The organism is Sphaerospermopsis sp. LEGE 08334 (genome assembly GCF_015207205.1).
Classification (GTDB): Bacteria; Cyanobacteriota; Cyanobacteriia; order Cyanobacteriales; family Nostocaceae; genus Sphaerospermopsis.
This window is the reverse complement of the sequence record NZ_JADEXH010000006.1, coordinates 1-57671: the sequence shown is the minus strand read 5'-3', so window position 1 is coordinate 57671 and position 57671 is coordinate 1. Positions and strand designations below refer to the sequence as shown.

At 35.9% G+C, this 57671-nt stretch carries 59 protein-coding genes and 1 pseudogene (1 of these 60 running past the window's edge); 39 read left to right on the top strand and 21 right to left on the bottom strand.

Annotated features, from left to right (window positions below; all coding sequences use genetic code 11):
* On the bottom strand, positions 1–259 hold the start of the coding sequence (locus IQ237_RS04920; protein WP_194052936.1) for a Uma2 family endonuclease. Its footprint begins 302 nt before the window's first position; the window shows 259 of its 561 coding nt (coding positions 1–259); it begins with the start codon at positions 257–259; its stop codon lies beyond the left edge, outside the window.
* A gap of 155 nt (positions 260–414) precedes the next feature.
* On the opposite strand from IQ237_RS04920, the gene IQ237_RS04915 reads away from it, so the two are divergent.
* The 6 genes from IQ237_RS04915 to IQ237_RS04890 all read left to right on the top strand — a co-directional run bounded on the left by IQ237_RS04915 (position 415) and on the right by IQ237_RS04890 (position 3857).
* Entirely contained in the window at positions 415–1050 is a 636-nt protein-coding gene (locus tag IQ237_RS04915; RefSeq protein ID WP_194052934.1) for a hypothetical protein, read from the top strand.
* Positions 1028–1438, top strand: coding sequence for a type II toxin-antitoxin system death-on-curing family toxin (locus tag IQ237_RS04910; protein ID WP_194052932.1), 411 nt, complete (start codon positions 1028–1030; stop codon positions 1436–1438). Before IQ237_RS04915 ends, IQ237_RS04910 begins: the two co-directional genes overlap by 23 nt.
* A gap of 117 nt (positions 1439–1555) precedes the next feature.
* Positions 1556–2119, top strand: coding sequence for a Uma2 family endonuclease (locus tag IQ237_RS04905; RefSeq protein WP_194052929.1), 564 nt, complete (start codon positions 1556–1558; stop codon positions 2117–2119).
* Between the two features lie 39 nt (positions 2120–2158).
* Positions 2159–2788, top strand: coding sequence for a hypothetical protein (locus IQ237_RS04900; protein WP_194052931.1), 630 nt, complete (start codon positions 2159–2161; stop codon positions 2786–2788).
* Positions 2766–3176: a type II toxin-antitoxin system death-on-curing family toxin gene (locus IQ237_RS04895; protein WP_194052930.1), complete on the top strand. Its 411-nt coding sequence runs from the start codon at positions 2766–2768 to the stop codon at positions 3174–3176. Before IQ237_RS04900 ends, IQ237_RS04895 begins: the two co-directional genes overlap by 23 nt.
* 117 nt (positions 3177–3293) lie before the next feature.
* Positions 3294–3857, top strand: coding sequence for a Uma2 family endonuclease (locus tag IQ237_RS04890; RefSeq protein WP_194052929.1), 564 nt, complete (start codon positions 3294–3296; stop codon positions 3855–3857).
* An 82-nt stretch (positions 3858–3939) separates the two neighbouring features.
* Here the strand turns inward: IQ237_RS04890 and IQ237_RS04885 are convergent, their stop codons facing one another.
* From IQ237_RS04885 to bchH, 3 genes are all read right to left on the bottom strand, one after another.
* Positions 3940–4167 carry a type II toxin-antitoxin system HicA family toxin gene (locus IQ237_RS04885; RefSeq protein WP_194052928.1) on the bottom strand — a complete coding sequence of 76 codons (228 nt, stop codon included), beginning with the start codon at positions 4165–4167 and terminating at the stop codon, positions 3940–3942.
* Positions 4167–4373, bottom strand: a complete 207-nt coding sequence (locus IQ237_RS04880; protein WP_194052927.1) for a type II toxin-antitoxin system HicB family antitoxin — start codon at positions 4371–4373, stop codon at positions 4167–4169. The genes IQ237_RS04885 and IQ237_RS04880 overlap by 1 nt, the downstream gene beginning before the upstream one ends.
* Before the next feature lie 86 nt (positions 4374–4459).
* On the bottom strand, positions 4460–8191 hold the full coding sequence (bchH, locus tag IQ237_RS04875; protein ID WP_194052926.1) for a magnesium chelatase subunit H: 3732 nt from the start codon (positions 8189–8191) through the stop codon (positions 4460–4462).
* 309 nt (positions 8192–8500) lie between these two features.
* Here bchH and IQ237_RS04870 point away from each other — a divergent pair, with 309 nt between their 5' ends.
* Complete coding sequence (locus tag IQ237_RS04870) at positions 8501–9442, top strand: N-acetylmuramoyl-L-alanine amidase (RefSeq protein WP_194052924.1); 942 nt, start codon at positions 8501–8503, stop codon at positions 9440–9442.
* Positions 9443–9515: 73 nt separating this feature from the next.
* Here IQ237_RS04870 and IQ237_RS04865 read toward each other — a convergent pair whose 3' ends face one another.
* Together IQ237_RS04865 and IQ237_RS04860 are read right to left on the bottom strand one after the other, a co-directional pair.
* The gene (locus IQ237_RS04865; RefSeq protein ID WP_194052922.1) at positions 9516–10496 is read right to left on the bottom strand and encodes a CHAD domain-containing protein; all 981 of its coding nucleotides are present in this window, start codon (positions 10494–10496) and stop codon (positions 9516–9518) included.
* Between the two features lie 734 nt (positions 10497–11230).
* Positions 11231–11635, bottom strand: coding sequence for an NIL domain-containing protein (locus IQ237_RS04860; protein WP_194052920.1), 405 nt, complete (start codon positions 11633–11635; stop codon positions 11231–11233).
* A gap of 66 nt (positions 11636–11701) precedes the next feature.
* On the opposite strand from IQ237_RS04860, the gene IQ237_RS04855 reads away from it, so the two are divergent.
* Positions 11702–12301 (top strand): thioredoxin family protein, encoded by a 600-nt coding sequence (locus IQ237_RS04855; RefSeq protein ID WP_194052918.1) that lies wholly within the window; start codon positions 11702–11704, stop codon positions 12299–12301.
* A gap of 53 nt (positions 12302–12354) precedes the next feature.
* Here the strand turns inward: IQ237_RS04855 and IQ237_RS04850 are convergent, their stop codons facing one another.
* Positions 12355–12597 carry a DUF6737 family protein gene (locus IQ237_RS04850; protein WP_194052916.1) on the bottom strand — a complete coding sequence of 81 codons (243 nt, stop codon included), beginning with the start codon at positions 12595–12597 and terminating at the stop codon, positions 12355–12357.
* A 159-nt stretch (positions 12598–12756) separates the two neighbouring features.
* On the opposite strand from IQ237_RS04850, the gene IQ237_RS04845 reads away from it, so the two are divergent.
* Together IQ237_RS04845 and IQ237_RS04840 are read left to right on the top strand one after the other, a co-directional pair.
* The gene (locus IQ237_RS04845; RefSeq protein ID WP_194052914.1) at positions 12757–13854 is read left to right on the top strand and encodes a Gfo/Idh/MocA family protein; all 1098 of its coding nucleotides are present in this window, start codon (positions 12757–12759) and stop codon (positions 13852–13854) included.
* 222 nt (positions 13855–14076) lie between these two features.
* Positions 14077–14835: a Uma2 family endonuclease gene (locus IQ237_RS04840; RefSeq protein WP_194052912.1), complete on the top strand. Its 759-nt coding sequence runs from the start codon at positions 14077–14079 to the stop codon at positions 14833–14835.
* Positions 14836–15038: 203 nt separating this feature from the next.
* On the opposite strand, the gene IQ237_RS04835 is transcribed toward IQ237_RS04840, so the two are convergent.
* From IQ237_RS04835 to IQ237_RS26110, 4 genes are all read right to left on the bottom strand, one after another.
* On the bottom strand, positions 15039–16205 hold the full coding sequence (locus tag IQ237_RS04835) for an LptF/LptG family permease (RefSeq protein ID WP_194052910.1): 1167 nt from the start codon (positions 16203–16205) through the stop codon (positions 15039–15041).
* A 591-nt stretch (positions 16206–16796) separates the two neighbouring features.
* Positions 16797–17234, bottom strand: a complete 438-nt coding sequence (locus IQ237_RS04830; RefSeq protein ID WP_228019688.1) for a helix-turn-helix domain-containing protein — start codon at positions 17232–17234, stop codon at positions 16797–16799.
* A 95-nt stretch (positions 17235–17329) separates the two neighbouring features.
* Positions 17330–17467 (bottom strand): hypothetical protein, encoded by a 138-nt coding sequence (locus IQ237_RS04825; RefSeq protein WP_194052908.1) that lies wholly within the window; start codon positions 17465–17467, stop codon positions 17330–17332.
* A gap of 179 nt (positions 17468–17646) precedes the next feature.
* Positions 17647–20925, bottom strand: a complete 3279-nt coding sequence (locus IQ237_RS26110; protein ID WP_228019685.1) for a bluetail domain-containing putative surface protein — start codon at positions 20923–20925, stop codon at positions 17647–17649.
* A 773-nt stretch (positions 20926–21698) separates the two neighbouring features.
* Between IQ237_RS26110 and hisA the strand changes: the two genes are divergently transcribed.
* The 6 genes from hisA (at position 21699) to IQ237_RS04785 (ending at position 28932) form a co-directional block, all read left to right on the top strand.
* Positions 21699–22472: a 1-(5-phosphoribosyl)-5-[(5-phosphoribosylamino)methylideneamino]imidazole-4-carboxamide isomerase gene (hisA, locus tag IQ237_RS04810; RefSeq protein WP_187040865.1), complete on the top strand. Its 774-nt coding sequence runs from the start codon at positions 21699–21701 to the stop codon at positions 22470–22472.
* A gap of 660 nt (positions 22473–23132) precedes the next feature.
* Complete coding sequence (locus IQ237_RS04805; RefSeq protein ID WP_194052906.1) at positions 23133–23885, top strand: winged helix-turn-helix domain-containing protein; 753 nt, start codon at positions 23133–23135, stop codon at positions 23883–23885.
* A 53-nt stretch (positions 23886–23938) separates the two neighbouring features.
* Entirely contained in the window at positions 23939–25261 is a 1323-nt protein-coding gene (locus IQ237_RS04800) for a PAS domain-containing sensor histidine kinase (RefSeq protein WP_194052904.1), read from the top strand.
* Positions 25262–25289: 28 nt separating this feature from the next.
* Positions 25290–25955, top strand: coding sequence for a phosphate signaling complex protein PhoU (gene phoU, locus IQ237_RS04795; protein ID WP_194052902.1), 666 nt, complete (start codon positions 25290–25292; stop codon positions 25953–25955).
* 598 nt (positions 25956–26553) lie between these two features.
* Positions 26554–27156, top strand: coding sequence for a Crp/Fnr family transcriptional regulator (locus IQ237_RS04790; protein ID WP_194052900.1), 603 nt, complete (start codon positions 26554–26556; stop codon positions 27154–27156).
* 144 nt (positions 27157–27300) lie between these two features.
* Positions 27301–28932, top strand: coding sequence for an iron uptake porin (locus tag IQ237_RS04785; RefSeq protein ID WP_194052898.1), 1632 nt, complete (start codon positions 27301–27303; stop codon positions 28930–28932).
* A 100-nt stretch (positions 28933–29032) separates the two neighbouring features.
* On the opposite strand, the gene IQ237_RS04780 is transcribed toward IQ237_RS04785, so the two are convergent.
* The gene (locus tag IQ237_RS04780; protein ID WP_194052896.1) at positions 29033–29410 is read right to left on the bottom strand and encodes a hypothetical protein; all 378 of its coding nucleotides are present in this window, start codon (positions 29408–29410) and stop codon (positions 29033–29035) included.
* A gap of 229 nt (positions 29411–29639) precedes the next feature.
* Between IQ237_RS04780 and IQ237_RS04775 the strand changes: the two are divergent.
* Positions 29640–30098, top strand: a pseudogene (locus IQ237_RS04775) (RNA-guided endonuclease InsQ/TnpB family protein); the annotation flags it as partial.
* Positions 30099–30333: 235 nt separating this feature from the next.
* The gene (locus IQ237_RS04770; protein ID WP_194052894.1) at positions 30334–31005 is read left to right on the top strand and encodes a conjugal transfer protein TrbI; all 672 of its coding nucleotides are present in this window, start codon (positions 30334–30336) and stop codon (positions 31003–31005) included.
* Here IQ237_RS04770 and IQ237_RS04765 read toward each other — a convergent pair.
* Positions 30968–31138, bottom strand: coding sequence for a hypothetical protein (locus tag IQ237_RS04765; protein WP_194052892.1), 171 nt, complete (start codon positions 31136–31138; stop codon positions 30968–30970). The two genes, IQ237_RS04770 and IQ237_RS04765, sit on opposite strands and share 38 nt — an antisense overlap.
* Positions 31139–31423: 285 nt before the next feature.
* Here IQ237_RS04765 and IQ237_RS04760 point away from each other — a divergent pair, with 285 nt between their 5' ends.
* Positions 31424–32665 (top strand): S-layer homology domain-containing protein, encoded by a 1242-nt coding sequence (locus IQ237_RS04760; protein WP_194052890.1) that lies wholly within the window; start codon positions 31424–31426, stop codon positions 32663–32665.
* Positions 32666–32804: 139 nt separating this feature from the next.
* On the opposite strand, the gene IQ237_RS04755 is transcribed toward IQ237_RS04760, so the two are convergent.
* The gene (locus IQ237_RS04755) at positions 32805–34163 is read right to left on the bottom strand and encodes an ATP-binding protein (protein ID WP_194052888.1); all 1359 of its coding nucleotides are present in this window, start codon (positions 34161–34163) and stop codon (positions 32805–32807) included.
* 407 nt (positions 34164–34570) lie between these two features.
* Between IQ237_RS04755 and IQ237_RS04750 the strand changes: the two genes are divergently transcribed.
* Entirely contained in the window at positions 34571–34891 is a 321-nt protein-coding gene (locus tag IQ237_RS04750; RefSeq protein WP_096572014.1) for a DUF3155 domain-containing protein, read from the top strand.
* Positions 34892–35302: 411 nt separating this feature from the next.
* On the opposite strand, the gene IQ237_RS04745 is transcribed toward IQ237_RS04750, so the two are convergent.
* Positions 35303–35833: a cofactor assembly of complex C subunit B gene (locus tag IQ237_RS04745; RefSeq protein WP_194052887.1), complete on the bottom strand. Its 531-nt coding sequence runs from the start codon at positions 35831–35833 to the stop codon at positions 35303–35305.
* A gap of 144 nt (positions 35834–35977) precedes the next feature.
* On the opposite strand from IQ237_RS04745, the gene IQ237_RS04740 reads away from it, so the two are divergent.
* A complete protein-coding gene (locus IQ237_RS04740; RefSeq protein WP_194052886.1) occupies positions 35978–36547 on the top strand; it encodes a DUF3611 family protein in 570 nt (189 codons plus the stop codon).
* Positions 36548–36599: 52 nt separating this feature from the next.
* On the opposite strand, the gene IQ237_RS04735 is transcribed toward IQ237_RS04740, so the two are convergent.
* A complete protein-coding gene (locus IQ237_RS04735) occupies positions 36600–37181 on the bottom strand; it encodes a Uma2 family endonuclease (RefSeq protein WP_375539896.1) in 582 nt (193 codons plus the stop codon).
* 604 nt (positions 37182–37785) lie between these two features.
* On the opposite strand from IQ237_RS04735, the gene serS reads away from it, so the two are divergent.
* The 17 genes from serS to nth all read left to right on the top strand — a co-directional run bounded on the left by serS (position 37786) and on the right by nth (position 48305).
* Positions 37786–39066, top strand: coding sequence for a serine--tRNA ligase (gene serS / locus IQ237_RS04730; RefSeq protein WP_194052884.1), 1281 nt, complete (start codon positions 37786–37788; stop codon positions 39064–39066).
* A gap of 171 nt (positions 39067–39237) precedes the next feature.
* Positions 39238–40557: an NYN domain-containing protein gene (locus IQ237_RS04725; RefSeq protein ID WP_194052883.1), complete on the top strand. Its 1320-nt coding sequence runs from the start codon at positions 39238–39240 to the stop codon at positions 40555–40557.
* A gap of 475 nt (positions 40558–41032) precedes the next feature.
* Positions 41033–41260, top strand: coding sequence for an antitoxin (locus IQ237_RS04720; RefSeq protein WP_194052882.1), 228 nt, complete (start codon positions 41033–41035; stop codon positions 41258–41260).
* Entirely contained in the window at positions 41261–41662 is a 402-nt protein-coding gene (locus tag IQ237_RS04715; RefSeq protein ID WP_194052881.1) for a type II toxin-antitoxin system VapC family toxin, read from the top strand.
* Between the two features lie 306 nt (positions 41663–41968).
* On the top strand, positions 41969–42196 hold the full coding sequence (locus tag IQ237_RS04710; RefSeq protein WP_194052880.1) for a type II toxin-antitoxin system HicA family toxin: 228 nt from the start codon (positions 41969–41971) through the stop codon (positions 42194–42196).
* A gap of 2 nt (positions 42197–42198) precedes the next feature.
* Positions 42199–42420, top strand: a complete 222-nt coding sequence (locus tag IQ237_RS04705) for a type II toxin-antitoxin system HicB family antitoxin (RefSeq protein WP_194052879.1) — start codon at positions 42199–42201, stop codon at positions 42418–42420.
* A gap of 223 nt (positions 42421–42643) precedes the next feature.
* A complete protein-coding gene (locus IQ237_RS04700) occupies positions 42644–42850 on the top strand; it encodes a hypothetical protein (RefSeq protein WP_194052877.1) in 207 nt (68 codons plus the stop codon).
* Positions 42843–43259 carry an aspartyl protease family protein gene (locus IQ237_RS04695; RefSeq protein ID WP_194052875.1) on the top strand — a complete coding sequence of 139 codons (417 nt, stop codon included), beginning with the start codon at positions 42843–42845 and terminating at the stop codon, positions 43257–43259. The genes IQ237_RS04700 and IQ237_RS04695 overlap by 8 nt, the downstream gene beginning before the upstream one ends.
* 6 nt (positions 43260–43265) lie before the next feature.
* Positions 43266–43430: a hypothetical protein gene (locus IQ237_RS04690; RefSeq protein ID WP_194052873.1), complete on the top strand. Its 165-nt coding sequence runs from the start codon at positions 43266–43268 to the stop codon at positions 43428–43430.
* A 297-nt stretch (positions 43431–43727) separates the two neighbouring features.
* Positions 43728–44033 (top strand): DUF2281 domain-containing protein, encoded by a 306-nt coding sequence (locus IQ237_RS04685; protein ID WP_194052871.1) that lies wholly within the window; start codon positions 43728–43730, stop codon positions 44031–44033.
* Complete coding sequence (locus tag IQ237_RS04680) at positions 44026–44409, top strand: PIN domain-containing protein (protein WP_194052869.1); 384 nt, start codon at positions 44026–44028, stop codon at positions 44407–44409. Before IQ237_RS04685 ends, IQ237_RS04680 begins: the two co-directional genes overlap by 8 nt.
* Before the next feature lie 288 nt (positions 44410–44697).
* On the top strand, positions 44698–45009 hold the full coding sequence (locus tag IQ237_RS04675) for a DUF433 domain-containing protein (RefSeq protein ID WP_194052867.1): 312 nt from the start codon (positions 44698–44700) through the stop codon (positions 45007–45009).
* A gap of 146 nt (positions 45010–45155) precedes the next feature.
* Positions 45156–45392: a type II toxin-antitoxin system Phd/YefM family antitoxin gene (locus IQ237_RS04670; protein ID WP_194052865.1), complete on the top strand. Its 237-nt coding sequence runs from the start codon at positions 45156–45158 to the stop codon at positions 45390–45392.
* Positions 45386–45652: a Txe/YoeB family addiction module toxin gene (locus IQ237_RS04665; protein WP_194052863.1), complete on the top strand. Its 267-nt coding sequence runs from the start codon at positions 45386–45388 to the stop codon at positions 45650–45652. Before IQ237_RS04670 ends, IQ237_RS04665 begins: the two co-directional genes overlap by 7 nt.
* Positions 45653–45740: 88 nt before the next feature.
* The gene (locus tag IQ237_RS04660) at positions 45741–46184 is read left to right on the top strand and encodes a DUF29 domain-containing protein (RefSeq protein WP_194052861.1); all 444 of its coding nucleotides are present in this window, start codon (positions 45741–45743) and stop codon (positions 46182–46184) included.
* A gap of 198 nt (positions 46185–46382) precedes the next feature.
* Positions 46383–47477, top strand: coding sequence for an RIP metalloprotease RseP (gene rseP, locus IQ237_RS04655; protein ID WP_194052859.1), 1095 nt, complete (start codon positions 46383–46385; stop codon positions 47475–47477).
* 168 nt (positions 47478–47645) lie between these two features.
* Positions 47646–48305 carry an endonuclease III gene (gene nth / locus IQ237_RS04650; protein WP_194052858.1) on the top strand — a complete coding sequence of 220 codons (660 nt, stop codon included), beginning with the start codon at positions 47646–47648 and terminating at the stop codon, positions 48303–48305.
* 140 nt (positions 48306–48445) lie between these two features.
* On the opposite strand, the gene IQ237_RS04645 is transcribed toward nth, so the two are convergent.
* The 5 genes from IQ237_RS04645 to purS form a co-directional block, all read right to left on the bottom strand.
* Entirely contained in the window at positions 48446–52069 is a 3624-nt protein-coding gene (locus tag IQ237_RS04645) for a helicase (RefSeq protein ID WP_194052857.1), read from the bottom strand.
* 183 nt (positions 52070–52252) lie between these two features.
* Positions 52253–55309, bottom strand: a complete 3057-nt coding sequence (locus IQ237_RS04640) for a hypothetical protein (RefSeq protein WP_194052856.1) — start codon at positions 55307–55309, stop codon at positions 52253–52255.
* Between the two features lie 126 nt (positions 55310–55435).
* The gene (locus IQ237_RS04635; RefSeq protein ID WP_194052855.1) at positions 55436–55726 is read right to left on the bottom strand and encodes a hypothetical protein; all 291 of its coding nucleotides are present in this window, start codon (positions 55724–55726) and stop codon (positions 55436–55438) included.
* Positions 55727–55891: 165 nt separating this feature from the next.
* Entirely contained in the window at positions 55892–56566 is a 675-nt protein-coding gene (gene purQ, locus IQ237_RS04630; protein ID WP_194052854.1) for a phosphoribosylformylglycinamidine synthase subunit PurQ, read from the bottom strand.
* 92 nt (positions 56567–56658) lie between these two features.
* The gene (gene purS / locus IQ237_RS04625) at positions 56659–56937 is read right to left on the bottom strand and encodes a phosphoribosylformylglycinamidine synthase subunit PurS (RefSeq protein ID WP_194052853.1); all 279 of its coding nucleotides are present in this window, start codon (positions 56935–56937) and stop codon (positions 56659–56661) included.
* Between the two features lie 312 nt (positions 56938–57249).
* Here purS and IQ237_RS04620 point away from each other — a divergent pair, with 312 nt between their 5' ends.
* The gene (locus IQ237_RS04620; protein WP_194052852.1) at positions 57250–57636 is read left to right on the top strand and encodes a Fur family transcriptional regulator; all 387 of its coding nucleotides are present in this window, start codon (positions 57250–57252) and stop codon (positions 57634–57636) included.
* Positions 57637–57671 lie beyond the last annotated feature (35 nt).

The following is a 57671-nucleotide window of genomic DNA, read 5'->3' as shown; positions in this document are numbered from 1 at the left end:
TAACCATCACATCAGGATAGTAAAAACGATTTATGGTTTCTATTCTAGCTTTCATGTCAGTTGCAAAAACTCGACATCCACTACCACGAATATGATTCCGAATGAGAAAAGCACTATTTAATGTTACAGTAACATGAGGATCGGAAGCGCCAGCCATTGCATAGATGTAACCGTTGATGTATTCATGTTTGACTGGGCTTTTTTCTTCCAGTGCTAAATATTGTTCAGGAGTGATGTAAACATCGTGATTTGCGATCATATATTTAATGTGTTTATTACATAATTTTATCTTTTATTATAGTCGGTTTATTGCCAATTTTGTAAAAATACTGATTTTAGGACTCAAGATTATGTGTTTTTCAGTTAAAATAGTTTTAGGAAAGCGCATAATGTCACCAGATAGGTACATAAAGTATGGTATACAGCTTTACATTTCCCCAAGAGATTATTGATAGCATCCAGGAAAGGATAGAAATTCTGGAAAGATGCTTAAATGATCCTAACCCGCAAGATGAAAAAATGGCAGAAATACTTGAGTTGGTTAATATTCAGGAAATAGCTGTTATTCAACTACAGGAGGAATTGTTAAAATTAATTGAAAAATTCATTAGAGTAAGAAAACTATCTCAGGTAATTCTTGAAAAATCAAGCAATGGTGAACACTTTTTTAATTACTTACTATTATATGTAAGACAGGATTTTATGTACAAAGAAATTATAGATTCTGATTCATCCCTAATCATAAATGGGGAAATTTTAAAAAAAATGACTATAGGTTTTGTAGAAATTTATAATCAATATAAATGTCAAAAAGAAACTCTAGATAAGGTTTTTTTAAAACTGTATGAATCTGAAATATACATTTGGATTGAATCTTTAAAGCACTTATTACAATCACTTATCAAGGCTTGTTTAAGGACAAATGTATTCACGGAACAAGAAATTAATGCTTTTAACTTAGGAGATATCACACCCCAAGAATCAGAAGCTATGTTAATTTCTTTAGCATCTACTAAAAAATGGGATTATGTGTATAGAAAACTGGCATAATCCTAAATTCATTAATAAAGAAGATGTATTAAGTATACATAAAAAGCAGATTAACCTATATGGTGGATCAGAAGGTATCCGCGATGAAGGTTTATTAGATTCTGCGATTTACCAACCTCAAGCAAGTTTTGGAGGTGAATTTTTACATCAGACAATTTATGAACAAGCAGCAGCTTATTTATTTTACATTTGTAAAAATCATGCTTTTATAGATGGTAATAAACGTACTGCTTTTGATGTGATGGTGACGTTTTTGAATTTGAATGATTATGAATTGAATCTAATACCAGAGGAAGCATATCAATTAACAATGCAGGTTGCTGATAATAAAGTGAGTAAGGAAGATTTGATAGAAATATTGAGAGATTGTATTATAGAATTATTTTAAAAGATGATTCTTGATAAGATTGTAATACCCATAACCTTTGAAAATTAGAACGGAAAAAATCTACTTGAGGTTTTTACATCAAAAAAAACATATTACTTAAAGGCTAAGAGTAGTTAAATGAACACAGTTACCTTAAACCTAGATCCAATTATTCGCCTTACAGATGAACAATTTTACCAACTCTGTATGGCCAATAAAGATGTAAGCTTAGAACTAAATGCAGAGGGAGAGTTAATTATTGTGCCACCAGTAGGAGGAGAAAGCGGCCGTAGTGAAGCTGACTTAATTATTAAAGTAGGTAATTGGAATTACCAAACAAAACTAGGAATTGTATTTAGTTCCTCAACAATATTCCGACTTCCAAATGGTGCAAAACGTTCACCTGATGTTGCTTGGATAAAATTAGAACGCTGGGAAGCATTAACAGAAGAAGAACGAAAGAAATTTCCCCCACTTACACCAGACTTTATCATTGAACTGAGATCAGAAACCGATAGACTTAAAACCCTGCAAGAAAAGATGCAGGAATATATCGCCAATGGTTTGCGTTTGGGTTGGTTAATTAACCCCCAAGATAAAGAAGTAGAAATTTATAGAATTGGAAAACCTGTAGAAATTGTCCAACTTCCTGCTGTAATTTCTGGGGAAGATGTTTTACCAGGATTTGAATTAGAAATTTGAACCTCACGTTAAAGTCACCTGATTATTAGATAAATAAATATGATAAACACCTTGACATTCCCCCAAGAAATAATTGATAGCATCCAGGAAAGAATAGAAGTTCTGGAAAGATGCTTAAATAATGCTAACCCGCAAGATGAAGCAGTGGCGGATATGATTGAGTTATCTAATAGCAGACAAGTATCTCTGAGTCAGCTTACGGAAGAGTTGAAACAATTCCGTGAAAAATTTCTTAGGAGTATGAAGTTGTGTGAAATTTTTATAGAAAAAGGAACACAGGGTCAAGTAGTACCTCTAGCATTCGTTAGGTACAATTTCTTACAAAAAGAAATTGTTGAGGAATATTGGGATTTTTTCATCCGAGTATTCAATATAGAAAGTATAAAAAAACAGACTATAGAACGAATTGATCTATATCAATTAACCAAAAATGAGCATGAATTTGGAAACGATAAAAACGTTGAAAAATACGTTTTATACATTTTATTAGAAACTCAAAAACACTTATTGCAAACCTTAATCAAAGCAAGCTTACGAGTTAACGCATTAACGCAAGAAGAAATTAATGCTTTTAACTTAGGAGATATCACACCCCAAGAATCAGAAGCTATGCTGATTTCTTTAGCATCTACCAAAAAATGGGATTATGTGTATAGAAAACTGGCATAATCCTAAATTCGTTAATAAAGAAGATGTATTAAGTATACATAAAAAGCAGATTAACCTTTATGGTGGTTTATTTGGTATCCGCGATGAAGGTTTATTAGATTCTGCGATTTACCAACCTCAAGCAAGTTTTGGAGGTGAATTTTTACATCAGACAATTTATGAACAAGCAGCAGCTTATTTATTTCACATTTGTAAAAATCATGCTTTTATAGATGGTAATAAACGTACTGCTTTTGATGTGATGGTGACGTTTTTGAATTTGAATGATTATGAATTGAATCTAATACCAGAGGAAGCATATCAATTAACAATGCAGGTTGCTGATAATAAAGTGAGTAAGGAAGATTTGATAGAAATATTGAGAGATTGTATTATAGAATTATTTTAAAAGATGATTCTTGATAAGATTGTAATACCCATAACCTTTGAAAATTAGAACGGAAAAAATCTACTTGAGGTTTTTACATCAAAAAAAACATATTACTTAAAGGCTAAGAGTAGTTAAATGAACACAGTTACCTTAAACCTAGATCCAATTATTCGCCTTACAGATGAACAATTTTACCAACTCTGTATGGCCAATAAAGATGTAAGCTTAGAACTAAATGCAGAGGGAGAGTTAATTATTGTGCCACCAGTAGGAGGAGAAAGCGGCCGTAGTGAAGCTGACTTAATTATTAAAGTAGGTAATTGGAATTACCAAACAAAACTAGGAATTGTATTTAGTTCCTCAACAATATTCCGACTTCCAAATGGTGCAAAACGTTCACCTGATGTTGCTTGGATAAAATTAGAACGCTGGGAAGCATTAACAGAAGAAGAACGAAAGAAATTTCCCCCACTTACACCAGACTTTATCATTGAACTGAGATCAGAAACCGATAGACTTAAAACCCTGCAAGAAAAGATGCAGGAATATATCGCCAATGGTTTGCGTTTGGGTTGGTTAATTAACCCCCAAGATAAAGAAGTAGAAATTTATAGAATTGGAAAACCTGTAGAAATTGTCCAACTTCCTGCTGTAATTTCTGGGGAAGATGTTTTACCAGGGTTTGAATTAGAAATTTGAAATCCACATTAAAGCAACCTGATTATTAGATAAAACATTTGGTTGGGTTGCGCGTTGCTTAACCCAACCTACAATTCTAATTTTAATTTTCTAAAACTTCCATAAATTCTTCTACTGTTATTCCTGCTTTAGAAATAAGACTGCGTAAAGTACCCCGTGCTACTTGATTATGATTAGGTATAGAAAGAGTAGCTGGATGTCCTTCTTTGGTCATAATAATATGACTTCCGCGTTGACGAGAAACTTCCCAGCCAAGTTTTGTAAAAGTTTTAATAACCTCCGCAGGTTTTAATATTGGTACAGATGGCATTATATATACACTTCCACTTCACGAGTTATTACTGTTAAAGGTATCCCTTTTTCTAACCTAACTTCTAAACATTCCCTAATAGCTTCTTGAATATTTTCCTGTGCTTCTGTTTCAGTTATTCCTTGACTGACACAACCAGGAATAGAGGGACATTCAGCAATAAACATCCCATCTTCATCTTGAAATATCGTAATGATAAATTTCATAATGTTTTTATTTTATTTATCAATTTAATTGTACTGTAAATGTGTTGGGTTGCGCGTTGCTTAACCCAACCTACATCTGTAAATTTCTAAACTGTCACACCTTCCAATTGTTCATCACTCAATTCATACAACTGACGCAATTTTTCCAACCTATTACCATCAGCATTCCACAAACCGCGCCCGTGTGCTTCCAACATTCTACTAACAATATTTCTAAAAGCTTCCGGGTTTGCTTTGCGTAATTTTTCCGCCATTTCTGCATCTAAAGCATAGGTATCCGCAGCTTGTTCATAAACCCAATGATCACGAAAATCAGCAGTTCCACCCCATCCTATTAAAGCTGTCATGCGTTGGGAAATTTCAAAAGCACCACCAGAACCTTGGTTAGCCATTGCTTCCGCCCATTTAGGATTTAATAATTTAGTTCTGTACTCCATTCTTAATAAATCGTCTAAATTTCTAGGAGTGGTATCTTTAGAAAAACTTTCCACAAAACTAGCTGTTACTTTCTTACCGCTTTGCTGTTCAGCCGCTTTTTTCAAACCTCCAGTATTGGCGTAATATTCTTGAATATCAGTTAAACCATATTCAACAGAATCTATTTCTTGAACAATGCGATCGCTCGTTTTTAATAAAGTTTGCAAAACCTCCGGTCTAGCTTGTCCTTTATCCTTTCTTCCATAACTAAAAACATTGCGACTTTCCCAAGTTTTACCCAACTCATCACCACTATCCCAGTTACCATCTACAACTCTATCATTAACCAAAGAACCAAAATCACCAGAGGGGTTAGAAAACAACCTTGCAGACGCATTTTCCACACCTTGGGCTTTTAATTCCAAAGCGTGTTTTCTAATAAAATTCTGTTCCTCTGGTTCATCAACTTCCACAGCACGAAGAAACAAATCATCCAATAATTCAATAATATTCACAAAACTATCACGGAAAATACCAGATAGATTTCCTAACACATCAATGCGCGGATGTTCCACCTCAGCAAGAGGTTTTAAATCATATCTAACAATTCTTCCCGTACCCTCCTTAACAGGTTCAGCACCCACCAATTCTAACAGAATACCCAGAGATTCCCCCTTAGTTTTAATAGCATCCAAACCCCACAATAAAACCGCCACAGTTTCAGGATATTTCTGATGTTCTGCCAAATGCTGATCAATAATTTTTTTTGCTATTTCCCTACCTCTTTCATAAGCAGCAGGAGAAGGCATTCTATAGGGATCTAAAGCGTGAATATTTCTTCCAGTAGGTAACACACCCGCACCATCACGCAACAAATCTCCCCCAGGTGCAGGAGGAATAAACTCACCATTTAAACCCCGCAAAAGATTCGTTAACTCATCAGTAGATTGATTCAACAAACCAATAATTACTCTTTCTTCCTTCCTTCTTTCTTCCTCTCTTCTCTCTTCTTCCTCTCTTCCTTCGTGTTCTTCGTGTCTTCGTGGTTCGTTTCCAAAAAAAGCATCCAAATAACCCTTTAACTCCTCCTCATTTGGTGCTTCACCTAAAGTATGTAAACCAGAAGAAAACAACCGACTTTCCAACACCTGCAAATACTCATACAACTTAATTAAATAATCATCAAAAGCGTGACCACTAAACAACCTGACATTTTCAGGACTAAAAGAAATACCCAATTTTTTCGCATCATCAAAAGGACAATCAACATCCAAACCAGTATCAACAATCTTCTTACAAATCCCCTCTTTTAACACATAATTTTTCTTTGGATCTTCCCGATATTCTGCGATTAAATCCCGTAAACTTACCAACTCCTTATATAAACCAGCCCGACCATAAGGCGGCACATTATGAGAAATTAAAACCCCATAACCGCGACGTTTCGCCAAAATAGATTCCGAAGGATTATTAGCAGCATAGATATATAAATTAGGCAGATTTCCTAATAATATATCCGACCAAGAATAACCAGTATTTCCTAAAGGAGAACCTGGCAACCATTCCACAGTACCGTGCATTCCAAAATGAACAACTGCATCAGCTTGAAATTCATTTTGTAACCATTTATAATAAGCTGCATATTGGGGATGGGGAGTTAAATCTCGCTCAAACATTAACCGCATCGGATCACCTTGAATACCCAAAGGTGGCTGAACTCCGATCCAAACATTTCCTAACTGCACACCACCAATATGTAATTCATCACCATAGGTTTTAATTCCTGCACCTGTTAAAGATTTCCATTGTTTTTCAATGCGATATGTGCGGAGATATCCTAACCATTTTTCTAATTTTCTAGCATTAACAGTATTAGCATCTGTGGGGAAGGGTTTATCTTTTTCCCAGGTTTCCATTTCTTCATCTTTTGCTTTTACTTGTTTAATTAATTCCTCTCCATCTTCAGGAATGTCACCAACATTATAACCTTGTTCTTTAAGTGCCTGAAGTAATTTAATTAAACTGCGAGGAACATTTAATAATGCCGCAGTTCCTACAGCACCATAACCAGGAGGAAAACCATATAAAATAATGGCAATTTTTCGTTCTGATGCTAATTTTTGACGTAAGGAAACCCAATTTTTAACTCTATCAATTAACCTTTGTACTCTTTCTGGAACTAAATAAATATCTTCACCAACTAAACCACCTAAAGGAATTGTATCAATTGCCCCATCTAATTCAGGAAGTGCATATAAAACCACACTTTGTAAACCGCCAATTCCTTGACGAGTCCATGAATGGATATCTTGAATTAATAAAGGTGCAGCGACAATATAGGGAATATTTTTAGCATTTAAAATGCGTTTTGCGACTTCTATTTGTCTTCCAGCTTCCATTGAACCCGCAGGTCCACCAACGAGAGGAAAACCAATTGTAGAAATGATCGCATCAACTTTAACTGCTTCGGAAGAAAGGGAAGGAGTTTCAATATTTCCTTGTTGTCTTTTTTGGGTTTCATAGTCGGTTGTCATCCAGTCACGCACAGCAACATGACCTTCAACTCCGTTAATAAAAATTGGTAAAGGTATTAAACCCGAATCTTCAAATTTTTTGATTAATTGGGGGATATAATTCTGTTTTGTAATAACGTGCTTTCTATAAAGAAGAATGCCAATGACTGGTAAATTCTTTCTTCTCTGTTCCCTGTTCCCTGTTCCCTGTTCCCTTCTTTCATACCACTCCAAATATGCTTTTGGTGATGTAAAATACCCTGGATAGTCGGGATGTAATAAACCCATGTTGGGGGTTTCGATGGGTGCAGGAATGTCACCGACTCTTAAATCTAAGTATTTTTCCGCAAGTGTCCAAAATAAAGATGCTACATTTTCTGTTCCTCCTGCGTTCCAGTAACCGTAGATAATGAGCCAGTTTCGTAAGTCTTGGACTTTTTGTACTGGTACGAATTTTAATAGTTTTGGTCCAATTTTTAAGAAACTTATATAACCTGCGAGTTTGTCTTCTTCTTTACCATTACTGAATTTATCGAGTATGAATTTAACAGGTTTAGGCATTCCTTTAGGTTTATCACCAATAGAAAATGCGCCTATTTTCGTTAAACTCATTAACTCCAGTGCTGATTCAAAAATAAGCCGGATGGGAATATTAGCAATATGTTCTCGCAGCCATAAAACTTGGTCATAGTCAAATATTAAACTACTGAAAAATACATCAGCACTTTGAAGTGCGACTTGTACCTCATCTGGGTTGGTGGTAATATTGCGATCGCTAAAAACGCGAATATCTAACTCAGGACAGCGAGAAACAGCCAAAGCGGCAGCTTGGCGATACAAATCAGCGTTGAAGGATTCAAAACCAGCTATTAAGACGATACGTTTCATGTCAACTCAGTTGCGAAATCTTTCTTTACTTTGATCTTAAACATTGTTGAGGATTCATGGGGGAATATCTACCTAAAGAGTACAATATCTCATTTGCCCATTGAGGCTGAAGGTAAGATATATTTACTTTTTTCACTGTATTGGGAAATTTACCAGTTACATTGTGATTACATAAATATCTAGTTACTGCCAATTTTGAGCAATTATGATATGTGATATCATGATTATGGTTTTTGACTAGAAAAAATCCCAAACAAGCCCATTTTCTTAATTAAATCTTTTCTGTTGAAAGTACGTTGAGGATACACCATGAAATTTGGAATTGATATGGGACATAATTGTCCTCCAGATACGGGAGCAAGAGGTATTAAATTTGAAGATAACTTAACTATGGAGGTGGGAAATAAAGTTATAGCTAAGTTAAAAAGCTTAGGACATGAAGCAATATCTTGTACACCAAATAGTGCTAGATCAGTCAGTCAATCTCTGGGTAGACGTTGTGATATAGCTAATAGAAACAGAGTTGATGTTTTTGTTTCTATTCATTTTAATGCCTTTAATGGGCGAGCTAATGGAACAGAAGTATTTGCTATGAGTGATGCTGGGAGAAAAATCGCCCAACCAGTATTAGATGAAATTATCAAGTTAGGATTTTTTAATCGCGGTGTCAAGAATGGTTCTCACCTGTACGTGATTAGAAATACAAATATGCCAGGTATTCTCATAGAATGTTGCTTTATTGATTCCGCGAAAGATATGCAACTCTATGATGGGGAAGCAATGGCCAATGCTATTGTTACAGGGTTAACTGGTAAAGTAGTATCTTCTCCTGTAAACATAGTGCGAGATGAGGAACAAAATACAGATACTTCTGTTCTCAGATTGCAACAAGCTTTAAATCGACTACAAATAACTGATAGAAATAATAGGCGTTTAGTCGAGGATAATATCATCGGACCATCCACAACTTCTGCTGTAGAGAAGTTTCAAAGAATTGTGGGAATTATTCCCAGTGGAATGGCAACTAGCACTACATGGAATGCCATTAATCAGATATTATCAAAACGATTAGTGCAAGGAAATCAAACCACAGGAGCAGTAATGAGATATATACAACATCGTGTAGGTACTGTTGCAGATGGTATTTATGGTCGCAATACAGAAGCGGCAATTAAGAGATTTCAACAGCAAAATGGTTTAACTGCTGATGGTATTATTGGTCCAATGACTTGGCAGAAATTAATAGGTTAATGAACAATTGAGAATTGATAGTTGATAGTTGATAATTAATAATTAATAATTAATAATTGTCAATTATCAATTGTCAATTATCAATTGATAAAGATGGCAATATTGTTAAATATAAATTCTGTCTCGTTTCTGGTTTTAAATATTGCTGTTGTAGTGGTTGCCACTGCTGCCATAATTGGTAACGATTGACAGCTAATAAAGTTATTAGACCACTTATTTGCTCGTTAATTTCTGACTTAAAGATATTTTCCAGCCACTCATTTAAAACCATGCTATCTTGCAGCATTCCCAAAATTTCTTGAATACTTTTTACCTGTGAAATATGTGTGGAAAAAGCTTCACCGTATAAATCAGTAAATAATTCCATTTGATAGCGAACTCTTTTAGCTTGTTTTCGCAAATCATGAAGAATTTTCCCTTGATTTTTCAGATTTTTTTCTAACTCTTCCGGTGTCCAGTTGCTTTGTACAACTACTTCTGAGTTTACAACTTGAGTACCAATCATCCATCCTGGATGCAATAATAATTTACTGACTTCGGGTAACAGTAAATCTGGTAGCACTTGCTGAATTGGCAAATGTGCTAATGGTTGATAACTAGGCTTTTCTAACCATTGTTGAAAATGATTTTTAAAAGATTTATAAGTTTCATCTTTCAATATTTTTTGCACCTGGGAAAAAGCAACTTCCCGTTGTTTGGCTAAAGTAGAAAAAGCTATCTCTAAAGATGCTTGTTCCTTGGGAAGTAAATGTGGTTTATAATTATTTTCCAGTATCTCTTTTAAGACATCCAAATCTCGGAGATTTCCTAGTATCCTGGCAATTTTACCAATATTTTTATCGCTGGCTGATTTGGGTAAATTTAAACATAGCTCAAAACGACTAACTGCTGTACGTAAACGACGCATTCCCACACGCATTTGGTGTAGTGCTTCTGGATCTTCGTCTTTTTTAACTGATTTTTCCCATTTTATGGTTTTGTGAAAGTGTTTTTCGATTGCTTGATATGCACAATCTCCTAGACTTTTGACTGTGGGTGTTGTGGCTAAGTTCATAGGTTATATCAATTCACTATCTCATCATATTTTTGCATCATAACATCACTGAAAAATTTACATCTATAATTTTGTACACTTTTTTAACAACATTTACTACTTGCTACTATTAGATTTATATCTAAGAGGATGTTTGAAAAGTTTGAAAAGTCTAACTTGGGCGATTAGAAATCACATCTACACAGACAAAACCTGCCTACGCAGGTTTCAAATCCTTAATTTTTCGTTAGTCCACTAGTGGACTTTGCTTGTGTAGTAGCGTTCGCCGTCAGGCGTGCCGGAGGCTCTATTATATTCGCCGAAAACTTTTAAGACAACCTCTAAAGATACTGGATATTTTTTTTCACTATGCTGATTTTATACGAATAGAAAAATAAAAAATGATATAATGATGCTGGTGCTAAAATTGAAATATGTAAGATTTTCTGGAAAATTTTGGTAACTAGGTAAAACTAATGAAATATAAGTTTTCCTAGATTAAAATTGCATAATTATGGCGGGCAAGATGCCCACACTACAAGATTTTGATCAAAACTTTTTTAAGTATAATCTCTTTATTAATACCAGGACTTACGCAAAAAGGAACGAAAGTAGGGGTAATTCATGAATTACCCCTACGCAAGAATAAGGTTTTCAGTCACATCTTGCGTAAGTCCTAAATACATTTAAATTATAGCCGTGTATAGGTTGGTTAAGAGATTAATTAAAATCAGCAAAATGAGCATTTTAGGATTTTAAAGATTGGTAGAAATAGCCTGTACCGGACAAGTAGGAATACATTGTTCACAGACAATACAACGCGATCGCGTAAATGTCAGTTGATATGTATCTGGGTTGAGAGAAAGAGCTTCCGTTGGACAAACTCCAGTACACAAACCACAGTCAACGCATAGATCATCATCAATGGCAATTTCACCTAAATTATGGGAAACACTGATGTGTTGCGATCGCATCCATTCAATAGCTGCATCTACTTGATCAATATCCCCCAATAATTCCACTACCAGTTTACCAATTTGATTCGGGGCTACCTGAGCGCGGATAATATTAGCAGCAACGTTAAAATCTTTTGCCAGTCGGTAAGTTACAGGCATTTGAATAGCACGTTTAGGAAAAGTCAAGGTGACTCGTTTTTTCATGGGTAAAAAACTGGGTTTTGCTAAACTAGATGATGAAACTGCTTAATAAGTCTTAATAAATAAATTATGAGTACAGATGCACCCATCAAGACTGGCGTTAATACTTCCACCACCCCTGGATCTACCTTTGGGAAACGTGTGAGAAACTTCCTCATTGTTATTGTAGCGATCGCCCTGAGTGCTGCGCTATTTTTAGGACTGCGAACCCAGACAACCTCAGTTTCCCTCACCGAACTAGATGCAGCATCCACACCCTTAGAAGTGGCAGTTAGCAATAATAAACCCAGTTTAGTAGAATTTTATGCTGATTGGTGTACAGTCTGTCAAAAAATGGCACCCGATATAGCCGAACTCAAACAACAATATGCTGACAAATTAAACTTTGTCATGCTGAATGTAGATAATAACAAATGGTTGCCAGAAATGCTCAAATATCGAGTTGATGGCATTCCTCACTTTGTATTTTTGGGTAAACAAGGAGAAAGTATAGCCGAAGCTATTGGTGACATCCCCCGTTCCATCATGTCTAGCAACTTAGAAGCTTTGGTGGCAGGTTCTCCTCTTCCCTACGCGCAAATGAGTGGTAAAACTTCCAAATTTTCCGCCCCAGTATCAACAAATAGTCAAGATGATCCCCGCAGTCATGGTAGCCAAGTGGTAAATTAATAGGTGACAGGTGACAGGTGACAGGTGACAGTCACAGAAGAAGTAATGGGTAATTACTCATTACTTTTTTGCTCTAAAATACCACTTTTAATCATCAATTTTGGCCAGATTAATAAAAAGAAACCCATCCAAATTAATACAGGGATAGCAACGATAATTGTCAACCAGGTAATTTTTAAAAGTTTAAATATAAACCAGCTACCGCTAATCAATGTTATACCTGTGAGGATAATTGACCAAGGTTGACACCACCAAGGTTTATAATTCCAAGGATTTATAAGCTGTTTTTCCGACATAGTTTTGCTATATTTTATGTTAAATTGTTTCCCATTGAGCTATTTATCCGTTTATTACCATAAGGGCTAAAGCCCAAACTAGGAACTTTTATTTTATTATAAATTTTCAAATTTTAGTACAATATTATAGGTAAATTTAGCAAAAATTCAAACATCAATATGATTGGGGTTGCAATTGTAGGTACTGGTTTTGGTCAAAAAGTTCATATTCCCGCATTTCAAGCACATCACAAAACCCAAATAACTGCGGTTTATCATCGAGATATCAACAAAGCAAAAACCATTGCAGAAAATAATAATATTCCTCATTTTAGTGATAACTTCACTGAAATTATCAATTTACCAGAAGTAGACGCTGTGAGTATTTCCACACCGCCATTTTTACATTATCAAATGGGGAAACAGGTATTAGAAGCTGGTAAACATCTGTTATTAGAAAAACCTGTAACTTTAAATGCAAACGAATCTAAAGAATTATATCAATTAGCAAAAGCTAAAAATGTAATTGCAACTGTAGATTTTGAATTTCGCTTTGTTCCTGCATGGCAATATTTTCATCAGTTGTTAAATACAAATTATGTGGGGAATATTCGGTTAATAAAAATTGACTGGTTAGGTTCTTCTCGCGCTGATACATCCCGCCCTTATAATTGGTATTCTCGTCAAGATCAAGGTGGTGGTGTATTAGGTTCTTTAGGTTCTCATGCTTTTGATTATATTAACTGGTTATTTGGACCAGTTAGTAAATTAAATGCTTATTTAAATACAGCCATTACCCAAAGAATTGATCCTGCCACTGGGGAATTAAAAGCAGTCAATACAGATGATAATTGTTTAATATCTTTGGAATTAGCAAATGGTACACCTTGCCAAGTTTCTATTAGTGCAGTAGTTCATGCACCTAGACCTCATTGGATAGAAGTTTATGGAGATAAAGGAACATTGGTTTTAGGAAGTGAAGAACAAAAAGATTATATTCACGGGTTTAAAGTTTGGGTTTCTCAAGTTGGGGGAAGTTTAACAGAAATGGAAATTCCTAAACAATTATTATTTCCTCAACATTATGCTGATGGTCGAATTTGTGCATTTTTAAGAGTTGTAGATCAATGGGTGACAGGAATTGAAACTCAAAAGGAGATTATACCATCTTTAAAAGAAGGGGTTTATTCTCAATTATTGATGGATTTATCTCATCAATCACATGATTCTAGAATGTGGGTAGATGTGCCAAGTTTAGGAGAGTTTTTAGCTGAATAACTGACTGTAGTGAGGAATTTATTCCTCATTGAATAACTGAAGTCCTTACTACTGATTGTAGTGATGAATTTATTCCTCATTTAAGAACTGAAGTCTTCACTACTGATTGTAGTGTAGTGAGGAATTTATTCCTCCTTGGAGGACTGAAGTCCTCACTACGAAAATAATAATAGATGAAATTCAGATGATAGAATAAAAATAAATCAAGTAAAGGTAACTTTTATGGCAACCCTACTCAGTGAAAGTAAATCACAGACGGGACTGGTTATCTCATGGGAAGCGTTACCCGATAATTTTCAACTAGAGGATGAACCAGTGGACAATACAGGACAACCACTTTTAGCAGGTGCTTTGTGTGAAAGTTTAGAAATCAGTGGATTTATTCAACCACAGATGTTAATTGCTGTCAATTTTGCTTTATGTGCCACATTAAATGAGCAATTTATCGCCAAAGCACCAGATTGGCTATATATACCTTCGGTTAAAGAAATATTACCAGGACGGAAAAGCTATACACCCCATTTAGAAGGGGATGTACCGGCTGTAGTTATGGAATTTTTGTCAGATAAAGACGGCGGAGAATATTCATTTAAACGTACCTATCCGCCGGGAAAATGGTTTTTTTATGAACAGATTTTGCAAGTTCCTATTTATATTATTTTTGATCCAGATGGAGGATTATTAGAATATTATCAACTGGAAAATGGACGTTATGAATTAAAGCAACCAGACGAAAATGGTCGTCATTGGATTGAGTCAATGGGACTATTTTTAGGAACTTGGCAAGGTACAAAAGAAGGTCGTACTGGCTATTGGTTGCGATGGTGGGATGAAACAGGTAATTTGTTACCTTGGGCTTTAGAACTGATTGAACAAGAACGTCAACGAACAGAACAGGAACGTCAGGAGAAAGAAAGGTTAATAGCTTATTTGCGATCGCAAGGAGTTGATCCTAATAATTTACCTACTGATTCTGAGTAAATTGGGTATGTAGATGTAGGTTGGGTTGACTTTAGGAAACCCAACATTGATCAGCTTTCATTGTTGAAAAAAATCAAATTAACCAGATAAATTCTATCAGTGCATGAAAAATTTTTCAATTTTATCCACAGATATGCTATAAACGCATTGAATTTCAACGTTTGCTAAACTAACGAGCAGTACGTTGAGTTTTATTATTGAAATCAACCTAGCAACTTAACAATTTTTTTTTGTAATAGATAAAAGCTGACACCAGTAGCAAATATATTTGGTAGCCAAATAGCAAAAATTGAGATATTTTCTGATAGTATTAAAGCATTTATCATAGCCTCAAATATTTTCATTAAGCCAATGATTACTAAAGTCAGGCTAAAACTATTATATTTAATTCTTGGTTGTAAATTAATTCCGATAGCCGAACCTAATAAACTAAAGACAATGCAAGAAATAGGTAAATTAAATCGTTTAAATAGATTAAGTTTTAACTTAATTATTTTAGTTGTATACCCTAATTTTTCGGCAACTAATAATCGTTGGTATATCTGAAATATATTCATTTCTCTATCATCTAACTTTTCTCTATCTAGTTGAAATTGCCGAGATATATTAGGTAAATCAATCATCAATTTTTCAAATTTAATTGCTTCACCATAAGAACCATCTGGATTAATTATACTTTTTACACCATCATAAAAATAAAAACATTTTTTGTAGTCATACAATGCAGCAAATTTAGAGTTTATAATTACTTTTAATCCCTGGGTGTCTCTAATTAATAAAGTAACATTGCTCATTTTGCCATTGCTGAATTTTTCTGCATAAAATAAGTATTTAAGATACTTATTTTTATTTGATATTTTCTGCTCATTTATTTTTGCTAATTCCTGATAAACAACATCATCATTTTTCAGACTTTCTCGGTTGATATTCATCAATGATTCCAGGGTAATAGCAGCTTTATAGTTAGTAGCAGGAACGATAAAATCATTGCCTATAAATAATATTAATCCAATAATAATACTAAGGTTAATAACTGGAGATAGCAATTTATATAAACTCACTCCACAGCTTTGTAAAGCAATAATTTCACTGGTGTTTGATAATTTATTGTAAACTAATATTGTGGTCATTAAAATAGAAATTGGTGCAGAAATAACAATAAACTCAGGTAGTTTAAGAATATGCAAATATATTAAGTCATTAAAAGATATTTGTTGATTAAAGAGGAAGTTAAATTGCTCAAATGATATACCAATTGATTCTGTTACTACGGTAACAATAATAATATTAAATAATAAAATGGGAATAATTTCAGAAATTAAATATCGTTCTAGTAATGATAATTGAGTAACAATATTTATTTTTTTCATTTATTATTTTGCCGGTTATGTAGTTACAGCGATTGAGGAAATTTTGATATACATATATTAATGATAAAAATTTTGCGGTGCGCGTATTCATCTTATTTTTGGAAATGTTGGGTTTCGCTATCGCTCTACCCAACCTACGACTTGATAAAATCGGTCTGTTATTTACAGCAGATTCCTTTGTTATGAGGTACAGTCTAATCTTCTTGTTTCTTGAATTTTACCTTGTGTCTTAAAATCAAGTGTGCCTCATTACACCGGGAAATGCTGTATAACCCACATTCCGCACCCCCCAGTGTCACAAGCGGTAATTTCGGATTTTTGAATACCTTTGATGATAATTTTGATACAAAATGTTCTAAATCTTAGGTGGCGATAGCGAAGCGCTGCTGCAAGCAGTTCGCTAATCTCAAATCCTCAAACGACCATTTTTCGTTGTGTGACAGTTTAGGGTGCGGAAGGTGGGTTATAAATTTGGATGTTTTGTATCAACTACCGATAAAATTAAGTGCCTGTCGAGCAGCTGACATGACCTCAGATGTACAATTAGCATAAGAACGTGAACCTATGGCAAATAAACCTCTACAATTATTTCTATCTAAGGAGAATTTCATAAGTTTTCAGCCAACCAATTACGGGTACTTTTACCTTTCTGTAGTCAATTTTTATTGACCCATCTAAGGTAAAAGAATCATGTCTCCCTTTTTTCTTAAACTTAGGAAATCCTTTACTTTTTTTAAAGAAGGCTTTCAAGGCATCTGAGAGATATCTTAATGCGTATTGAGGGGCGCATTTGGATACTTCATAATACCAAGGATGGGTAGATTTAATGGCTGCTACTAACCATTTATGTAAATCTATGGCTGTGGGAAATTTAATCTTTTCTTGAGGATTAAGTTTGTTATGTAATAATACCTGCTGACAAAGTGCTAATCCTTGATTCCAAGCGTGACTAGCTACTCCTGCGTGTTGTGCCAGTAGTAGTAGTTGTTGCTTGTTAACCTTGAGTTGGGTCTTGAATCCTAGTAACATACAAGTATTTTACTGTAATTCTGTCATCAAGAGCAGATGAGTGTAAATTTTGAGCAAATGTTAGTATTTGTTAGTATTAGTTAAGAAAACAGTAACTAGCTACTAACCCTTAGCGCCCAGGCAACTAAATACTCATCTAAGGGTTGATTGCCTTTATTTGTGACAACTTTACTCAAGACATCTCGCAGAGATTCAAAGGTAGCAGCCGCCAGTGAGAAATATAGCCAAGTCATGGAGTTTAAGAGATTAGTAAATATTAGATGGTGCGGAATGTGGGTAATAAGTGGTGTTAGGTTTCCTTTTGTCAACCCAACCTAAAAGTTTTTAAACCACTTCTTAGGTTGGGATCAAGAAATTTTAGGGTGATTTGGGTTAAACTGACTACCAAATCACAGAAGGATAGCTTAGGCGCTTAGATAAAGAAGCTACTAACAGCAATAGTACCCAAAGCTGGTAATGTACCAGTGTATCCTGTGATATTTACCAATAGGTCATTACTAGATTGGAAACCAGCCACACCATCATTAATGACTAAATAAGTCCCGGCAATACCGGAAGTTGTGGCACTGACTAAAGCTGCACTATTTACCCCTAAAGCCTGATTACCAGTTAATGCTCCATTAGCATCAATAAATACACTATTGACCATATTTGCTAAGGTAGTGGCTGTACTATTAGCCGCACGAGTGAAGGCAGTAGGAGCATTCATAGCTCCACCGGAGGAGGTCAACAGGTCAATTTTATCACTGCCGATGGCAAAGTCGGTAATCCGGTCTGCTCCTGATAGTAGGGATTGTCCAAATTGGAAAACGAAGATATCACTTCCTACTCCTCCTGTGAGAGTATCATTACCTAAACCACCATTGAGGGTGTTATTGCCACTATTACCAGTGAGGGTGTTATTCAAATTATTACCCGTACCATTAATATTGCTGCTTCCTGTCAAGGTCAGGTTTTCCACATTATTAGGTAAGGTATAGGAAATAGATGCGTTGACTAAATCAGTTCCTGCGTTGAGAGCTTCGGTAACAATGTCACCTACATGATTAACGGTATAAGTATCGTTGCCGGCAAGTCCGATCAAGGTATCTGCACCAGTTGTACCGATTAAGGTGTCAGCGTTAGTAGTACCAGTAAAGGGATCATCATTGGTAATTGTCCCTGTGACTGCATTTGTTGTAGCAATGGTGTAACCATTTCCGGATGCTAAAGTCAGGGCAACGGTTTCATCACTTTCTACCGTAGTATCAGCAGTGGGGTCAACTGTAACTGTAGCAGTGGATGAACCAGCAGCGAAGGTGACGGTTTTGGTGGTGCCTGCGGTGGCAATTCCTGTATAATCAGTTCCTAGTGTGGCAGTTCCGCCGACTGTATAGTTGACGGTCAGGGCATTACTAGTAACTCCCGTGCGGGTGAAGGTGTAAATTAGGTTGGACGTTCCATCTTCGGTGACGGTGGCAGGAGCCACTGCCAGGGTGATGGTGGGTGTTGGTGATAAAGGAACCAGGCGATCGTCATTAAACGGGTCTGCGAAGGCGACCACCCCACTACTCAGTTTATTGGACACCCAACTGCTGTCCCCTCCATAGGTAGAGTACCCCCAGGTAACAACGGAACCATCGCCCTTCAGCGCAGCAAATGCCGCGTCAGTGGAGAAAATCTGGGTGACACCTGATGCCAACTGACTGCTCACACTACTGCTGCTCCCTCCATTAGTGGAGTCCCCCCAGGTAACAACAGACCCATTGCTCTTTAACGCCGCAAATGCCGCGTCAGTGGAGAAAATCTGGGTGACACCTGATGCCAACTGACTGCTCACACTACTGCTGCTCCCTCCATTAGTGGAGTTCCCCCAGGTAACAACAGACCCATCGCTCTTTAACGCTGCAAATGCCGCGTCAGTGGAGAAAATCTGGGTGACACCTGATGCCAGCTGACTGCTCACACTACTGCTGTCCCCTCCATAGCTGGAGTGCCCCCAGGTAACAACAGAACCATCGCTCTTTAACGCCGCAAATGCCGCGTCAGTGGAGAAAATCTGGGTGACACCTGATGCCAGCTGACTGCTTACACTACTGCTCCTACCCCCATAAAGCGAATGTCCCCAGGTAACGACAGAACCATTGCTCTTTAGCGCTGCAAAGGCAGTACCAGTGGAGAAAATATGGGTGACTCCAGAAGTCAATTGGTTGGCTACCCTGCTGCTGTTCCCTCCTGTCAGGTAACCACCCCAGGTAACAACGGAACCATTGCTTTTTAATGCTGCAAAGGCATTACCAGTGGAGAAAATATGGGTGACACCCATCTGACTGCCCACATCACTGCTATTCCCCCAGTATCCCCAGGTAACAACAGAACCATCGCTCCTGAGGGCTGCAAAGGCTTTTCCATTGGAAAAGATTTGGGTGACTCCAGAAGTCAATTGGTTGGCTACCCTGCTGCTGTCCCCTCCATAAGCTGAACTTCCCCAGGTAACAACAGAACCATCGCTCTTTAACGCCGCAAAGGCACGCTCAGCGCAGAAAATATGGGTGACTCCAGAAGTCAGTCGGCTGGCTACAGTGCTACTGTTTCCGCCATAGGTGGAGTCCCCCCAGGTAACAACAGACCCATTGCTCTTTAACGCTGCAAAGGCACGCTCAGTGGAGAAAATCTGAGTCACTCCACCACTGAGGCGACTGGCCACCCCACTGCTATCGCCACCCCAGGAAGAAACTCCCCAAGTGACGACGGAGCCGTCGCTCTTCAACGCTGCAAAGGCACCATTATTACGATACTCATGCCGAGTTCTGCCCGGAGAGGCGGGAGCAATGGGGGTGCGGGTGACTGTTCCGGGGGACACGTCGTTGTCCAAAATCGTTCCAGTTACTGCACTGGTAGTACCCACTGAGTATCCTGTCCCTGCTGCTAAGGTCAGTGCTACCGTTTCATTACCATCACTAACCACATCCGAATTGGGATCTAGCGTGAGAATGGCTACACTAGACCCTGCTGCAAAGGTAACGCTACCCGTAGAACTGCCAAAGCTGGTGGCACCGCGTTGCACATAGTCGCTGTTGAAGGTGGCAGTTCCACTTACGTTGAAGTTAACAGTTAGGGAATTGGTAGTATCCCCGGTGCGGGTGAAAGTATAGAATAGGTTTTGTGATCCATCTTCCGTAACTGTGTTGGGTGAGGTGAGGGATAGACTCACGGTGGGGTTGTTATACTCTACTTCTAGTTTTTGACCATTTACTTCTAGCCAACCTCTATCATCTTCAGTCTTTAATTGTGCTAATACACCGGGAGATAATACCTCACCCTGTACTAGTGCCGCAAAAATCGCCCCCTCATCTCCCACGCTATCCACCTGATTGATTTGAGCATCCACATAATGCCCAATTTCTTCTAAAATCACATTAACTATCGCGGATGAGGAAGCTGTATTTAAAAAGGAATCTGATAAATAAATCTTATTCTTGCTGCTGGCATAAGCACCATTCGCTGTCCCCAAAACTTCACCACTCACTACCTCAATTGAGGGAAGTTGACTGAAATCTCGACTTTGCCACTGCTGTAGTAATTCTGTAGCCTTGATAACATCATAACTTGTGCCAAAAGCCGTTTGCCAGTTCCCCCAAAACCCATCAGATTGAGCAAAATTGAACAAAATATCGTAAACAGCAGAAGGAATGAGCAACAAATTTTTCATAGTAATCTCCTTAATTACTGAGATGTTACACACCTAAATCCAATAATCCTGATGTTGTTTTTGTGATGCGGGCATTTTGCCCGCAAAAGCTATACAAACTAAATGCACACTAAATGCACAAAATCTTAAAACCTAAAATAAAAACTTATAGACATTAGGTTGGAGTGAAGAAAAACCCAATATCACCCAACCTACAGGCGATCGCTATTAAATGAGAATTAGCTGAATCATTTCTTTCTTATCCTTCATAAAAGGTATTTACTGAAGCAGTAATACCCAAATAATACTCTACATTATAATTCTTGTGCAACTTTTAGCAAAGCAACTGTTAAAAACGGATTTGCTATTGCTGGATATTCCACTGGTGCAATATCATTTACTGCACCTTGACGACACAAAGCACCACTATACTATACTACCAACGGGTATATGAGGGTGAATTGAACTGCAAGTACCTGTACGAATTATTTTTTCAATTCCTACTTGCACCAGTTCATTAACTACAATAGACCTCTCCAAAATAGAATGTATTAATTTGTCATAAGTTGTAGGGGCGAAGCTTATGGGCGATAATTTAACGGAAAAATCAGACATCTAGATATCCCGCTTCGACCCGCCCCCATAAATAGGTTCCATAATTTCTTTTCTGGAGATGTCTAATAGACTTTTCCAACAACCTCTTAGGGTTTGCTGAGAAAGTCTTTTTGTGGGAATGGGGAATAGGTAATAATGGGGAAACATAAAATTAATGACCCAATCACCAATCATCAATTATGCAAGTAATACCAGCAATTGATTTATTAGAAGGTCGTTGTGTACGACTATATAAAGGCGACTATGCACAATCGCAAGTATACAGCGAAAACCCCGCCGAAACTGCGAAAATGTGGGTAGACCAAGGTGCAACAAGATTACACTTAGTTGACTTAGATGGGGCAAAAGCTGGTAAAATCGTTAACCTAGCAGCCATTGAAGCCATCTGTAATGTAGTCTCAGTACCCATTGAAGTTGGTGGAGGTTTACGCGATCGCTCTAGTGTTGTACAATTATTTAATCTCGGTGTGCAATGGGGTATCCTGGGAACTGTGGCAGTCGAACAACCCCAGCTAGTCCAAGAACTTTGTCAAGAATTTCCCCAACAGATTATAGTTGGTATAGATGCCCGTAATGGTTTAGTTGCTACACGCGGTTGGTTAGAAACCTCGGAAGTTTTAGCTACCCAACTCGCTACCCAAATGCAAGAATTAGGTGCAGCAGCTATCATCTACACCGACATCAACCGTGATGGTACATTACAAGGACCGAATTTAGACGCATTACGAGAACTCGCAGCAGCAATTTCTATACCCGTCATCGCTTCTGGTGGTGTTAGTTCTGTTACCGATTTGTTAAGTTTATTATCTTTAGAACCCCAAGGAGTCACAGGTGTAATTGTGGGTAAAGCTTTGTATACTGGGGATATCTTGTTAAATGAAGCTTTAAAAGCCATTGGTCCTGGACGTATTCAAGATATTCCACCCAATTTGGATTTTTCTAGCTTTGCTTAAATAGGTGACATCAGTAATATTTCTGATAGATTTCGGGAATAATAGATATTGCTGATGTAGATAAAATCGGCACTAAATATTACAGATAAATCTCATGTCTAACCAAAACAGTAATTCCAAACAAAATAACCCAAAAGGGCAACCAAATAATACCCCCAAAAGCAAAAGACCACAACCACCAAAAGGAATAGGAAAACCAAAAACAGAATAGATTAATTGATAATTGATAATTGACAATTGACAATTGATAATTATCAATTATTTATTATTTATGGTCACAATTTGAGCTTTTGCTTAAAGGGAATATATGGATATGAAAACGCAAGTTATGACCTTCTCAAGTATATTAATTTTTTAGGTGTTTTTCATGGGATCTAGCTTTGTACCTTTATTTTTAAACGATAATTTAACGGAAAAATCAGACATCTAGATATCCCATAAGCTTCCACCAGCCACCATAAATAGGTTCCATAATTTTTTTCTGGAGATGTCTAAAGTCGTCGAAAATACTTGTTCATTGCTAGGAAATGTGATTTATGATATATTTGAGTTGTGATATTCAATACAATCAGCCCCAAATAGCTACTCTGCAATCAATGTAGATGATGAGTAGTTAAGCAATTATCAAGACGAGTACAGTCTCAAAACCTTGTGCTATCAATGTATACCACTGAATTAACTAAATATTCTGCTAAAGCGGAACTTGGACAAACTAGCCGCATTCTAGTAGTAGAAGATGAAGAACTCATCCGAGAAATGCTAGTTATGGCTTTGGAAGAAGAAGGTTATGAAGTCATCACTGCTAATGATGGCCGATCTGCTGTAGAGTATCTCAGAAATTGCGGATCCAATTCAGAGGAATCTGCTTTTGATTTGGTAATTTTAGACTTGATGCTACCGCAAATTAATGGATTAGATATTTGCAGGTTACTGCGTCATCAAGGTAACTCAGTACCTATTTTTATTCTCAGTGCTAAGGGTAGTGAAACTGACCGAGTTCTGGGTTTAGAAGTAGGAGCAGATGACTATTTAACCAAGCCATTTAGTATGCGGGAACTGGTGGCTAGATGTCGCGCCCTACTCCGTCGGCAACGTTTAAGTAATTTACCATCAATACCCGTACTCAAGTATAAAGATATTAGTTTAAATCCTCAAGAATGCCGGGTGTTGGTGCGGGGAAAAGAGGTAAATTTATCACCAAAAGAATTTCGCTTGCTGGAACTATTTATGAGTTATGCTCGTCGAGTATGGTCACGGGAGCAATTGTTAGATCAGGTGTGGGGACCTGATTTTCTAGGTGATAGCAAAACAGTAGATGTTCATATCCGCTGGTTACGGGAAAAATTAGAGCAAGATCCCAGTCATCCAGAGTATATTGTGACTGTGAGAGGTTTTGGCTATCGTTTTGGCTAACTGGTGCATATAGTTGTTAGTTTTGAGTAATTACATAGCAACTAACGACTCAAATGTTCTTATTGGGATTTCTTCTGGGTTTGGCAGTCGGCCTTGGTTTTTGGCTTTGGCAACAGGTTCAACTCAATAGTTATTTGGAGCGAGTGATCCAGCCTTTAAACTCCCATTCTTATAAAATAGTATTGCCTCTGCTGCCCCGCTTGCGGCAGGAAATGTCAATGGTGAAGCAACAGCAACAAGATTTGCAGTTGTCATTGCAAACCTACAAAGAACTGCTTGATTCTGCACCTTTAGGATATTTGCAAGTAGATGAGGAAAATCAACTATTATGGTGTAATCAGCAAGCACGGGAAATATTGCATCTGCAAAGGTGGCAACCTGGACAGGTGCGCTTATTGTTAGAGTTGGTAAGGTCTTATGAACTTGATCAATTAATTGAGCAAACCCGTGATTGGCAAAAACCGCAGGTGCGAGAATGGATTTTTCACCCTTCCCGTGATCATGCTAAAGCTATGTTAGAGTTAAAGCCTTTGGCTTTGGAGGCTACCAGTTTACCTTTACCAGCAGGACAGGTGGGTGTATTCTTGGAAAATCGCCAACCACTGCTAGATATGAATCAGCAGCGCGATCGCTCTTTTTCTGATCTCGCTCATGAACTGAGAACACCCCTCACTTCTATTCGTCTGGTAGCAGAAACCCTGCAAAGCCGTTTAGATCCCCCCTTGGATCGTTGGGTTAGGCGTTTGATGCAGGAAGTTGACAGGCTGATTAATTTGGTGCAAAGTTGGTTAGAATTGACGCAAATGGAAACTAACTCCACCATGTTGTTACATCTGGAAACGGTGGAAGTGCGATCGCTGATTTTCTCAGTGTGGGAAAATTTAGAGCCATTAGCGCAATATCACAATCTTAATCTTTGTTATTCCGGTTTAGAAAGCATCAGCATCCACGCTGATAAATCCCGCATCCACCAAGTATTTGTCAATTTATTAGATAACTGTATTAAATACACCCTCCCTCACACTAATATTCACATTGAAGTTAACGTGATTTCTGTGAGTGAATTTATAATCAACGATCATCAATCTCAACTATTGGAAATTAATATCATTGATTCTGGTCTTGGTTTTGCGCCTATAGATTTACCCCACGTCTTTGATCGATTTTACCGAGGAGACAAAGCCAGACACCATGAGCCTGAAAGTAGTGAAACCGCAATTACTGGTAGTGGTTTAGGTTTGTCCATCGTCCGCCAGATAATTATAGCCCACGGTGGCGCAATCAAGGCCATGAACCATCCCGAAACAGGTGGTGCTTGGATACAAATTCACCTGCCTCAAGTCATGGCAAACCCACTAAGTGAAGACTATAGTTAAGAATATATAAAATTTTGAGATTAAAGATGTGAAAGCTGTTTTTTATAATCCCAACTTTGAACGACCTGAACCTGAACGCAGCATTAGGCGTTTAGAGCGCGATATATTGCGTATGGGAGCTTTGGTAGAACAATCATTTCGCCTGAGCCATCAAGCTTTATTTAATCGCGATTTAACCGCAGCAGAGGAACTTCCCCGATTAGATAAAAAAATTGACCACTTTTATAGACAAATAGAATCAGATTGTACATCCATGATGACACTGCAAGCACCTACATCTCAAGAGTTACGTTGTTTTAGTGCCTTTATGCAATTAGTACGAGACTTAGAACGTATTGGAGATTATGCCAAGGATTTAGCGGAAATAGCCATTAAAATATTTCCTTATCCACCTCATCCTTATTTAACAGAGATTGCGCTGATGTCTGACCACGCTCAAGCAATGTTAGCAACTAGTTTAGTAGCTTTAGCAGATTTAGATGAAGTCAGTGGTCGGCGTATCAAATTTTTGGATGATGCTGTAGATAGTGCTTATGAAAATTTATATCGGATGTTAGCATCCCAGCGAGATGTTCCAGGGATTATTGAGCCAATTCTACTATTAACACTAGCAATTCGCTGTTTAGAGCGAATGGCAGATCACGCTACTAATATTGGACAACGAGTTGCATATATTGTCACAGGACAACGGTAGGCAGGAGGCAGGAGGCAGGAGACAGGGGAGATGGGGAAGAAAATTTTAGATTTTAGAAATGCACAGTTTTTCCAATCTATTCTTCAAAACCCTTGCACTAATTTCTTTCTTTATTAGCCTGTAGCCCTTGATATATCTTGCTTTTGTCCTTATTCATCAAACCCTAAATAACATACATTTCACTAAAAGCTTACCTATTCTTAAACTTTGAATATTACAGTCAATGCAAGATAGCGTAAAAATATCTTCCATCTAAAATCTATTAGGATTACTATTTGATTTCTGATTGATTTCTGATAGCTTGCGTGGCGTAAGCCATACAGAACTACGTACACCAAATCCTCTAAAACCCTATTCCCTATTCCCTAACTCCACGAAAAGACTTTTTCAGCAAAACCGAATTATCAAAATACTGTATTTCATGTATTTAACCCAAGTTGCTAGTTAGGAATAGGAGTCAGGAGTCAGGAGAAAGAATGAATTATAATGGTGTTCCCTGCTTTTTTGCTGTCTACTTATCCTTCTTACTTCGATTTGAGAGCCTTTCTTGCAGAACTAGCAACTTACGTTATTTAAATTTATACCCATCTAACTAAAAATGATGTTTTCCACAACTGAAACCCTCATCTACCCTAAAAACAAATATTTAAACCAACAAATATTTACTCGTCGGTCAATAATTCCAGTCAGCAATGATGTATTGTGGCGTATTGATCGAGGGATAGTTCGTACCTTGACTTGGAATGAAGATGGAACATATATCACCTTGGGTTATTGGAGTTTAGGAGATATAGTTGGCTATCCATTGTCAAAAGTCAACCCCTATCAAATTGAGTGTTTGACAAGTGTAGAAGCAACTTTGATACCGCCCCATCTCTGGCATGAAGAGATAAAGGCATTGTTACACCATATTCAGCAAACAGAGGAACTTTTGAGCATATTACATCGTAAGCCAACTTCTCTAAAGTTGTGGAAATTTTTGGTGTGGTTGAGTGAAAAATTTGGTCGGGATATAGAACAGGGTAAGTTGATTGATTTAAATCTTACACATCAAGAGATATCAGAGGTGTTGAACACAACGAGAGTAACAGTTACACGACTATTGCAGAAATTTGAGGAAGAAGGGAAAATATCACGTCATAGACGCAGTATTGTGCTGAATTTACAGAGCCAATTAACCAGTATTTCTTCCAAAAATTAACTTAAAATATTAATTTGGGACTTGTGCAGGATACAATAAATAAGGTATAGTGAATACAAAGAATTTTATGTGTAAATGCCCTGAAAACTTCGGGTATTTTATCATAATCATCAAAATTCCTTAGGTGTGAGTGAGAGTAAAAACATGACAAAACTATTTTGGAATGTTCTAAAAGTTAGTCCAGTTATTGCAGCTACCTTGCTGTCTGCTAACAGTGCCTTAGCAAACGAAGTCAATCAACAAGCAACCAGTGTTGCACAGTTATCTCAAGAAGCTAATAGCATCGGTCAAGTAACATCTGTTTCTCAATTTTCCGACGTGCAACCCACTGACTGGGCGTTTCAATCTTTGCAGTCATTAGTTGAGCGTTACGGTTGTGTTGCAGGTTATCCTAATGGTACTTTCCGCGGTAATCGTGCTTTGAGTCGGTATGAATTTGCAGCAGGTTTGAATGCTTGCTTAGACCGAGTTAACGAACTGATTGCTACTGCTACCGCTGATATGGTAAGCAAGGAAGATTTAGCTACCTTGCAACGATTACAAGAAGAATTTTCTGCTGAACTAGCAACTCTGCGTGGTCGCGTTGATGCTTTAGAAGCTCGTACTGCTGAGTTAGAAGCTAATCAGTTTTCTACTACTACCAAGCTGAGAGGGGAAGCGATTTTCGGTGTGTCCCAAGCTTTTGGGGATAAACAAGCTGATCAAAACAACAACCCCGATGACAATCCTAATTTAGACAGCAACATAACTTTCTCCAACCGGGTGCGGTTAAGCTTGCAAAGCAGCTTTACTGGTAAGGATATGTTGCAAACCCGGTTGAATGCAGGTAACTTTACATCATTAAATACAAATGTCACAGGTACGAACATGACCCAACTGGGTTATGAAAGTGGCGGTGGCAACAGTGTTACTATTGACAAACTCAACTACGCTTTCAACCTGAGCGAAAAAATCCGTGTCAGGATTGACGCTACAGGTGGTGAGTTGAACGAAAACGTTAACGTTTTCAACCCTGACTTTGCAAGCAGTGGTTCAGGTGCGCTCTCTCGTTATGGACGTTTCAGCCCCATCTATCGCCAAGCAGGTGATGGTACAGGTATCACTGTTAACGTTAATCCTCAAGGAGCATTGAATTTAAGTGCAGCTTATTTTGCTACAGGTAGAAATAATGCTGCCAATCCAGCTGATGGTAGAAGCTTGTTTGATGGTAGCAACACTATTTTCGGTCAGTTAGCATTTAAGCCCAGTAAATCTTTCAATGTTGGTTTAGCTTACGCTCGCACTTACCAACGAGGTGGTACTGGGTCTGACGCTGTCAATCTCTTCGGCAGTACAGGCAGTACCTCTGCTAATCGTCCTTTTGGTGGTGATACTAGAACTGAAGCGGACAACTACGGGTTACAACTGAGCTTCAACCCCAGTGCTAAGGTAACACTGGGTGGTTGGGTTGGTTACACCACAGCTAATGCTCTTACTGGCAACACCAACAGAGATGCAGATATGTTTTACTGGGGTACTACCCTGGGCTGGAAAGACTTTGGTAGAGAAGGTAACACTCTTGGTTTAGTCTTTGGTCAACCACCTAAAGTTACTGGTGGTAGTGGTGGTATTACTAAAGAAGCCAGCACTTCTTACCATTTAGAAGGTTTGTATAAGATGAAGGTTTCCGATAACATTCTGATTACTCCTGGTTTGTTGGTGATTTTCAATCCTGAACACAACGATAATAATGACACAATTTATGTAGGTACTTTGCGTACAACCTTCAGCTTCTAAGTTGAGTTAGTTGTGATGTAGGCGTTTGATTAAACCTACGAATTTTAACCCGCCCAAGGGCGGGTTTTTGTTTGGGAATATGTAGCTGTATATTTGCTATCTAAACTTGTTGTAGTTCTTGTGCAAATTCAAGTCTAGGTAATGGTTCTAAGGGAGTAACCACAGGAGAGTAGTGACAATAACAGATCACTACTGATTCAAAACCACCTGTAGGTAAATTGGGTACATATTCTTCAACTCTTGTCACTTCCCAATCTCCTACCCTGCTATGGGTACTCGCACCTGGAAATTGAGGATCAATAAATTTTTCAACTGTGTGAAAATCTCTTAGTCTGTATCCTGGTTGGGGAATTGGTTTTTTAGAGCCGTCGTAATGTTCTGCAAGGATGTCGGTATAAGCTCCTGTGTGAGCCAATAGCATTTGTTCCCACTGTTGAGAGCTTGCATCCTCAGCTTTAAAAATAATGTACTTACTCATCTTTTTTGTCCTCTTGGTAACTGGGAAACTGAGTAGCACCCTGAAAAACACAGTCGAATTTAAGGATTTTAGATTTTGTAGGTTCTACCCGCAGTAGTTCCCATCCATACTTATCAGCTATTTCACGACACTTTTTAGGGTCAGTTACTGCGTGTTTTGAAATGTTTTCTTCATTTTATTCATTACTCATGCTGATTTTTGTTGGCTGTTTTGTTTTTTCTGGGCGATCCGTCAACGTAAAGACTTTGCTGTAAAACAAGCATTGTGCGTGGTTAAATCTAACGATTTAGTGGCGTTTGAAAAACTGCAAGTGAGAAATATGCTTAAAAATAGCAAACTAGCCAAGTCAATTAGTGATGCTAGTTGGTCGCTGTTTACTCAATGGTTAGAATATTTTGGGAAGATTTACGGGCGTGTGGTTGTACCAGTTGCACCACAATATACTTCTCAAAATTGTGCTAATTGTGGAGAAATTGTCAAAAAATCACTGTCAGTTAGAACTCATGTTTGTAACTGTGGGTGCGTTCTTGACCGTGACCACAACGCTGCAATCAACATTTTAGCGAAGGCACTAAAACAGACAGGCTATGATTTAAGTACCGTCGGGCGGACGGAAACTTTTAACGCTTGTGGAGAGATGACCCTCTACCCAGATTTGGTAACAAGTTTGGGCAAGGTTACTCATTGAAACAAGAATCCCCGTCCTTTTAAGGCGGGGAGCGTCAAGTTACTTATTGCTATTATCGCTTTAAGTCAGTGAATGACTAAGTAATAGTCATATATAGTCAAGTGCGTCACCTGTCATCTAACATAGCACTATATCTACTGTGCAAGTCAACTGCTAACGGATAACTGATAATAGAAGAAACTATCCGGGTCAACCCACGTCATCAAATCTATCCATATCATTGGAAATATCATATATGAGAAGTCTTATGAGTTGGCAGTCTGGAACTGCGGCCCTGATGACAATAGCCATTACTACAGGTGCTGTCACCCCTTTATTTACCTTTGCTCCTGCTCAAGCACAATTCAATATTAACCAACCCCGAACCATTACCATTCCGGCAAATGTCACCTTACCTGTGACTTATGAAAAAGAGAAAGTAATTGTGAATCCTGGAGAAAGATTACCTCTAACGCTGAGAATAGCTAATGATATTATTGACAGTAACAGAAATGTGTTGATTCCAGCGAGAACTGAAGTGGTAGGGGAACTAGAACCAGTTAACCTTTCTAGTAGTAACGATAGAAAAGGTGTACGCTTTGTAGCTAGAGAATTAGTATTTGCCACTGGAAGACGGTTACAGATTAATGCTAATTCTCGCACTATCACCGAAACTGAAAAAATCTCCAAAGGAACTGATACTGGACAGGTTTTAACTGATGCTGCTATTGGTGCTGGTGCAGCTACTGTGATTTCACTACTGACAGGTAACAAGAAAATTGAAACTTTAGAACCTATTGGTGGTGCTGCTGCGGCTGCTTTAGCAAGTGTGCTGTTGCGAAAAAAACAAGCTGATGTTTTCGTTTTGCGGCCGGAAGAGGATTTAGATATCACACTTTTATCCAATTTGGTACTATCTCGTAACTAGACTTAACATAATTGCAGTCGTGAGTTTGATGATGCTGAAAAAGCGATCGCCATTGCCAAGATTGTGTGCGATCGCTTGATTTTATGTTAAAAACAATATTTAATAGATGACTAAAGTAGATGACTAAAGTCATAATTCACTGCTGTTACTAAATTCGTATTTCTATCAATGACAGTAAACCTAAAAGTAAAACTATTTACAAATTCAAGAAACAACTGGGAACAGTTTAAGGTGAAAATTGTCTAAGTAGTTAACAGAGTAGATAACAAAAAAAACAAATAAAGCAGTTACTAGGTAGGTTACGACAAACAGTGATTATCAAAGTCAGATAGCAAAAGACTTTTCATGTTTTTCCTATCCCCTGTTAAAAGTTACCTGTTCCTTGTTCCTTCTTATAATTTTTACAGGAGTAAAATCAATGTTTACTTTAAATCGCTTGCAATCAAAAACAGCCTTAGTCATGGCTTTGAGTGTCACAGTTGGCAGTGTAACACCTTTAATAACATCTGCACCAACCTTAGCACAAACTGGTTTTTCTGATGTTTCATCTAATTATTGGGCATCACAATTTATTCAACAATTATCACAACGGGGTGTAATTGCGGGATTTCCTGATGGTACATTTCGTCCCGAAGAACCAGTGACACGGGCGCAGTTTGCCGCCATGATTAACAAAGCTTTTAGCAAATCTGCACAGCGGCAACCTATCAATTTTAATGATGTCCCTAGTAATTCTTGGGCATATAACGCCATTAGACAAGCTTACTCTATTGGTTTTTTATCAGGATATCCTGGCAATGTTTTTAGACCTAATCAAGCTATTCCCCGTGAACAAGTTTTAGTTTCTTTGGCTAACGGTTTAGAATATGCTGCTAGTGGTAATGTTGAAAACACTCTACAATTATTCAATGATTCTGGCAGTATTTCTGGCTATGCCCGCTTTCCTATTGCAGCTGCCACTGAGAGAAGAATTGTAGTTAACTATCCTAATGTGAGATTTCTCAATCCCGGTGTAACTGCAACCAGAGCGCAGGTAGCGGCTTTTATTTACCAAGCTTTAGTTAGTGCTAATCAGGCTGCGGCTATTAATTCACCTTATATTGTAGCTCTGCAAACCACACCACCACCGATTACAACTGTTACCATTCCCCAAGGAACTGTGATTCCTGTCAAGTATGAACGGGCTGAAAAAATTCTCGTAACTAAAGATGAAACTGCACCTTTAACTTTAACTACATCACAAAGTGTAATTACCCAAGATGGTAGAGTAGTGATTCCTGCGGGGAGTCAGGTGATAGGTGAACTTAGACCGGCTCAAGGTGGTTCTCAATTTGTAGCACAAAAATTAGTTTTAACCACAGGGCAAGAATATAATGTGAGTGCTAGTTCTGATGTGATTACCAAAGTGGAAACTGTGAGGAAAGGCACTAGCACCAGTTCAATTATCAGAAATACTATATTGGGAGCAGGAGCAGCAGCAGCGGTATCTGCGGTGACAGGCGATCGCGCTGTGGCTACAGAAGAAGTTCTCGGAGGTGCTGGTATTGGGGCTTTGATTGGTCTTTTCTTTGGTAGAAATAGTGTGGATTTAATTGCTATTGAACCTAACACCGATTTAGAAATGACAATTAATCAAAATCTGTTAGTTTCTGTGCAATAGTGGTGATGGGTGATTGGTGATGGGTGATTGGTGATTGGTGATTGGTGATGGGTGATTGGTGATGGGTGATGGGTGATTGGTGATGGGTGATTAGGAAAAATAAAATTGATTACCCAATTCTCAATTCCCAATTCCCCAGTCACCTGTCACCTACTTCCGGCAACCAAATAATAAAGGTAGTTCCTGGATGTTTTAGGGAAGTAATGTTGGAATTTAATGCAGGGCTAAAAACTGCGATTTCTCCTTGCATTTGTGCAATTAGTTGTTTAGCGATCGCAATTCCTAAACCAGTACCGGGAATTTGTGTTTGTGCTTGTACACCCCGATAATGTCTTTCTCCTAAATGCTTTAAATCTTCTGGAGGAATACCAGGACCTGTATCACTAATAGCTAAACCTTGAAAATTATCTTTTTGCAGTCCGGTTTGTATGCAAATTTTACCACCAGCCGGGGTATATTTCAAGGCATTATCAATAATATTACTCAATACTTCTCTGAATGCTTTGATATTAGCTTTTACTAATGGTAAAGTTTCAGGAATATCTGCTATTAATTCCAGATTTCGTTCTTGGGCAATAGCTTGAGCCGATATTAATAATGGTACTAATAAATCTTGTAAGTGACAATCAATAATATTTTCTCCTGTTCCTGGTAATAATAGGGGTGGTTTGGCTGGTTTCTGCACAGAAGCTTCCACAAGAATTTTAGATTCTGGCAGAGGAATGGGGGTTAAATCTGCATCTGTTAAGTCTATAACTTGATCAAATTGTTGTAATAATTCTTGGAGGCGATCGCTTTCCCTAACTATACTGGTGGCTACATCTCGGTTAGGATCTGCTGGCCGCAATCTTTTAAACAGCAGTTTCCCAAACGTGCGAATAGCTGTTAAAGGGTTGCGAAACTGGTGTAAAAGATTATCCAATAAATCCCGTTGTTGTTCTTGCAGAACTTGTTGTTGATGTAACTGCTCCTCTAACCAAGCTCGACGCTGATCTAAAATACAGGCGATCGCTAAGGTTTTAGCTATACGCTGAATTTCCCTTTCTTCCGATTCATTCCAAGGTCGATCTTCCCTTCCTGTCACCAATAACCCCATCATCACACCTTCATAAATCAGAGGTAAAACAATTTGATTACCACTGAATATATATTCATCTTCTAAATTTGGTAGGGGTGTATTTGTATTTTCTGACTCTGGGGATGGAGGATCAGAAGCTGAACCTGCTGTCAATAACTTTCCCCGTTGGTCTGGTAATGCCAAAATTTTACTAAATTTTATTTGCTTGTTGTCTTGACCTTGAACCAGATCCTCTGCTTGTGTTAATCTTGCTGTCTCTGGGTAAACCACCACTGGAATTAATTGCGCTTCACCTGTGGAAGTGTCTACTAATTCTTGAGTTAAATAGACAACACTCAAAGACGCTCCCATTCCTTGGGTTAACAGAGATATTTGCTCTTTGCATAGAGCAATAAAATCAGAACTAGCAGAAATTAACATTTTTAGTTCTTGCTCAGGATGATGGACTAGCAACTGATAGCAGGTAACTGGGGACTGGGGATTGGGTTATTAATCTTCCCCTGCTCCCCCTACCTTCCCTGCCTTCTGCTGTACTAAATATTTTATAGCGTTTTACAGTCTAATGAATTACACAGCAATTTATTCTCTGTTCCCTGTTCCCTATTCCCTAAGACCAAAAAACTTGATACATTTGCGATTTTCTAGTGATTTATACTGTAATGTACACGATACTTTGCTACTGATAATTTTTCTAAATTGCTAACAGATGACTTTAGTTGTATCAAAAGGTTAAAAACCATTGATTTTTTCAATTATAACTTATATAATTACGACGGGTTTTGTAGCTATGACTACAAACTTATAGCTTGAAAGAGGAGGACAATAGGTTGGCAAGGAGACGCAAACGGAAAAGTCGTCGTCGTCAGGAAGGACGACGGATTCTAGAACACGTACCTCAGTACAGCATAGAAAGTGGCGAAGATAAACCTGTGACAGCAGCGAGAAAATTCATTCAAGCTGAAGGTATCTTGCCTCCTGCCTTGCTACTTGTAAAACGCAACGAACACACTACAGACCGTTATTTCTGGGCGGAAAAAGGTCTGTTTGGCGCTCAATACGTAGAAGAGAATCATTTTCTATTTCCTAGTCTGAGAGTGTTGGAAACTCCAGCTAGTCAACAAGAATTAGTGGCTGTGGCAAGTCGCTAAGTTCTAAAATGATCTCTTACGCATTCAATCCTAATTCTTACTTCTGACTGTGACATTAATTAACTGGCAAAATTGATCAGTTTATGCAAAAATTCAATTTTTTTTAAGTTTGTAGCTGAACTGTCAGTAGAGCTAATTCACTTTAGATTGTCAAATCCTGTGCATTTTTAGATTGCATAGTTTGATATACAGGATAATCATACAGCAGGGAGTAACAACAAAATCAAGCACACAAGAATATGTTTTGCTTAGATATAATGAGCTTGAATTGCTAAATGTATCTAAAAGCAAAACTACCCATATAAGATTTGGTGTGTTTCCTCCCTACTGTTCTCTTTCCTCAAAAGTCTGTCAGAAGTTAGCAGTTCATCATCAGGATGCGATTGTCAAGCCTGGACTAACAAATCAAGTTTAGTCAACCATTTTTAACTGTAATGCCTTTTGTAACTCAGCGAGTTCATCACGATGGGCGATGACAGTAATTATACTTGAGGAGTGTTGTTCATTTGGAGTAGACTCCATTTTGAGTGACACTTTCTCAAGTCTTCCTGCTTTGCGCCAATAAAATATACCACTTAATGGTGACAGCAGGACTAAAACCAGGAAAAATGGACTGTGACTAGAAAAAAGCTGAGATAAAACCAAAGAGAGGCAAGCAAAACCAACTGCGGCTAAAATAGTTAAGAATATAGCTAAAAACCAGCTAGGTCTAACAAATCCTTCAAAATTTACCTGATTTCTTTCTTTATCTATAGATGTTACACGGTATGAACGGGAGCGAAAATAATCTTTAAGTTGGTTCATTAAAGCAGTTTCATCTTTTTCAGAGATTAACTTTGCTTGTTCGGTGCGGTCTTTTGTGGAAGCGCGAATAAAGAAAAATAGTCCTACTGATAAAAGCAAAGTGAGTAGGAAAGTAGATTGCACAATAGTATTATCCATAGCTAAATTTGAGTTTTTTACTAAACCAGACTTACTTATTATCAATTATTCTTGATAGGGATTGTCAGGATTTTTTGGACAGACAATAATTGTGTTTTAGCAATTCCTAATCCCCAGTCCCCAGTCACCAATCCCCAGTTTCTTATGACACAAAATTTTGAAACTCCATCCGCTAATATTAGAGCGATCGCCCAAATGTTTCGCTTGGGAGGTTGGATTAGTTTTTGGATACAATTAGTTTTAGGTGTAATTTCTGGTATAATAGTGATATTATTTGCCTTTTTTAGTCAAAGACCAGGCAGCCCCAGTAACAACCCAGGAACAGGCTTTGGGGTATTTTTAGCGGTTTGTGGACTAATTGTTTTAGGTGCGGGTATTTACTTAGCCTATCGGTATACAACAATTGGTAAACAACTAGATTCCCCTAATCCCAGTAACCGCCCAAGGAAACTTGAAAGTGTACAAATCATACGATTAGGTGTATGGGTAAATTTAGGAGGAATATTAGTTACACTGCTAGGAGCGCAAGCGATTGTAGGTACATTGGTGGCTAGGTCAATTTCGCCACAAGCAGTAACAACGCAATTATTTGACCCCACTCGGATTATTAGCGGTTTAGATATGCTTGTAGTACAGGCAAACATAAATACTGTATCAGCGCATTTTTCAGGACTTATAGCTTCACTATTTTTATTAAATCGGATTACAAAATAGTTTGGTAATGGGTAATTGGTAATGGGTAATTGGTAATTGGTAATTGGTATTATTAATCATGGAAGAGAGATAAATCTAAAGTAAATCCTGGTAAAACATCTTCTCCTGATAAAATTGTTGGTAATGATAGAATTTCTACTGGTTGATTTTGACGATAAATTTCTACTTGTTGATTTTGTGGATCAATTAACCAACCTAAACGTAAACCGCTATTAAGATATTCCTGCATTTTATCTTGTAGTTGAGTTAAAGAATCGGTACGAGAACGTAATTCTATAACAAAATCAGGACAAATTCTAGGAAATTTTTCTTGTTCTTCAATGCTTAAAGCATCCCAACGTTCATTAGCTATCCAAGCGACATCAGGGGAACGTTTACCACCATTAGGTAAAGTGAAAATAGTGGAAGAACTAAAGACTTTTCCTAGCTTAGTTTGCAAATTCCATAACCAAACATATCCATTAAAATTTGATTCTCTATTACCACTAATTGCACCCACTGGAGGCATAATAATTAATTCTCCTTTAGCTGTTTCTTCTAGTTTCCAATCTTCGTTAGTTTGACAGAGGTGATAAAATTGTTCATCACTTAAACCAACATTTTTGATATTTAAAATTACTGGTTCAGATGTCATCATTGCTGAAAACCTCCTGATTTTAGTTTTAGTTTATCATATTTTGTAGGTTGGGTTAAGCGATAGCGCAACCCAACAAAATCTTATCAATATCTTATAAATGTTGGGTTTCGTTTCTCTAAATGTTGGGTTTCGTTTCTCAACCCAACCTACATTCTATATTGAGAGTAGAACGCAGATGAACGCAGATAAACGCGGATGAAAAAGGGATTTTGATTAATTTGATGATTTTGGATGGTTATTGTATAAAACTGGTGTTAATAATAGATATGATTGATGATGCAAGTAAGGGTAAAGCAAGAGTTTCATTGATGTCAACTTAACCTAAAACCGATAACCCGACTGGGAATGAATTCCCAGTCTAATAGCAAAAGTCATCTAAAGATGACTAAAAATACCAGAAAATTGAGAGTTTACTTTAGTAAACTTTAGCGATTAGCCATGATAGCGTAGCGTGGCGTAAGCCATAATTCATTTCATGGGGGGTGTGGAAGCTAACAGATAAACCATGTTTAGCTTCAGTTGACACTACTGAGCATTGCTAAACCCCTACGAAGAATCACCTCCATCAAGTACAATTGACAAAAACTCACAAAATTCACCAATGCTGGATATTAAACAAATTAGAGAAAACCCCCAATTAGTACAAGAAAAGTTGAACAGTCGTAGTGGTAAATATGACATTCAACCTATATTAGATTTAAGTCAAAAACAACGGGAACTGGAAGCAAAACGCAACGATTTACAAGCGCGGAGTAATGAAATTGGTAAACTGGTAGGACAAAAGATAAAATCGGGTGTTAGTCCGCAAAGTGAGGAAATTCTCGCTTTAAAGGAAGAGGGGAATAATATTAAAATCACATTAAGCGATTTAGAACCCCAGGAAAAAGAGTTAAAAGCGCAAATTCAAGATTTACTTTTAGCACTTCCTAACCTTCCTAGTGATTCTACTCCCATCGGTGCAAGTGAAGATGATAACCCAGAAGTGAGAAGATGGGGAGATGAATATAAACCGGAAAATCAGAGTATTATACCGCATTGGGAAATTGGGGAAAAATTGGGAATTTTGAACTTTGAAAGAGCGGTAAAAATTGCCCAAAGTCGGTTTGTGAGTTTGATCGGTGCGGGTGCTGCTTTAGAAAGGGCGTTAATTCAATTTATGCTTTCTAAGCATATTGAAAATGGGTATATTGAAGTTAGTCCACCGTTGTTAGTTAATACTGATTCTTTAACGGGAACTGGACAATTACCCAAGTTTGCGGAAGAAAGTTTTAAATGTGCAGATGATGAATTGTGGTTAATTCCGACTGCGGAAGTTCCCGTTACAAATTTTTATCGGGGGGAAATTTTAAATGCGGAAGATTTACCAATTTATCACTGTGCTTATACTCCTTGTTTTCGGCGAGAAGCGGGAAGTTATGGACGGGATATGCGGGGTTTAATTCGGTTGCATCAATTCAATAAAGTTGAGTTGGTGAAGTTAGTAAAACCGGAAGATTCTTTTGAGGAATTAGAGAAGTTAGTTGCTAGTGCAGAGTCAATTTTACAGGGTTTAAAGTTGCCTTATCGAGTGATTAATTTATGTACTGGTGATTTAGGTTTTGGGGCAACAAAGACCTATGATTTAGAGGTTTGGTTGCCATCTTCTGGGAAGTATCGAGAGATTTCTAGTTGTTCTAATTGTGTTGATTTTCAAGCAAGAAGGGCGGATATTCGGTTTAAGGAAGCTGGTAAGAAAGGGACGCAATTTGTACATACTTTAAATGGTTCTGGTTTAGCTGTGGGAAGGACTATGGCGGCGATTTTGGAGAATTATCAGCAAGCTGATGGGACGATTAAAGTACCGGAGGTTTTACAGGTTTATTTGGGTAGGGAGGTTTTGTAGTTTAGGGTTTTTGTAGAGGCGTTTTTGGAGGTGCGTCTCTACGTAATTTTATGTAACAAGCAGTGAAATTATGAAAATAAATGTTACGATCTAAAGCAGAATATGTAAAATTTTTATATACTCACTCTAATTAGTAGTATTATAACATTACAGTACGGGGAATAAAATCTTATGTCAAGATTTAACACTGCTATACTTTATGATATTGAAAATCTTACGAAAGGCTATAGTTTTTCGAGAGATTTTATCAAAGAATTATCATTAAAACAGATATATCGCCAGATTTTAGATTTAGATATGGTTGAGAGGATTTCCTTACAGCGAGCTTATGCTAATTGGAGTGATCCTAGATTAAGTCTTCTCAAAGGTGAAATTAATGAGTTAGGCATAGATCCAATTCAAATTTTTGGGTTTGCACGTTATCACAAAAAAAATGCTGCTGATATTCAATTAGCTGTTGATGCAATGGATATAACTATTAGTCGTCCTCACATTGAAGTGTATGTTATTGTGTCAGGAGATGGAGGTTTTGCTTCCCTGGCAAAAAAATTACATGAGTATGGCAAACAAGTTATTGGTTGTGCTTATGAAAATGCAGCAAATGATATTTTAAAATCAGTTTGCGATCACTTTATAAGACTAGAAGCACCAGAAGAAGATCCTTTTGAGGATACTACCACTGAGTCAAAAAATACAGCCTTTATTAATGATAAGGGTTTAGGAATTGGCATAACTCATCCATTTGTTGTACGTATGGCAAATAAGATTGAACCAATTTATCAAGTGGATAAAAATAGTATTTTATTCCATAGTCAAACAATTATCAATTGGTTTTGTCAAGATTCTGAAGCTCGTAAACAAATGAATCGGAGCGGCATTCCCCTTTCAACCATAAGGGAAGCATTCAAATATGCAATACCAGGGTTTAAACCAGAAATGGTTGGCTTTAGTAGATTTGCTGAACTACTACAATTTGTTTGTACAAATACAGAATCATGTGTTGGAAATCTTCCACCATCTAATACATTGCTTGTTTTTAGAAATTCTATTCCCAGTGGAGTTAATGTACTTCCAGATATATTGAATGAAAATTTACATACACCGGAACGCTACCAGAATTTATTAGCCAGCGGTAAACCGAGAATTACAATTGAAGATAAATACAGTTTAGAAAGAGTTGTTAATAGCTTAATATCACGGCGTGAGAGATTAATGAATATATCTGAAATATTAGATATTCTCAGTCAGGAACTTCCGGATATTGAAAGTAATAAACTCAATAATTTATGCTTGTCTTTAGTACACTGTAATATTTTGAAAGGAGAGCCAGAAGCAGAAAATATATCAGAGCAAAAATTTAAAATTAGAGACGATTTTCAGGATGTTTCGCAAGTTTTAGACCATATAAAAGAAACAAGCTTAAATAAAATACTTCCCATCTTGGGTGATGAGTTTAGGAGTAGCATTTTTGATGAAATTATCCCGTGGTAAAATTAATATTTTATACTTTTATAACTGACTATATCAGTTAAATGTGATCGCTCATCTCGTAGGGTGCGTTAATGAAATGTAATGCACCGTTTTTTATTAAAATTTAACTGTCTGAATCAGGATAACCAGGATTAAAGGATTAACAGGATTATATTTGATTTTGATATTCTGGAATATTGAAATTAGCGTAACTTCTGAAAATATAGATGAATATTAAAAAACCATCCTGTACATCCTCAAATCCTGGACATCCTGATTCAGACAAAATGCGATTTCTGAAAATATAGATAAATTTTAAAAAACATCATGTACATCCTCAAATCCTGGACATCCTGATTCAGACAAAATGCGATTTCTGAAAATATAGATGAATATGAAAAAACCATCCTGTACATCCTCAAATCCTGGACATCCTGATTCAGACAATTATTAGTTATAATCAAAGAATAAACCACTAACCTAAAGGCCATATATCATGAACACAGCTAAACTTAGCAGTGATGGTACTCATCAAACAGTCATATTACCCCCAGATTTTCAAATGACAGGTACAGAAGTTTATATCAAAAAAATTGGTAATGCAATTATTCTGATTAGTAAAGATAACCCTTGGCAAACTCTAATTGATAGTTTAGATCAATTTTCTGATGATTTTATGATCACTAGAGATCAACTTCCTATTGATAAAAGAGAGGAATTTTAAATGCAATATCTGCTCGATACAAACATCTGTATCTATCTGATTAAACAAAAGCCAGAAAAAGTTATAGCACGATTTCAAACCTTATCAATTTCTGATATTGGTATTTCTTCCATTACCGTTGCTGAATTAGAATATGGAGTTTATAAAAGTCAGCAACAGCAAAAAAATAAAAATGCCTTAATTCAGTTTTTACTACCTTTAGAAATTGTCGAATTTAGTCAAGATGCAGCAGTAATTTATGGAATTATTAGAAGTGATTTAGAAAGTAAAGGTCTTGTTATTGGACAAATGGATATGTTAATTGCTGCTCATGCAATGAGTTTAGGTGTCACCCTAGTTACTAACAACATCCGCGAATTTTCTCGCATTCCTAATCTATTATTAGAAAATTGGGTTGAGTAATTTCATGAAATTTAATGCACTGTTTTTTATTAAAATTTAACTGTCTGAATCAGGATAACCAGGATTAAAGGATTAACAGGATTATATTTGATTTTGATATTCTGGGATATTTGAATTAGTGCAACTTCGGAAAATATAGATGAATATTAAAAACCCATCCTGTAAATCCTCAAATCCTGGACATCCTGATTCAGACAAAATGCAACTTCTGAAAATATAGATGAATATAAAAAACCATCCTGTACATCCTCAAATCCTGGACATCATGATTCTGACAAATAATGTTAAAAATTCTATTAGCGGAAAATGGTCAAAAAAGATAAACTAATTGAAAACTTAACCAATAGTCCCAATAATGCCAAATTTAGTGATATTCGTAAACTGTTAGAACCAGATAAATTTGTATTAGATAGAATTACAGGTAGTCATCATATCTTTATCAAAGATGATATAATTTTAGTAATTCCCGTGCATAATAATCGAGTAAAATCAGTTTATGTTAAACGAGTATTAGAATTGATAGAAGGAGCGTAATTATGAATTATCCCATTGTTGTTTATCCCTGTGAAGAAGGCGGTTTTGTAGCTGAAATCCCAGCATTAAAAGGATGTTTAGTACAGGGAGAAACTTTAGAAGAAACATTACAGGAATTGATCATTGTCAGAGATTTATGGTTAGAAACTGCCGCAAAACATGGACAAAAATTGCCAGATGTTGAACGTGCTATTTCTCAGGTTAAATTACTAAGTAATGTATAATTAACTGTCAGAATCAGGATAACCAGGATTAAAGGACTAACAGGATAATATTTGATTTTGATATTCTGGGATATTAAAATTAGCGTAACTTTTGAAAATATAGATGAATATGAAAAAAACATCCTGTAAATCCTCAAATCCTGGACATCCTGATTCAGACAAATTCCCATTACATTGATAAAATGATATAATATCAACTACTAACTATAGCAATAATCAAACCATGCTAGAATTAATGCCATTATTAAATAAATTAAGTCGGGCTGAAAAATTACAAATTATCCAATATTTAGCCTCTCAATTAGTACAAGAAGAATCGGAATTAATTAAACCAGGAATGTCTTATCCTATCTCATCTCCCTATGATGCTTTTGAAGCTGCAAATACAATGTTGAAAGTTCTGGAAGCAGAAAAGAGCAATCATGAATAATACACATAAATACTCATTTACTACTTATGATCCTTCCTTGGGAGAAGCAGGTTTTAGACCATATCTACCAATTATCTTAACTTATCGTGGACAGGAATTACAGGCCACAGGGTTACTAGATACGGGAGCAACTGTTAATGTTTTACCTTATCAATTAGGATTAGATATTGGTGCAAACTGGGAAGATTTAACAACCTCTTTACAATTAACAGGTAATCTTGCTCAATTTGAAGCGCGGGTCTTGGTTGTATCAGCTAAAGTAGCAGATTTTGAACCTGTAAAATTAGTATTTGCTTGGACTCAAGCAACTAATGTTCCTTTAATTTTGGGACAAGTTAATTTTTTTATGGAATTTAATGTTTGTTTTTATCGTTCTCAACTTTCTTTTGAAGTATCTCCTAAAAATTAATTTATCATGGAAGATGAAGTTTTGGCAGAAATTCGGAAAATCAGAGATGAAGAAGCTAAGTCATTTGATTATGATTTAGCTGCTATTTGTGCTGATTTAAGAAAACAACAAGCAACAAGTAGCAGAAAAATTATCTCTCTTCCGTTGAAGACAGTGGTAAAATTACGCTAATTTTTTAGGGTGCGTTAATCAACTTTATTTAATGCACCATTTTTTATTATTTTTATAATATATTTAACTGTCTGAATCAGGATAACCAGGATTAAAGGATTAACAGGATTATAATTGATTTTGATATTCTGGGATATTGAAATTAGCGCAACTTCTGAAAATGTAGATGAATATTAAAAACCATCCTGTACATCCTCAAATCCTGTACTTCGACTTCGCTCAGTAACCAGACATCCTGATTCAGACAAAAAGTTATAATCTATAATATAATTACATTATACTCCTAAAGGTAAAATTATGACCATTGAACAAGCAGTTTTAGAGAACTTCCGAGAATTACCAGCAGATAAACAACAAGAAGTTTTAGATTTTATTCAATTTCTCAAACATCAATTACCAGCACAAAAACGCCGTACTCCTCCTGCTTCTATTGCTGGTAAAGGTAAAACATTGGGTGATATAGTTAGTCCTATTGTCAATCAAGAAGAGTGGGAAAATTCTGTAAAAAATGCCCAAGCCATTTTTAGAAAATATATTCCAACTACTAGAAAACTATCTGAAGAATTAATTCAGGAACGGAGAGAGGAAAGTTTAAATGAGTGAAGTTGTTTTAGATGCTTCCGCAATTTTAGCTTTACTCAATCAAGAACCTGGAAGCGAAGAAGTGTTAAAATTTATTGGGAAAGCTGCAATTAGTACAATGAATTTATCTGAAGTAATAGCCAAATTAGCAGATGCAGGAATACCAGACAATGATATTATTCTAATCATAAATAATCTGAATCTGGAAGTGATTGATTTTAATGAAGAACAAGCATTAAAAGCAGGAACTTTACGACCAATTACTAAATCAATTGGACTTTCATTTGGTGATAGAGCTTGTTTAGCATTAGGTATTTTTCTCAATCAACCTGTTTTAACTACTGACCGTTTATGGAGTAATCTTAGTGTGGGAATTGAAGTGAGAATATTACGTTAGATTAACTGTCTGAATCAGGATTAAAGGATTAAAGGATTAAAGGATTAACAGGATTATATTTGATTTTGATATTCTGGGATATTAAAATTAGCGCAATTTATGAAAATATAGAAGAATATTAAAAAACCATCCTGTACATCCTCAAATCTTGGACATCCTGATTCAGACAAAATGCAATTTCTGAAAATATAGATGAATATGAAACAACCATCCTGGACATCCTGATGCAGACAAAAAAATGATATACTAAAATATAGTGATTCAAGCTACTTAGCTAAATCAAATAATATGTTAACCCTGAATTACCCGCATATTGAAAAAACCGAAAATCAACCAGCAAGATTACAGCGTATTCCACGTATTAGGGTAGCACAAATTGTTATGGACTATATTGCCTATGGTTGGTCTGTGGAAGAAATGTGTCATCAACATCCTTATTTAACCCAAGCTGAAGCTCATGCTACTATGGGTTATTACTTTGATCACCAAGAAGAAATTGACCAAGAAATAAAGGAAGAATGGGAACAAGTACAACAAAGTAGAAATGAATTAGTATCATCTCCATTTTACAACAGAATGAAAGCAAAAGGACTGTTGTAAATGACTATTGCTTTATATATGGATGTTCATAGCGCAACTTCTGAAAATATAGATGAATATTAAAAAACATCCTATACATCCTGATTCAGACAAAAAAATAAATTCTATGCTATTATTTATGATAATGTAATCTCAACAAAAAGATTATGATTTCAATTAATCAAGCACAACAACAACTACAGGATTTAATTGATTCAGTCAATCAATCCCATCAACCTATTATTATTGCAGGAGAAAATAGCAACGCAGTTTTATTATCTGAAAGTGACTGGAAATCTATCCAAGAAACTCTATATTTACTTTCTATTCCAGGGATGAGAGAATCAATTAAAGAAGGATTAGCAACACCAATAGAAGAATGTGATGAGGAATTAGAGTGGTAAATTGGAAATTAGTTTATACTAAACAAGCTCAGAAAGATGCTAAAAAATTAGCAGCAAGTAATTTGAAAGATAAAGTGCAAACTTTACTTGATATTATTGCTATTAACCCTTTTCAAAATCCTCCACCTTATGAAAAATTAGTAGGAGATTTAGAAGGTGCGTATTCACGAAGAATTAATATTCAACATCGTTTAGTATATGAAGTGATTGAATCTGAGAATACTATTAAAGTTTTGCGAATGTGGACGCATTATGAGTAGTATATTTGTCAGAATCAGAATATCCAAGATTTTATTTTATGCTCACTAGAGATCAACTTCCTATTGATAAAAGAGAGGAATTTTAATTATGACATTAACATGGGATGAACTGGTATTTCAATCACCATACTTAGCAGTGAAAAAAGCAAAGGAATTGCTAAAGGAGGGAAAAATGGCAGAAGTTGAGCAAATTTTAGATAGTTTAGCAGAGTCAATGGGAAGATCAGAAAAAAGAGCAGTTATTAGTCAATTAACTCGATTGATGTTACATATAATTAAATGGAAATGTCAACCTGAAAAACGTAGTGCTAGTTGGGTAATTTCCATTCGTTCAGCAAGGAGAGAAATTAGTGATAGTCAAGAAGAAATGCCTAGTCTTAATCGAGAGTTTTTAGAGTCTATTTGGGATAAGTGTTTTACATCTGCTAAACAAGATGCTAGGGATGAAATGGGTAAAAAACCAGAAATTACTGCTTTAACTTGGGAGGAGGTTTTTGCAGAAAATTACACAATTTGGGAGGATGAAAAATAAATGAATTATCCTGTAAATTTTCAAATCCTGAACATCCTGATTTAGACAAATTTTGCTCCAAGCTGGGAAACTAGCAAAATCGCCATAATTTGCACTTTTATTAGCAATTGACAATAAATAACACTAAACTTTGTTTCTGAGTCCATTCCCAAACTACAATAAAGATATATATCTCAATATTTTGACTAAATTTGCTCTATGTCAGTTTTAGCAGCGATCGCCGTCTTGGCAATTTTGATCTTAGTACACGAGTTAGGACATTTTATAGCCGCACGTTCTCAAGGTATCTACGCTAACCGTTTTTCTTTGGGTTTTGGTCCCACCCTGTTAAAGTACCAAGGATCACAAACAGAATACACCATCCGCGCTTTCCCCTTGGGTGGTTTTGTTGGTTTTCCCGACGATGATCCAGATAGCGAAATTCCCCCCAATGATCCCAACTTATTGCGGAATCGTCCTATTTTAGATCGGGCGATCGTCATTAGTGCCGGTGTCATAGCAAACTTAATCTTTGCTTATTTTGTTCTCGCTTTGCAAATAGGTATTGTTGGTATTCCCCAAGAATTTCAATATCAACCTGGTGTACTTGTTAAACCTGTTAATGAACAATCAATAGCTTACCAAGCTGGTATTCGCGCAGGTGATATTGTTCTCAGCGTCAATGGTCAAGAACTAACTGCTAGTAAAGATTCTACCTTATTGCTGACCAAAGAAATTCAAACACATCCAAATCAACAACTTAACCTCAAAATTCAGCGTCAAAACGAAGAAATACCTTTGAAATTAACTCCTACAGAAAGTGCTGATGGTAAAGGTTTAGTAGGAATTGAACTAGGACCAAATGGAGAAGCTGTTTATCGTCGTCCCCAAAATCCTATAGAGATTTTCACCGTTGCTGCTGATAGATTCCAGCAATTATTTATTGGTACAATCAAAGGATTTGGACAGCTAATAACCAACTTTCAACAAACAGCAAGTCAAGTTTCAGGACCTGTGAATATTGTGAAAATTGGTGCTAAATTAGCAGCAGATAATAGTGCAAATTTGTTATCTTTTGCGGCAATAATTAGTATTAATTTAGCCATCATCAATATTTTACCTCTCCCTGCTTTAGATGGTGGACAATTAGCTTTTCTTTTGATTGAAGGTTTACTAGGTAAACCCTTACCAGCAAAGATTCAAGAAGGTGTCATGCAAACTGGTTTAGTCCTACTTTTAGGATTAGGTATTTTCTTGATTTTCAAAGAAACTCTGCAACTAGAATTTGTACAACAAATATTCCAGAACTTGTAAGCAAATTTTAGCTTTCATTTCGTTCCCAGTCTCAGACTGGGAATGTGATCCATTTTTATTTTAGATTTTGGATTTTAGATTTTAGATTTTAGATTTAAAATCAAAAACATCAAAATCTTTCACCTAAAAAATTTTCAGTTAATTTTTAATTAAATAAAACTTGTTGATGTGACTACTAAAAAGTTATCCAAAAAGCAACGTACTTTAGAAATTCTCACTCGTCTCCATCGTCTTTATCCTGATGCGACTTGTTCTTTAAATTATGAAACTCCGGTACAATTATTAGTAGCAACAATTCTTTCTGCACAATGCACAGATGAACGAGTGAATAAAGTTACTCCAGCTTTATTTAGTCGTTTTCCTGATGCAGAAAGTTTAGGAAATGCGGATATTTTAGAATTAGAAGAATTAGTTCGTTCCACGGGTTTTTATCGCAATAAAGCGAAAAATATCAAAGCTGCTTGTCGGATGATAGTTGATGATTTTAACTCAGTTGTTCCCAATAAAATGGAAGAATTATTAAAGCTTCCAGGAGTTGCGAGAAAAACTGGAAATGTGGTTTTAGCGCACGCTTATGGTATTAATGCAGGGGTGACTGTAGATACTCATGTGAAGCGGTTAAGTCAGCGTTTGGGGTTAACAAAAAATACTGAACCTATTAATATTGAAAAAGATTTAATGAAATTATTACCTCAACCAGAATGGGAAAATTGGTCTATTAGATTAATATATCATGGTCGTGCAGTTTGTAAAGCGCGTTCTCCCGGTTGTGATGTTTGCGAGTTGGTTGATGTGTGTGCGAAGAATTTATCGAATGCAGATAATTAAATTATAGCTTTAAATATAGGTTGGTTAAAAATAGCGATCGCACAAATTATAATCAATCTTTAATCAATCTAAAATCTAAAATCCAAAATCCTAATAGGATCCCCGATTTCTTGGAGAAGTCGGGGATCTAACCACTAATTTTAATTTTGAGAAAGAATTAAATTAATAACATTTAATTCCTGAGAATTTAACAAATATTTTTCTGTAAACAATTTATTTCTCATTTCCTCCAAACTATAACTTCTAAATACCACAAAAGGAAATTCTTGGTAATTATGTCCTATCGGTAAAATATTACCCACCGGATACAAAGAACGAATATATATAGATAGGATATCTTTAAAACGTTGATCTTCCGGTTCTTCTGGTTTACTATCAAAATATTCTTTCATCACTTCACCACTAATAAATGCAAATAATGGTAAAGCGTAATATTGATCTGTGTGTTGACTTTTTTGAATATAATTCTGAGTTTTCTCCGGTGCATTAATTAATTTTTCTACTAATTCTATTGCATCTTTTACCGCAGAGGTGAGACTTTCGGGATAGATTTGATTTTTACTAATGCTTTTTAAAGTATTCCATAATTCTCTATTTGCATAGTTTTGAATATCTAAAAAACGCATTTGATAAGATTCTTGAATTTTAGGACTGGGTACAATTAATAATCCTCCACTAATATAACCTAATTCTAAAGGTGTAAAATCTAATAACTGATCAAAAGTTTTTGCAACTTCTAAAAATGTATTATTAAAATTTTCCCGAATCTTTAAATAACTCTCTTCGGTATTTTTAGCAACGATAAAATCACCGTCACCCATTAATAATTCTAGTTTGGTGTATGCGTATTTTAAGGAAGTATGACTTTTGTTACGGTTATATTCTTTTTTCAGTTGGGTAATGAGATTTTCGATTTTACTAGAAAAACCCTCTCCCGCAGCAAAAACTGATTTTCCACCGATGGGGATAAGTACAAAATTCTTTCTTCCTATATTACCATAACCTTGAATCCTAGTCATGATAGATGCTTTAAGAATTAGGAGAAGATTTAATAAATTGAGAGAGTTTTCTTTAATAGATATTTCTGGATCATCTTGATAATAAACTGAACGTTCAGCTAAATAAAATGTGACGTATTTATCTTGATTATCTATAATATCATTTCCCCGACCTCTGTAAATAACCTGAATTATTTCCATCAGGTTTTTTTCAATTTCAAATTTCGGAATTTCGACTAAGATATGTTTCGCTTTGGGGAAGGATAAACCGCGACTTCCGGAAGCAGTCATAAATACAACTTTGACGTTTTCTTGATGTTGTTTAATTTCCTGTTTTTCTAATTCTGAAATATTCGCGTGTATTTCTAGGAAGTGGGTATTTTTAACAAAGTTATCTCTTCCTAACTCTGACTGAATTTTATCAATCAGTTCTGATAATTTAGGTTTATTTTGGATGTAAACTATAAATTGTTCAACATCGGATTTTTGGAAGATACTTTTAATATCTGTTAAAATGTTTTCCTGAGATTTTTTCTCTAAATCAGATTTATCTCTTAGTTTAATTCTATCAGTAAAACGACAAGATTCGACAATTATTTGATAATTAATAGTAAGACTTTTTGCAGGATAGGTGTTAGTATTAATAATGATAGCGGGTGAACCTTTAAATGTGAAACTTTCTACAGATAGAGGTTGAATGTTTGATTCTGCTTTTCTAAAATAAACCTTATTTGGTTCGGGGGAAGTATCTTCTAAATGTTGACAAATGACATTTTTATCAACAATAGAAGCATCTGCAACGATGATTTTAGTATTAAAACCATTTTCTGGGTTTGTTAATTTATAAGTTTTAACCATTTTTTTAATTCCCTCTAAAAATTCTACTCCTCCTTCATCTCCGGTAATTTCATCTATCATAATAAATAGATGTTTGATGCGACGGGATATATTTCGCATTTTTTCAGGAAATACTTTCTCGTCACTTTTTCTGTATGCGTCTTGAAAGATTTTTTCTAAATGTTGTAAAGTATCACCATAGTCTGTTTTTTTCAAAGACTGGGTAGAAGCGGTTGCAATAATTTGATTAGATTTTTGATATTTGATGAGGTAATATAAACCTTCACAAATACTCTGTAAAACTCCTTTATTTTTTGTTCCTGTATCTTGAAAAGTATCATCTGTAATTTGTTGCAGTCTATCTTGACGTTGTGATTTTCTCTCAATATTTTCACTGTTGAGAAAATGCACATTTCCTAAAGTAAAATCTTCTTGATATTGGTTTGATGTATAAGCAACCGAGAGTTTACCACCATTGTCTTGAATCAAATTACTGTGAGTATTGATAGCAAAAATTTGCTCATTTACTAATCTTCCAGTTTTGCGATCTTTGAATTTTTCAATGATGTCAAGATTGACTTGTTTCCGGGGACTGACGTATAATAAAAGGAAACCATCATTTTGATATTGAGTGAGAAAATCAACAATAGCAGTAGTTTTTCCGATTCCGGGATTTCCTGTTAAGAAAATGTAGGTATTTTCAGAAAGTAGATATCTTGTAATTAGTTGGTTGTGCGCTTGTCTAAAATTGGGATTTCCAGTTAAATTTAAACTAGAAATTAACTCAGATGGTACGGGAGAAACAGAGTTATAAAAGTCGGTGATCGTTTCTGTATGACGTGGTAAAATATTGATGGTATTAGGAGTAATGTTGAGGAGAGAGTCAACCAGTTTTTTACCTTGTTGAAAACTGCGATATGCGTTAATTTGGATTTTTTGTAAAACGCGATAACGTGCGTCGCTAATTTCTTCTTCTGTTTTGTAATTTTGTTGATAAATTTGATGACAAATTTCAAAAAGTTGGATATTATTTCCGGGAATAGAGATAGTATTAAAATAGCGATCGCTATATCCCACTGCATTACAAACCAACTTAGAAACATCAGGAAGAATAGAATTTTCTGATAATTTTTCTTGTAAAAACTGACAGAAACTATAAATATAACTACCCGCTTGAATTAATTTAGCACTTTCTTTATCCTTAGATTTAAAAGCGGTGAAATATTCCTTTAAACCGGGAGAAAAATCTAAACCCAAAGATTCAGTATCAATACGCAACTTAGAAAACACACTTTTAGAACGTAAATAATTGATATCTCGTAATAACAAACCTCTAATAATTTCCACATAATCAATATTTTGTAAATCATCATTAGTGTGAATAGAAAATACCGACAAGTCAAGACATAAAACCCGGTAATTATTTTTATATTTCAACAACATTAAACTATCTGCATTAAGAAAATCACCACCTTGTTTATAATTTTGAATATCCCCAGAAGTGACATTTACATTTTTAAACTGAGAGAGAACATTTTTAAACCATTGTATTTCATCAACTTCATGAGTACCAATACTATTTTCACCATTAAACCGACATTGAAAATAAATAACTTCCAAATTTTGCAAGTTTGCTTTTTCACGACATCCCAGAGATTTAAGATACTCCCGAAAGAAATTTAACCCACACAAAAAACCCTTCTGTACAAAAAACTGACACCAAGTTTCTGCAATTTCTCTTTCTAACTTACCAACAACCTTCTTCACAATATTTTTTGTAATTTCTGCAAACTTGAGATTTTGCAACTCCTGACTATACAAATCACCAAAATAATTTTTAATATTATTCTTATGGATATAAGACAAAATCCCAATATTAAAACCCATTTCAAACAATCTTCCCAAATCATCCGCTATTTGTGCAGTCATATTTTACTCCTTGTCAAAACCCTCAAAAACCTCTTCTCTTCGTGTTCTTCGTGTCTACCCTTCGGGAACTGCTTCGCAGAACGTGGTTCGTTATTATATAAATCATATCCCCGACTTCTGTGATTATCTAGTAAATAAATGATAAATTTATCTGAGAAGTTGGGGATATAAACCATTTCATTTTTATTTTTCCTTACCTAATAATATTGATTTAACGTGAGTTAAAAAAGCGAGAGAATTAAACTCTCCCTTACCTCTAATATGTGGAAAAATTGCAGATTTACTAACTGATTCATCCCCGATTAAATGCTGATATGGATCTAACTTTAATTGTAATTTACCTGATTTTTCATAACGGGAAAAATGGAACAAAGTTAAACATTGCAAAATTTCATTTTTTAACTGACTGTCATCATACATTAACCCTTCTTTGATATCTTTATCATCTAAAATTCCCTGATAAATATTTAACAAAGTCGCATAAGACATGACTCCATGATAATTAACATCCTTAGCAACTTCTAAACCATTAAATAAATTAAAGAAAATCACAGATTGTTTATGTTGATCCTCCGCTAAATTGGTAAGTTCTAAGGTATCCTGAATATATAAAGATGTAGCTTTGGGAGTTTCAAATTTTACTGCATAGTATTTTTCAAAAAACATCGGATAAATTTTGATGTCATGTCTTTCTTTTTTGAATGATTTAATCACATTCTCTGACATGAAAAACAATTCTTCTTTTTTATCTACTTGGGTAATATGTAATGTACTACTGTAGGGAACTTTTGCAATATAAATAAAGTGTCTGTACCCTCTTTGATAAAGTTTGTCTACGTTATCAACTACAACCGTAGGATATTCAAACATTTTTTGATGATCGTCGTAGTTTTCTGAGAAGGTTTTAAATAGTTGCACTCTTGCGGTTTTGTTTTCTGTTTCTAAAGTGATAATTTCACCCATTAAGTTAGATTTTTTATCTTTTATATTCCACCGACTATCACTTTCTCGACTGGAAACAACAATGATCGCAAGTTTTTTAAGTTCCTGAAATGTAAACTTATCAGTGGGTGCAAAGGTAAAATTTTTGGGAAATACAGAATATAATGAACTGAGAGAATTAGGAATTGTAAATTTTAAATTGCTAGTTTTAGTAATAACTATTCCCTGTTCATTGCTGCGATATCTTTCATTCAATAGATGGGATAATACCTTAGTTAAGGAAACGATAAATTTCTCTATAGGTGCGTTATCTGTTTTTTCTTTCAGGTGTATTCTAAACAGAGGAATAAATGGTTTTCCATCTTTTAATATTTGTCTTTCTAAAATAACATGAAGACAAAGATACGTAAGTAAACTATAGGTAATTTTGTAAATAAATTCTTGATGTTCTTCTAGTTTGTCGTTTTCCGAACGATGGGGAAATACTAATAAGTTACGATGTTGTAAGTGTTTCTGATAAAAATTACCCCCTTCTTTCATTGCTAAAAATATGACGGGTAAAACTCCTACTCCTGGAGTCAGATCATATTTCATATCAAAGGTTTCTTTTTCTTCTGTCTCTAAAAAATGAATTTCACTAATACTGATGTTTCCAGGAAGGGTTATCAGTAAGTTGTCTTGTGTGGTTGCGTCTCCTAAGTTGATGTATTTTAAACAGTCTTTAAAATTGCTCCGCAATGCTTCTTTAAATATGGTTTGTCTTTCGTTGATGGTGTCAATATCGGTTTCTAAAATGCTGTTTTTCACAGAAATGTGTACGGGATAATTTCTCACCGGAAATGGTGTTTTATATTTAATTAATTCGGTGAGAGATTTTTTTAATGTTTTTATTTTTTCTGCAACTTTTAATGTATCAAAACCTTTGATCCAACTTCTAAAAAGTTTCCGTTTTGCTTCGTCGTCATTACCTCTCAATATGGGTAAGACGTTTTTTTCTAATGTCTCTATGGGATTATATTCTAAATCACTTGCAAGATTTGGCCGTGATGCAAAGATGAAATAATATAAAAATCCGATTTTCAAGATTTTATTGACAAATGTGAATTTCGTTGATTCATTTGCAAGTTCTTTTTTGTGAGGATCACTATCTGGATCTAACAGGTTGAGATGATAGTCAAAAGCTGTTTTTCCTCTATCATTTTGCACTTTACCTTTTAATGTTTTTTCTCCATCATTTTGCACTTTACCGTTTAATTTTAACTTTAATCCAAAGGTAAACTCTATATCTTCTAGATTTGGATTTTCTGCTTCTCCTAAATAACCTTCGATGATGGGAATTATTGGTAATATATCATAAGCTTCACTGCGGGAAAATATGGTTTGATAATTAACCGATATTCCCCCATAGTTAACTTGATATTCTCCATCTGCTTTATTACTATCGTTAATGTAATCTTCTAATAGTTTCAATCTTCTAATTAAATCTTCTAAGTATATTTTACCTTGATTTTTGTCATCAATTTGTTCTAATAAATATTCTAAATATCTGATTTTAGCTAGTTTTTTCAGTTTTCCTAATGTTTCTTGGTTAACAAGGTTTTGTAAACTGTAAATATCGGAGTTGGTGTTTTTCTCTAGGTTTTCAATTATATATCCTAAATCTTCTCGATCTTCTGTGTTAGCATCTGCAAATGTGATATCAAGATAATTGTTTATCCCTGTTAATAAGGTAGCGTTAAAATCACGGGGTTTATCTATGTGAATTTTGACTTTATGCGCTTTTAGTAGTTGTTTGTTTTTGTTTCTTTCGTCTTTTTTAACTGTTAATCTCTGTTTTTGTAAATCTTTCGCTTCTTTAAATGGATAGGTGAAGTCTAAAAGAATTTCCTTGGTATCTTTATCTCGGTTATATTCTCCTTGAAATTCCTGCAAACCTAAAATAAGACTTTTGATAAAAGTGAATCTATCTATTTGATGATCACCAGTTTTTGTGGTAATTTCTCTTTGTAGATGAGATTGAATATAAACTACAATCTGTTTAATTTTCTCTCTGAATAAATCTTCAGTACCAGGAATAAAATTCAAAGTTGCTGAACGTAATATCCTTTCGTTTCCTAATGGGTTATGAGGAGTTAACTTAATAACTTCATTAACTACATCATTAATATTGATCATCACCTTTTTTCTATCAGCAGAAATTGTGAATATCTGCTTATTTTGTAAAACTTGGACAATTTTATTTAATAAATCAGTGTAATCTACATTTGCTAAGTCTGGATTTATTGCTATTTTATTCATTTCTACCTTTACTTGTGGTTGTTAATATTACAACACCCTTTATATTAAATCTTTAAAACTTAACAAGTCAATACGTAAAAATAATGAAATAGAAAAAAATCAGGAAACATCAGATCCCGGACTTCTTTAAGAGGTCCTTACAGATTCATCAAAAATTCTCATTTGTTCTGGAGTAAAATCATTCAGCATTCCTGAGACTAAATGTAAAGATAAAATTCTTTTAATTCGTTTCTTTAATTCTTCCTCAGAAATATTATTCACATCCACAACTTTCACGGGATTGAAAGTATCTTTCATCACTGCTATCATTTCCTCTCTATCCAGATTTTCTTGATACAGATGATTGTTGTCAATTAAATGATTCACAATTTCTGTTAATCTTTGATAATTGGATTGCTGGTAAATACTTTGAGTCATGATATCATCTCCTAATAATCAAGGAACTATTTGATAAAATCTAACTTGTTCTAAATACTAATTATAGTATTTTTTATAGTATTTTTAATTCATATAAAAAACCAATAAAAAACCAAATCCCCGATTTCTTCAACAAGTCGGGGATCTATGATTTGATGTTTACAATTAAACTAACGCTGCAACTTTACCTAACAAACCCGTAAATAAGCGCAAACCATCAGTATTACCTAATGCTTTATCTGCTGCACGTTCAGGATGTGGCATCATTCCTAACACATTACCTTGCAAATTGCAAATCCCTGCAATATTATTTAATGATCCGTTAGGATTATTTTCGTGATAACGAAATACCACTTGTCCGTTATCTTCAATTGCTGCTAAAGTGTCTTTATCTGCGTAAAATCTCCCTTCTCCGTGGGCAATGGGTAAAGTAATCACCTCTCCCTCAGTATAACCATGAGTCCAAGGTAAATTATTACGCTCAACTTTTAAGGGAGAGCGATCGCAAATAAAATGTAAGTTCTCATTTCTCGTTAACGCACCAGGTAACAAACCAGCCTCAGTTAATACCTGAAACCCGTTACAAATACCGATGACAAATTTACCTTGTTGTGAATGATTAACCACTTCCCGCATCACAGGAGAAAAACGAGCGATCGCCCCACAACGCAAATAATCACCGTAACTAAAGCCCCCAGGGACTATAATTACATCTATATCACTAATATCAGTCTCTTGATGCCAAACCATCCGCGTTGGTTGTCCGAGTAAGTCTCTAGTCACATACGCAGAATCACGGTCACAATTAGAACCGGGAAAAACTAAAACACCGAATTTCATAAATAAGGGAATAGGGAATAGGGAATAGGTGACAGGTGATAAGTGACAGGTGACAGTAAAGAAGTTTTTACCAATTACCAATTACCCATTACCTAAAAAACACCAGTTTGAGATTCTACTTCAATCAAATCAAAACGATAATTTTCGATCACAGTATTTGCTAACAGTTCCTCACACATATTTTTCACATCTTGATTTGCTGTAGCTTCCTCTGGTGCAATCGTTGTTAATTCAATATATTTACCAATTCTGACTTGTTCAACAGTTTCATGTCCCATTTGTTTTAAGCTAGTTTGTACGGCTACACCAGCAGGATCTAAAACAGAAGGCCGAAGAGTCACGAAAATTTTAGCTAAATACTTCCTTTGCATGAGGGGGGTAACTTTTGCTGAATGGTGCGATCGCTATCCTATACCTTTTATGTTCCAACTGAGTGAAAATATAGTAAGTGACAGGGAACAGGAGACAGGTGACAGAGCTAAAATTCTTTTATGGTCTGAGTTTTTTGCCATCAGCTTATGTCCTCGTCGCTGTCCGTTGTCACAATATCACAGACTGTTTAAACTTAATCTATTATGTTACGCAATCAAAAAACCTCATATCAGATATACTAAGTTAAAACCGTCATATATAATACAAAAATTTTATTATTTTCCCACGCAAATCTAAAAGCCAAAATTCCTATGAAAGCTATACGTACTCGCAGTCAAGACAGAATTTTAAACCTATTAAAAAACATTAAACAAGGTATTTCCGCGCAAGACATATACATAGAACTACGTAACCTAAATCAAAGCATGGGTTTAGCCACAGTTTACCGTTCCCTAGAAGCTTTGAAACTCGAAGGTAAAGTACAGGTGAGAACTTTATCTAATGGTGAGGCTTTGTATAGTTTAACCCAACAAGATAAACATCACCTCACCTGTTTACAATGTGGTATTTCCATACCTATCCATCAATGTCCAGTCCATGAACTAGAAAACGAGTTACAAACCAGCCATAAATTTAAAGTATTTTACCACACCCTAGAGTTTTTCGGATTGTGTAATAATTGTCAAAGTAGTCATTAGTCATTAGTCATTAGTCATTAGTTATTGGGTTATGA

What these genes read in the sequence shown, in the direction of transcription:
- IQ237_RS04870 (WP_194052924.1), top strand. Translation starts at nt 8,501, where the DNA reads ATGAAATTTGGAATTGATATGGGACATAATTGTCCTCCAGATACGGGA.
- IQ237_RS04710 (WP_194052880.1), top strand. Translation starts at nt 41,969, where the DNA reads ATGGTCAAAAAAGATAAACTAATTGAAAACTTAACCAATAGTCCCAAT.
- IQ237_RS04855 (WP_194052918.1), top strand. Translation starts at nt 11,702, where the DNA reads ATGAGTACAGATGCACCCATCAAGACTGGCGTTAATACTTCCACCACC.
- IQ237_RS04800 (WP_194052904.1), top strand. Translation starts at nt 23,939, where the DNA reads ATGTTCTTATTGGGATTTCTTCTGGGTTTGGCAGTCGGCCTTGGTTTT.
- IQ237_RS04695 (WP_194052875.1), top strand. Translation starts at nt 42,843, where the DNA reads ATGAATAATACACATAAATACTCATTTACTACTTATGATCCTTCCTTG.
- IQ237_RS04890 (WP_194052929.1), top strand. Translation starts at nt 3,294, where the DNA reads ATGAACACAGTTACCTTAAACCTAGATCCAATTATTCGCCTTACAGAT.
- IQ237_RS04895 (WP_194052930.1), top strand. Translation starts at nt 2,766, where the DNA reads ATGTGTATAGAAAACTGGCATAATCCTAAATTCGTTAATAAAGAAGAT.
- IQ237_RS04910 (WP_194052932.1), top strand. Translation starts at nt 1,028, where the DNA reads ATGTGTATAGAAAACTGGCATAATCCTAAATTCATTAATAAAGAAGAT.
- IQ237_RS04675 (WP_194052867.1), top strand. Translation starts at nt 44,698, where the DNA reads ATGTTAACCCTGAATTACCCGCATATTGAAAAAACCGAAAATCAACCA.
- IQ237_RS04885 (WP_194052928.1), bottom strand. Translation starts at nt 4,167, where the DNA reads ATGCCATCTGTACCAATATTAAAACCTGCGGAGGTTATTAAAACTTTT.
- IQ237_RS04785 (WP_194052898.1), top strand. Translation starts at nt 27,301, where the DNA reads ATGACAAAACTATTTTGGAATGTTCTAAAAGTTAGTCCAGTTATTGCA.
- IQ237_RS04660 (WP_194052861.1), top strand. Translation starts at nt 45,741, where the DNA reads ATGACATTAACATGGGATGAACTGGTATTTCAATCACCATACTTAGCA.
- IQ237_RS04685 (WP_194052871.1), top strand. Translation starts at nt 43,728, where the DNA reads ATGACCATTGAACAAGCAGTTTTAGAGAACTTCCGAGAATTACCAGCA.
- IQ237_RS04645 (WP_194052857.1), bottom strand. Translation starts at nt 52,069, where the DNA reads ATGACTGCACAAATAGCGGATGATTTGGGAAGATTGTTTGAAATGGGT.
- IQ237_RS04805 (WP_194052906.1), top strand. Translation starts at nt 23,133, where the DNA reads ATGTATACCACTGAATTAACTAAATATTCTGCTAAAGCGGAACTTGGA.
- IQ237_RS04720 (WP_194052882.1), top strand. Translation starts at nt 41,033, where the DNA reads ATGAACACAGCTAAACTTAGCAGTGATGGTACTCATCAAACAGTCATA.
- IQ237_RS04700 (WP_194052877.1), top strand. Translation starts at nt 42,644, where the DNA reads ATGCTAGAATTAATGCCATTATTAAATAAATTAAGTCGGGCTGAAAAA.
- IQ237_RS04640 (WP_194052856.1), bottom strand. Translation starts at nt 55,309, where the DNA reads ATGAATAAAATAGCAATAAATCCAGACTTAGCAAATGTAGATTACACT.
- IQ237_RS04825 (WP_194052908.1), bottom strand. Translation starts at nt 17,467, where the DNA reads ATGACTTGGCTATATTTCTCACTGGCGGCTGCTACCTTTGAATCTCTG.
- IQ237_RS04860 (WP_194052920.1), bottom strand. Translation starts at nt 11,635, where the DNA reads ATGAAAAAACGAGTCACCTTGACTTTTCCTAAACGTGCTATTCAAATG.
- IQ237_RS04790 (WP_194052900.1), top strand. Translation starts at nt 26,554, where the DNA reads ATGATGTTTTCCACAACTGAAACCCTCATCTACCCTAAAAACAAATAT.
- IQ237_RS04620 (WP_194052852.1), top strand. Translation starts at nt 57,250, where the DNA reads ATGAAAGCTATACGTACTCGCAGTCAAGACAGAATTTTAAACCTATTA.
- IQ237_RS04745 (WP_194052887.1), bottom strand. Translation starts at nt 35,833, where the DNA reads ATGGATAATACTATTGTGCAATCTACTTTCCTACTCACTTTGCTTTTA.
- IQ237_RS04715 (WP_194052881.1), top strand. Translation starts at nt 41,261, where the DNA reads ATGCAATATCTGCTCGATACAAACATCTGTATCTATCTGATTAAACAA.
- hisA (WP_187040865.1), top strand. Translation starts at nt 21,699, where the DNA reads ATGCAAGTAATACCAGCAATTGATTTATTAGAAGGTCGTTGTGTACGA.
- IQ237_RS04755 (WP_194052888.1), bottom strand. Translation starts at nt 34,163, where the DNA reads ATGTTAATTTCTGCTAGTTCTGATTTTATTGCTCTATGCAAAGAGCAA.
- purQ (WP_194052854.1), bottom strand. Translation starts at nt 56,566, where the DNA reads ATGAAATTCGGTGTTTTAGTTTTTCCCGGTTCTAATTGTGACCGTGAT.
- IQ237_RS04840 (WP_194052912.1), top strand. Translation starts at nt 14,077, where the DNA reads ATGGCAACCCTACTCAGTGAAAGTAAATCACAGACGGGACTGGTTATC.
- IQ237_RS04635 (WP_194052855.1), bottom strand. Translation starts at nt 55,726, where the DNA reads ATGACTCAAAGTATTTACCAGCAATCCAATTATCAAAGATTAACAGAA.
- IQ237_RS04915 (WP_194052934.1), top strand. Translation starts at nt 415, where the DNA reads ATGGTATACAGCTTTACATTTCCCCAAGAGATTATTGATAGCATCCAG.
- IQ237_RS04905 (WP_194052929.1), top strand. Translation starts at nt 1,556, where the DNA reads ATGAACACAGTTACCTTAAACCTAGATCCAATTATTCGCCTTACAGAT.
- IQ237_RS04835 (WP_194052910.1), bottom strand. Translation starts at nt 16,205, where the DNA reads ATGAAAAAAATAAATATTGTTACTCAATTATCATTACTAGAACGATAT.
- IQ237_RS26110 (WP_228019685.1), bottom strand. Translation starts at nt 20,925, where the DNA reads ATGAAAAATTTGTTGCTCATTCCTTCTGCTGTTTACGATATTTTGTTC.
- IQ237_RS04830 (WP_228019688.1), bottom strand. Translation starts at nt 17,234, where the DNA reads ATGTTACTAGGATTCAAGACCCAACTCAAGGTTAACAAGCAACAACTA.
- IQ237_RS04770 (WP_194052894.1), top strand. Translation starts at nt 30,334, where the DNA reads ATGAGAAGTCTTATGAGTTGGCAGTCTGGAACTGCGGCCCTGATGACA.
- IQ237_RS04850 (WP_194052916.1), bottom strand. Translation starts at nt 12,597, where the DNA reads ATGTCGGAAAAACAGCTTATAAATCCTTGGAATTATAAACCTTGGTGG.
- IQ237_RS04705 (WP_194052879.1), top strand. Translation starts at nt 42,199, where the DNA reads ATGAATTATCCCATTGTTGTTTATCCCTGTGAAGAAGGCGGTTTTGTA.
- bchH (WP_194052926.1), bottom strand. Translation starts at nt 8,191, where the DNA reads ATGAAACGTATCGTCTTAATAGCTGGTTTTGAATCCTTCAACGCTGAT.
- IQ237_RS04760 (WP_194052890.1), top strand. Translation starts at nt 31,424, where the DNA reads ATGTTTACTTTAAATCGCTTGCAATCAAAAACAGCCTTAGTCATGGCT.
- IQ237_RS04765 (WP_194052892.1), bottom strand. Translation starts at nt 31,138, where the DNA reads ATGACTTTAGTCATCTACTTTAGTCATCTATTAAATATTGTTTTTAAC.
- IQ237_RS04865 (WP_194052922.1), bottom strand. Translation starts at nt 10,496, where the DNA reads ATGAACTTAGCCACAACACCCACAGTCAAAAGTCTAGGAGATTGTGCA.
- IQ237_RS04690 (WP_194052873.1), top strand. Translation starts at nt 43,266, where the DNA reads ATGGAAGATGAAGTTTTGGCAGAAATTCGGAAAATCAGAGATGAAGAA.
- IQ237_RS04670 (WP_194052865.1), top strand. Translation starts at nt 45,156, where the DNA reads ATGATTTCAATTAATCAAGCACAACAACAACTACAGGATTTAATTGAT.
- IQ237_RS04880 (WP_194052927.1), bottom strand. Translation starts at nt 4,373, where the DNA reads ATGAAATTTATCATTACGATATTTCAAGATGAAGATGGGATGTTTATT.
- serS (WP_194052884.1), top strand. Translation starts at nt 37,786, where the DNA reads ATGCTGGATATTAAACAAATTAGAGAAAACCCCCAATTAGTACAAGAA.
- IQ237_RS04735 (WP_375539896.1), bottom strand. Translation starts at nt 37,181, where the DNA reads ATGACATCTGAACCAGTAATTTTAAATATCAAAAATGTTGGTTTAAGT.
- IQ237_RS04725 (WP_194052883.1), top strand. Translation starts at nt 39,238, where the DNA reads ATGTCAAGATTTAACACTGCTATACTTTATGATATTGAAAATCTTACG.
- IQ237_RS04900 (WP_194052931.1), top strand. Translation starts at nt 2,159, where the DNA reads ATGATAAACACCTTGACATTCCCCCAAGAAATAATTGATAGCATCCAG.
- purS (WP_194052853.1), bottom strand. Translation starts at nt 56,937, where the DNA reads ATGCAAAGGAAGTATTTAGCTAAAATTTTCGTGACTCTTCGGCCTTCT.
- rseP (WP_194052859.1), top strand. Translation starts at nt 46,383, where the DNA reads ATGTCAGTTTTAGCAGCGATCGCCGTCTTGGCAATTTTGATCTTAGTA.
- IQ237_RS04845 (WP_194052914.1), top strand. Translation starts at nt 12,757, where the DNA reads ATGATTGGGGTTGCAATTGTAGGTACTGGTTTTGGTCAAAAAGTTCAT.
- IQ237_RS04780 (WP_194052896.1), bottom strand. Translation starts at nt 29,410, where the DNA reads ATGAGTAAGTACATTATTTTTAAAGCTGAGGATGCAAGCTCTCAACAG.
- IQ237_RS04680 (WP_194052869.1), top strand. Translation starts at nt 44,026, where the DNA reads ATGAGTGAAGTTGTTTTAGATGCTTCCGCAATTTTAGCTTTACTCAAT.
- IQ237_RS04740 (WP_194052886.1), top strand. Translation starts at nt 35,978, where the DNA reads ATGACACAAAATTTTGAAACTCCATCCGCTAATATTAGAGCGATCGCC.